This window comes from Pseudomonas sp. (assembly GCF_049590575.1).
GTDB lineage: Bacteria > Pseudomonadota > Gammaproteobacteria > Pseudomonadales > Pseudomonadaceae > Aquipseudomonas.
This window is the reverse complement of record NZ_JBAWDE010000227.1, coordinates 1-41025: the sequence shown is the minus strand read 5'-3', so window position 1 is coordinate 41025 and position 41025 is coordinate 1. Positions and strand designations below refer to the sequence as shown.

The window sequence follows — 41025 nt, the reverse complement described above, 5'->3', positions numbered from 1 at the left end:
ACCGCCTTCGCGAGCAAGCCCGCTCCCACATTTGGATCTTCATTGGTCATTAGATTCGGTGAATAATCAGCAACTGCACAGTGCGTTATCCAGCACCTTGCGCAGTTCCAGCGGATGGTCCACCACCACATCGGCGCCCCAATGACGTGGGTTGTCGTCCGGGTGGATATAGCCATAGGTGACCGCCGCCGTGCGCGTGCCGGCGTCGCGGCCGGACTCGATGTCGCGCAGGTCGTCGCCGACGAACAGCACGCTGGCCGGCTCCAGGTCGAGCATCTTGCACGCCAGGATCAGCGGCTCCGGGTCCGGCTTGCTGTTCTTCACGTGGTCCGGGCAAATCAACAGCGCCGAGCGCTCGGCCAGGCCCAGTTGCTGCATGATCGGTTCGGCAAAGCGCAGGGGCTTGTTGGTGACCACGCCCCAGATCAGGTTGGCCTTTTCGATGTCTTGCAGCAGTGCGTCCATGCCGTCGAACAACTTGCTGTGGATCGCGCAGCCCTTGAGGTAACGCTCCAGAAACTCCAGGCGCAGCTCTTCAAAGCCTGGGGATTCGGGGTCCATCGAGAAGGTCACGGCGACCATCGCCCGCGCGCCGCCGGAGATTTCATCGCGGATATGCTGGGGGTTGATCGGCGCCAGCCCGCGGTCGGTGCGCATGGCCTGGCAGATGGCGATAAAGTCCGGCGCGGTGTCCAGCAGGGTACCGTCCATATCGAAGAGAACCGCTCGCAACTTCACAGGCTTACTCCTCGCGCAGGGTCTGGATCATGTAGTTGACGTCAACGTCGCTGGCCAGCTTGTAGTGCTTGGTCAGCGGGTTGTAGGTCAGGCCGATAATGTCCTTGACGGTCAGCCCGGCCTGGCGGCTCCAGGCACCCAGCTCGGACGGGCGAATGAATTTCTTGAAGTCATGGGTGCCGCGCGGCAGCAGCTTCATGATGTATTCGGCGCCGATGATCGCGAACAGGTAGGCCTTGGGGTTGCGGTTGATGGTCGAGAAGAACACCTGGCCGCCCGGCTTGACCATGCGGAAACAGGCGCGAATCACCGAGGAAGGGTCCGGCACGTGCTCGAGCATCTCAAGGCAGGTGACCACGTCGAACTGCGCGGGCATTTCCTCGGCCAGGGCTTCGGCGGTGATCTGGCGGTATTCCACGCTCACGCCGGATTCCAGCTGGTGCAGCTGGGCCACGGCCAACGGCGCTTCGCCCATGTCGATGCCCATCACGGTCGCGCCGCGCTGAGCCATGGCCTCGCTGAGGATGCCGCCGCCACAACCGACGTCCAGCACCTTCTTGCCGGCCAGGTTGACGCGCTCGTCAATCCAGTTGACGCGCAGCGGGTTGATGTCGTGCAGCGGTTTGAATTCGCTCTCGCGGTCCCACCAGCGGTGAGCCAGGGCTTCGAATTTGGCGATTTCGGCGTGGTCGACGTTGCTCATGGTGAATCCTCTAAATCTGATAAATCGGCTTGTCGGGGCTGAACCCTTGGGTTCAACGCCTTCGTTATTCGCTGTGCCCGCTGATGCGTTGGCCCCAGGCAATGGCCGTGGCGGTCAACTGTTGTTCATCCATGCGGGTCAATTGCCGGTCGTCGAGCAACTGCTTGCCGGCGACCCAAAGGTGTTTCACGCAATCGCGCCCGGTGGCATATATAAGTTGTGAGACCGGATCGTAGATCGGTTGTTGCGCCAGCCCGGAAAGATCGAACGCAACGACGTCCGCCGCCTTGCCGACCTCCAGCGAACCAATCTCGCTTTCCAGGCCCATGGCGCGTGCGCCGTTGAGCGTGGCCATGCGCAGCGCACGGTGGGCGTCCAGGGCGGTGGCCGAGCCGGCGACGGCCTTGGCCAGCATCGCGGCGGTGCGGGTTTCGCCCAGCAGGTCGAGGTCATTGTTGCTGGCGGCGCCGTCGGTGCCGATGGCCACATTCACCCCAGCCTGCCACAGACGCTCCACCGGGCAAAAGCCACTGGCCAGTTTCAGGTTGGATTCCGGGCAATGGATGATGCTGGTGTTGCTTTCTACCAGCAAAGCCAGGTCATCCTCGCTGATTTGGGTCATATGAACGGCCTGGAAGCGCGGGCCCAGCAACCCGAGGCGACCCAGGCGCGCCAGCGGGCGCTCGCCGGTCTGCTCGACGGCCTGTTGTACCTCGAAGGCGGTTTCGTGCACATGCATATGGATCGCGGCGTCCAGCTCTTCGGCGATCACACGGATCTTTTCCAGGTTGGCGTCGCACACCGTGTAGGGCGCGTGGGGGCCGAAAGTGATCTTGATGCGCGGGTGGTGCTTGAGGTCGCCGAACAGCTCGATACCCTGGCGAATCGCCTCATCGGCGGTACTCGCGCCGGGAATCGGGAAATCGAGGATCGGGATCGCGATCTGCGTGCGCATGCCGCTGTTGTGCACGCAATCGCTGGCGACCTTGGGGTAGAAGTACATGTCGCAGAAGCAGGTGATGCCGCCCTTGAGCTGTTCGGCGATGGCCAGGTCGGTACCGTCACGCACGAAAGCTTCGTCGACCCACTTGGCCTCGGCGGGCCAGATGTGTTTCTCCAGCCAGGTCATCAGCGGCAGGTCATCGGCCAGGCCGCGAAACAGGCTCATCGCCGCATGCCCGTGGGCGTTGATCAGGCCGGGGCTGAGCAGCATGCCCGGCAGCTCGCGTACCTCAGTGGCCGAAAGCTTCAACCCAGCAGCCCGTGGCCCGATAAACGCGATGCGTCCGTCGCGGATGCCCAGCGCATGTTCCTTGAGCACCACGCCGGCGGGTTCGACAGGTACCAGCCAGGTGGGCAGCAGCAACAGGTCGAGCGGGGCGGCAGTGGGGGTCATCGCAGGCTTCTTCCGGGGCAGCTATAAAAGAAGGGCGAAGTATACCCGAGCGTCCGGGCTGGCGGATCGCTATAATCGGCGGCTTTTGTTGATGAGTACGGGGTGAGGGATGCGCGATCGACTGTTGGCAGCGGAGAAAGTGAAGGCCATCGATTGGCGTGATGGCGCACTGCACCTGCTCGATCAGCGGGCGTTGCCGTCCCGGGAAAGCTGGGTGGCCTGCACCTGCGTCGCGGAGGTGGCTGCGGCCATTCGCTCGATGGTCGTGCGCGGTGCGCCGGCCATCGGTATCAGCGCCGCCTACGGTCTGGTGCTCGCCGCCCGTGTGCGCCTCGCCGAGGGCGGTGACTGGCAAGCCGCGTGGGAGGAAGACTACGCACTTTTAGCCGAGTCCCGACCGACCGCGTCGAACCTGTTCTGGGCCCTCAAGCGTATGCGCGATCGCCTGGACCGGGTCAAGAAGCACGCCGACCCACTGGCAGTGCTGGAAGCCGAAGCCATCGCGATCCATGACAGCGACCGCGAAGCCAATGTCGTCATGGCGCAGTTGGGCGTCGAGCGCATTCGCAGGCATCAGGGCAACGCCCAGGCGATTCTGACCCACGGCAATGTCGGTGCCCTGGCCACCGGGGGCGTCGGCACGGCTTTAGGCGTACTGCGCGCGGCGTTCCTCGAAGGTCTGGTCGAGCACGTGTACGTCAACGAAACCCGCCCGTGGCTGCAGGGTTCGCGGCTGACCGCCTGGGAGTTGGCGGGTGATGGCATCCCGGTCACGGTGAATGCCGACTCGGCAGGCGCGCATATCCTCAAGACCAAAGGCGTGACCTGGGTGATCGTCGGCGCCGACTGCATCGCCGCCAATGGCGATGTGATCGGCACGATCGGCACTTATCAATTGGCGGTGTGCGCCATGCACCATGGCGTGCGCTTTATGGTGGTGGCGCCGAGCTCGACCCTGGACTTGATGATGGCCACTGGCGAGGACGTCGCCCTCGAAGAGCGCGATGCCAGCGAGCTGTTGGACGTCGGCGGCCAACGTGTTGCCGCCGACGTCACGGCCTACAATCCCGTGTTTGACGTGACCCCCGCCGACCTGATCGACGTGATCGTGACCGAAAGAGGTGTGGTCGAGCGACCTGACACGGCCAAGCTGGCCAAATTGATGTGCCGTAAACGCCTGCATTAAGCGAATTTGCCTCCGAAAATCGGCCTGGATCCAGCTCTGAGCCCCTCTCGTCGCCCTCAAGCCTGTCATCCGTCAACTTACTATGCTCCATGCGCATCAGGGGGATAGGTGCGTGGCGGCGATTGTGATAACATCCGGCGGTTTCCAGGGCAGCCCCGAGGGGTTGTCTATAACGTGCAGATCCGTGTCATAACTCGTTGATTTGTCGTAAGTCGCTGTCAGGCACTGTGCCGGCAGCGGCGAGCTTCGTTTGTCCCAAATGGATGTGACGAAGTTTCACCCGAAAAAGGAATCAGGCTTCTCATGGGCGAACTGGCCAAAGAAATCCTCCCGGTCAATATCGAAGACGAGCTGAAACAGTCCTACCTCGACTACGCGATGAGCGTAATTGTCGGTCGGGCACTGCCTGATGCGCGCGATGGCTTGAAGCCCGTGCACCGGCGTGTGCTGTTCGCGATGAGCGAGCTGGGTAACGACTGGAACAAGCCGTACAAGAAATCTGCCCGTGTTGTCGGTGACGTGATCGGTAAGTATCACCCTCACGGCGACACTGCGGTGTACGACACCATCGTTCGGATGGCCCAGCCGTTCTCCCTGCGCTACCTGTTGGTAGACGGCCAGGGCAACTTCGGTTCGGTCGACGGCGACAACGCTGCGGCCATGCGATACACCGAAGTGCGCATGACCAAGCTGGCGCACGAGCTGCTGGCCGACCTGCATAAAGAAACCGTGGACTGGGTGCCGAACTACGACGGCACCGAAATGATCCCGGCCGTCATGCCAACCCGTATTCCCAACCTGCTGGTCAACGGCTCCAGCGGTATCGCCGTGGGCATGGCCACCAACATCCCGCCGCACAACCTCGGTGAAGTCATCGACGGTTGCCTGGCCCTTATCGACAACCCTGAGCTGACCGTCGATGAGCTGATGCAATACATTCCCGGCCCGGACTTCCCGACCGCCGCGATCATCAACGGTCGCGCCGGCATCATCGAAGCCTACCGCACCGGTCGTGGCCGCATTTACATGCGCGCCCGTTCGATCATCGAAGACATCGACAAGGTCGGTGGCCGCCAGCAGATCGTCATCACCGAACTGCCTTACCAGCTGAACAAGGCGCGTCTGATCGAGAAGATCGCCGAGCTGGTTAAAGAGAAGAAGCTCGAAGGCATCACCGAGCTGCGTGACGAGTCCGACAAAGACGGTATGCGCGTAGTGATCGAGCTGCGTCGTGGCGAAGTGCCTGAGGTGATCCTCAACAACCTCTACGCCCAGACCCAGCTGCAAAGCGTGTTTGGTATCAACGTGGTTGCACTGATCGATGGCCGCCCGCGCATCCTGAACCTCAAGGATCTGTTGGAAGCTTTCGTCCGTCACCGTCGCGAAGTGGTCACCCGCCGCACCGTGTTCGAACTGCGCAAGGCCCGCGAGCGCGGCCACATCCTGGAAGGCCAGGCAGTTGCGCTGTCGAACATCGACCCGGTCATCGCCCTGATCAAGGCGTCTCCGACCCCGTCGGAAGCCAAGGAAGCCCTGATCAAGATGCCGTGGGAATCCAGCGCCGTAGTGGCAATGGTTGAACGTGCCGGTGCCGATTCGTGCCGCCCCGAGACCCTGGACCCGCAATACGGCCTGCGCGACGGCAAGTACTTCCTGTCGCCGGAACAGGCCCAGGCCATCCTCGAACTGCGTCTGCACCGCCTGACCGGTCTGGAGCACGAGAAGCTGCTGGCCGAGTACCAGGAGATCCTCAACCAGATCGGCGAGCTGATCCGCATCCTCAACAGCGCCGTGCGCCTGATGGAAGTGATCCGCGAAGAGCTGGAAGTGATCCGCGCCGAATACGGCGACGTGCGCCGCACCGAAATCCTCGATGCGCGCCTCGACCTGACCCTGGGTGACATGATCCCGGAAGAAGAGCGTGTGGTGACCATCTCCCACGGTGGCTACGCCAAGACCCAGCCGCTGGCTGCGTACCAGGCCCAGCGTCGTGGCGGTAAAGGTAAATCGGCTACCGGCGTGAAAGACGAGGATTACATCGCTCACCTGCTGGTCGCCAACAGCCACACCACACTGCTGCTGTTCTCCAGCAAAGGCAAAGTGTACTGGCTGAAAACCTACGAAATCCCGGAAGCCTCGCGTGCCGCCCGTGGTCGCCCGTTGGTCAACCTGCTGCCGCTGGACAGTGATGAATACATCACCACCATGCTGCCGGTCGAGGAGTACACCGAAGGTCACTTCATCTTCATGGCCACCGCCAAAGGCACCGTGAAGAAGACCCCGCTGGAGTCCTTCAGCCGCCAGCGCAGCGTGGGCTTGATCGCCCTGGAGCTGGACGAAGGCGACGTACTGATCTCTGCGGCCATCACCGATGGCGAGCGTGAAGTCATGTTGTTCTCCGACGGCGGCAAGGTTACACGTTTCAAGGAATCCGACGTTCGCGCCATGGGCCGTACCGCCCGCGGTGTGCGCGGCATGCGTCTGCCGGAAGGGCAGAAGCTGATTTCGATGCTGATCCCGGAAGAAGGCAGCCAGATCCTCACCGCTTCGGCGCGTGGTTATGGCAAGCGCACGGCCATCAGCGAGTTCCCGGAGTACAAGCGTGGCGGCCAGGGCGTGATCGCCATGGTCAGCAACGACCGCAACGGCCGTCTGGTCGGCGCGGTCCAGGTGCTCGATGGTGAGGAAATCATGCTGATTTCCGACCAGGGCACCCTGGTGCGTACCCGTGTCGCTGAAGTGTCGAGCCTGGGCCGTAACACCCAGGGCGTGACCCTGATCAAGCTGGCCAAGGACGAAAAACTGGTCGGCCTGGAGCGTGTGCAGGAACCTTCGGAAGTGGAAGGCGAAGAGCTGGAAGAAGGCGAAGAGTTCGATGGCGAGGTGATCGCTGCCGGCGATGACGACGTCGACGAGCCAACCCTCGATGCTGCCGCAGACGAAGAAGAACCGCAGGAATAAGCGGACACACAGGGGGCGGATGAAGATTCGCCCCCTTGTTGTTTGTCCGGATGGAAATGTTGATACCCACGCAGATCCCTTGTGGGAGCGGGCTTGCTCGCGAAGGCGGACTGGCATTCACTACAGATGTCGGCTATTAGATCGCTTTCGCGAGCGAGCCCGCTCCCACGTTGGATCGGGTGTCGCCTGATATGTTTGCGTGACTACCACCAGATCAGAGTGAGATTGGATGTGAGCAAGAGAGCCTATAACTTCTGTGCCGGCCCCGCGGCGCTTCCTGAAGCAGTCCTGCAGCGCGCGCAGGGTGAACTCCTCGACTGGCATGGAAAAGGCCTCTCCGTGATGGAAATGAGCCATCGCAGCGATGAGTTCGTGTCCATCGCCACCAAGGCCGAGCAGGACCTGCGCGACTTGCTGGGCATCCCATCCAACTACAAAGTGCTGTTCCTGCAAGGCGGCGCGAGCCAGCAGTTCGCCCAGTTGCCGCTGAACCTGCTGCCGGAAGACGGCACTGCCGACTATATCGACACGGGTATCTGGGGTCAGAAGGCCATTGAAGAGGCTTCGCGCTACGGTCACGTCAACGTTGCCGGTACCGCCAAGCCCTACGACTACTTCGCGATTCCCGGTCAGAACGAGTGGAAGCTGTCGAAAGACGCGGCCTACGTTCACTACGTCGCCAACGAAACCATCGGTGGCCTGGAATTCGACTGGGTGCCAGAAGTGGGCGACGTGCCGCTGGTGTGCGACATGTCCTCGGACATCCTCTCGCGCCCGATCGACGTATCGAAATACGGCATGATCTACGCCGGCGCGCAGAAGAACATCGGCCCGAGCGGCATCCTGGTCAATATCATCCGTGAAGACCTGCTGGGTCGCGCGCGTTCGCTGTGCCCGACCATGCTCAACTACAAGGTCGCGGCCGACAACGGCTCGATGTACAACACCCCGCCGGCCTTCGCCTGGTACCTGTCGGGCCTGGTGTTCGAGTGGCTCAAAGAGCAGGGCGGTGTCGCCGCCATGGGCAAGCTCAACGAAGAGAAGAAGCGCACCCTCTACGACTTCATCGACGCCAGCGGCCTGTACAGCAACCCGATCAACCTGACTGACCGTTCGTGGATGAACGTGCCGTTCCGCCTGGCCGATGACCGCCTGGACAAGCCTTTCCTGGCCGGTGCCGACAAGCGCGGCTTGCTGAACCTCAAGGGCCACCGTTCGGTCGGCGGCATGCGCGCCTCCATCTATAACGCTGTCGACATCAACGCCATCAAGGCGCTGGTTGCCTACATGGCAGAGTTCGAAAAGGAACACGGCTAATGTCTGAGCAAGAACTCAAGGCCCTGCGGGTACGCATTGACAGCCTGGACGAGAAAGTCCTGGAGCTGATCAGTGAGCGCGCGCGGTGCGCCCAGGAAGTGGCACGGGTGAAAATGGCCTCCCTGGCCGAAGGCGAGGTGCCGGTGTTCTACCGTCCCGAGCGTGAAGCCCAGGTGCTCAAGCGCGTGATGGAACGCAACAAGGGCCCGTTGGGCAACGAAGAGATGGCGCGGTTGTTCCGTGAAATCATGTCGTCGTGCCTGGCCCTCGAGCAGCCGCTGAAAGTCGCCTACCTCGGCCCTGAGGGCACCTTTACCCAGGCTGCGGCGATGAAGCACTTCGGCCACGCGGTGATCAGCAAGCCAATGGCGGCGATCGACGAAGTGTTCCGTGAAGTGGCAGCCGGTGCGGTGAACTTTGGCGTGGTGCCGGTGGAAAACTCCACCGAAGGCGCGGTCAACCACACGCTGGACAGCTTCCTCGAACACGACATGGTGATCTGCGGCGAAGTCGAGCTGCGCATCCACCACCACCTGCTGGTGGGCGAGAACACCAAGACCGACAGCATCAGCCGCATCTACTCCCACGCGCAGTCGCTGGCCCAGTGCCGCAAGTGGCTGGACGCGCATTACCCGAATGTCGAGCGCGTGGCGGTGTCCAGCAACGCCGAGGCGGCCAAGCGGGTCAAGGGCGAGTGGAACTCGGCGGCGATTGCCGGTGACATGGCAGCGGGCCTGTATGGCCTGACGCGCCTGGCCGAGAAAATCGAGGACCGCCCGGACAACTCCACGCGCTTCCTGATGATCGGCAGCCAGGAAGTGCCGCCGACCGGCGACGACAAGACCTCGATTATCGTTTCCATGAGCAACAAGCCCGGTGCGCTGCATGAGCTGCTGGTGCCGTTCCACGACAACGGGATTGACCTGACGCGCATCGAGACTCGTCCTTCGCGCAGCGGTAAATGGACTTACGTGTTCTTTATCGACTTCATCGGCCACCACCGCGACCCACTGGTCAAGGGCGTGCTCGAGAAAATCAGTCAGGAAGCCGTGGCACTCAAGGTGCTGGGCTCTTACCCGAAAGCGGTTTTGTGAGGCTTTAACATGAGTGGCAACTTTCTCGCCCTGGCTCAGCCGGGCGTGCAACAACTGTCGCCCTACGTTCCGGGCAAGCCTGTGGACGAGCTGGCGCGTGAGTTGAACCTGGACCCGTCGAAAATCGTCAAGCTGGCCAGCAACGAAAACCCGCTGGGCCCGAGCCCTAAAGTGCTGGCGGCGATTCGGGAAGAATTGGCCGAGCTGACTCGCTATCCGGACGGCAACGGCTTTGCCCTCAAGTCCCTGCTTGCAGAAAATTGCCGCGTCGAGCTGAACCAGGTGACCCTGGGTAACGGCTCCAACGACATTCTTGAGCTGGTCGGTCGTGCCTACCTGGCGCCAGGCCTGAACGCCGTGTTCAGCGAGCATGCGTTTGCGGTCTACCCGATCGTCACCCAGGCTGTCGGTGCCGACGCACGCATTATTCCTGCCAAGGACTGGGGCCACGACCTGCCGGCCATGCTGGCGGCCATCGACGCCCAGACCCGTGTGGTGTTTATCGCCAACCCGAACAACCCGACCGGGACCTGGTTCGACGCGCAGGCGTTGAATGATTTCCTGCAGGACGTGCCCGAGCACGTACTGGTGGTGCTGGACGAGGCCTACATCGAATACGCCGAAGGCAGTGACTTGCCGGACGGCCTGGACTTCCTGGCGGCCTATCCGAACCTGTTGGTCTCGCGCACCTTCTCCAAGGCCTATGGCCTGGCGTCGCTGCGGGTGGGCTACGGCCTGTCCACGGCGGTGGTGGCGGATGTGCTGAACCGCGTGCGCCAGCCGTTCAACGTCAACAGCCTGGCCCTGGCGGCCGCCTGTGCGGCGGTGAAGGACGCCGAGTACCTGGAGGAAAGCCGTCGCATCAACGAAAGCGGCATGTTGCAGTTGCAGCAGGGCTTTGCTGAGTTGGGCCTGGGCTGGATCCCTTCCAAGGGTAACTTCATCTGCGTCGACCTCGGTCAAGTGGCCGCGCCGGTGTTCCAGGGCCTGTTGCGCGAAGGTGTGATCGTGCGCCCGGTAGCCAACTACGGCATGCCGAACCACCTGCGTATCACCATTGGCTTGCCGGCGGAAAACGCCCGCTTCCTGGAGGCGTTGGCCAAGGTTCTGGCTCGTGGTTGATGTCACTGCATTGCAACCTGCTGTGCCTATGATCGGTCGCCTTGTGGTGGTCGGTCTGGGGTTGATCGGCGGCTCCTTCGCCAAAGGCCTGCGTGAAAGCGGGTTGTGTGGCGAAGTGGTCGGTGTGGACCTGGACGCGCAATCGCGCAAGCTGGCGGTTGAGCTGGGTGTGGTGGATCGCTGTGAGGCTGACCTGGCGCTCGCGTGCCAGGGCGCTGATGTGATCCAGCTGGCCGTGCCGATCCTGGCCATGGAGAAGTTGCTGGCCGTGCTGGCCGGCATGGACCTGGGCCAGGCGATCCTCACGGACGTCGGCAGTGCCAAAGGCAATGTGGTGCGCGCGGCGCAGCAGGCCTTTGGCGGCATGCCCGCGCGGTTTGTGCCGGGCCATCCGATTGCCGGTTCCGAGCAAAGCGGGGTGGAAGCCTCGAATGCGCAGCTGTTCCGCCGCCATAAAGTTATTCTCACGCCGCTCGAGCAAACCGATCCGGCAGCGTTGGCCGTGGTGGACCGCCTGTGGCGCGCGTTGGGCGCGGATGTCGAGCATATGCAAGTCGAGCGCCACGACGAAGTGCTGGCCGCGACCAGTCATTTACCGCATCTGTTGGCATTCGGCCTGGTGGACTCCCTGGCCAAGCGCAACGAAAACCTCGAGATTTTCCGTTACGCCGCCGGTGGCTTCCGTGATTTCACGCGGATTGCCGGCAGCGACCCGGTGATGTGGCACGACATCTTCCTCGCCAATCGCGAAGCGGTGTTGCGCACCCTGGACACTTTCCGCAGCGACCTCGACGCCTTGCGCGATGCGGTCGATGCCGGGGATGGCCATCAATTATTGGGCGTGTTCACCCGTGCGCGGGTGGCGCGTGAACATTTCAGCAAGATCCTGGCGCGCCGGGCCTATGTGGAACCTGCTGTGAACGCCGATGAGCTGACCTTCCTCGCCAACCCGGGCGGCCGCTTGAGCGGATGCATCCGGGTGCCGGGCGACAAGTCGATCTCGCACCGTTCGATCATGCTCGGGTCGTTGGCTGAGGGCGTGACGGAGGTTGAGGGTTTCCTTGAGGGCGAAGATGCCCTGGCGACCTTGCAGGCGTTCCGCGACATGGGCGTGGTGATTGAAGGGCCGCACCATGGGCGCGTGACCATCCACGGCTTGGGCTTGCATGGTTTGAGGCCTGCACCGGGGCCGATCTACCTGGGGAACTCCGGCACCTCGATGCGCCTGCTGTCCGGGTTGCTCGCGGCGCAACGTTTCGACAGCGTATTGACCGGCGATGCGTCGCTGTCCAAACGCCCGATGAGCCGCGTGGCCAAGCCATTGCGAGAGATGGGCGCAGTGATCGAAACCGCACCGGAAGGGCGTCCGCCGTTGACCATCCGTGGCGGCCAATCGCTGAAAGGTTTGACTTACGCACTGCCGATGGCCAGTGCCCAGGTCAAATCCTGCCTGTTGCTGGCAGGGTTGTATGCCGAAGGTAAAACCGCCGTGACCGAGCCTGCGCCGACCCGTGACCATACCGAGCGCATGCTGCGCGGGTTTGGTTATCCGGTAGCGGTGGAGGGCGCGACGGCGTCAGTGGAGTCAGGACATACGCTGACCGCTACCCATATAGAGGTGCCGGGGGATATCTCCTCCTCGGCGTTCTTCCTGGTGGCGGCGTCGATTGCCGAGGGTTCCGAGCTGCTGTTGGAGCATGTCGGCATTAATCCGACGCGCACCGGGGTGATTGATATCCTGCGGCTGATGGGGGCGGACATCACCCTGGAAAACCCGCGCGAAGTGGGTGGTGAGCCGGTCGCGGACCTGCGCGTGCGTGCGGCGGCCCTCAAAGGCATCGAGATTCCCGAGGCACTGGTGCCGTTGGCGATTGATGAATTTCCGGTGCTGTTCGTCGCGGCGGCCTGCGCTGAAGGGCGCACCATCCTGCGCGGCGCCTCAGAGTTGCGCGTGAAGGAGTCCGACCGCATCCAGGTCATGGCCGACGGTCTGCTGGCGTTGGGCGTGAAGTGTGAACCGACACCTGATGGGATTATCATTGACGGTGGTCTGATAGGGGGTGGCGAGGTGCATGCCCACGGCGATCACCGAATTGCCATGGCCTTCAGTGTGGCTTCCCTACGGGCGGCGGCACCGATTCGTATCCGTGACTGTGCCAATGTAGCTACGTCTTTTCCGAATTTTCTTACACTGTGTGCCCAAGTCGGCATCCGTGTTGCCCAAGAGGCTCAATTGTGAATATCAAAGCACCGGTGATTACCATCGACGGGCCAAGCGGCTCGGGCAAAGGCACGATCGCCGGCATCCTGGCCAAGCGCCTCGGCTGGTGCCTGCTGGATTCCGGCGCGCTGTACCGCCTGCTGGCTTTTGCCGCACGCAACCATGGCGTCGACCTCACCAACGAAGAATCCCTGAAGCTGCTGGCGGCGCATTTGGACGTGCAGTTCGTCGGGGCGACGGAAGGTCATCCGCAGCGCATCATCCTCGAAGGTGATGATGTGACCGATGACCTGCGCAACGAACAAGTCGGCTCCTGGGCTTCCCAGGTTGCCGCGCTGCCGGCCGTGCGCGACGCATTGCTGCAGCGCCAGCGGGCTTTCCAGGAGCCGCCGGGCTTGGTGGCCGATGGCCGCGACATGGGCACCGTAGTGTTCCCGGAAGCGCCGCTGAAGATTTTCCTGACTGCCAGCGCCGAGGAGCGTGCCCGCCGCCGTTACTTGCAGTTGAAGGGCAAAGTCGATGGTGTTAGTCTGTCGAGTCTGCTAGATGAGATCCGTGCACGCGATGAGCGTGATACCCAGCGCGCAGTAGCCCCGCTCAAACCGGCGGCTGATGCCATACAGCTGGATTCCACGGAGTTGTCCATCGAGCAGGTGCTGGAACGCATCATGAGCGAGATCGCCATTCGCGATATCGCCGGGTGACCAAGAAGGCCGCAGGGGACCAGTCATAGTCCTGTGGTGCTTCTTTTAATTAGAACTGACCCACACCGTCTGGGGTGTGGAGATGGGCGTATTCTTCGCCCTTATCAACAGGAATTAAAATGAGCGAAAGCTTTGCGGAACTCTTTGAAGAAAGCCTAAAAACCCTGAACCTTCAGGCAGGCTCCATCATCACCGGTGTTATCGTTGATATCGATTACCAAGCTCGCTGGGTAACCGTTCACGCTGGTCTGAAGTCTGAAGCTCTGATCCCGCTGGAACAGTTCTACAACGATGCTGGTGACCTGACTATCAATGTCGGTGACGAAGTTCACGTTGCTCTGGACTCGGTTGAAGACGGTTTCGGTGAAACCAAGCTGTCCCGTGAAAAAGCCAAGCGCGCTGAATGCTGGATTGTTCTCGAAGCAGCCTTCGCAGCTGAAGAAGTGGTCAAGGGCGTTATCAACGGTAAGGTTAAAGGCGGCTTCACTGTCGACGTTAACGGCATCCGTGCGTTCCTGCCAGGTTCTTTGGTCGACGTTCGTCCTGTGCGCGACACCACGCACCTGGAAGGCAAAGAACTCGAATTCAAGGTCATCAAGCTCGACCAGAAGCGCAACAACGTTGTCGTTTCCCGTCGCAGCGTCCTGGAAGCAGAGAACTCCGCCGAGCGTGAAGCTCTGCTGGAATCCCTGCAGGAAGGCCAACAAGTCAAAGGTATCGTCAAGAACCTCACCGATTACGGCGCATTCGTCGATCTGGGTGGCGTCGATGGCCTGCTGCACATTACCGACATGGCTTGGAAGCGTATCAAGCATCCTTCCGAAATCGTCAACGTTGGCGACGAGATCGATGTCAAGGTTCTGAAGTACGATCGTGAGCGTAACCGCGTTTCCCTGGGCTTGAAGCAGCTGGGCGAAGATCCATGGGTTGCTATCAAGGCTCGTTACCCAGAAAGCACTCGCGTTACCGCGCGTGTTACCAACCTGACCGACTACGGCTGCTTCGCAGAGCTGGAAGAAGGCGTGGAAGGCCTGGTACACGTTTCCGAAATGGACTGGACCAACAAAAACATCCACCCTTCGAAAGTCGTACAAGTCGGCGACGAAGTGGAAGTTATGGTTCTGGACATCGACGAAGAGCGTCGTCGTATCTCCCTCGGCATCAAGCAGTGCAAATCTAACCCATGGGAAGATTTCTCTGGCCAGTTCAACAAGGGCGATAAAATCTCCGGCACCATCAAGTCGATCACCGATTTCGGTATCTTCATTGGTCTGGACGGCGGCATCGACGGCCTGGTTCACCTGTCCGACATCTCCTGGAACGAAGTTGGCGAAGAAGCTGTTCGTCGTTTCAAGAAGGGCGACGAGCTGGACACCGTTATCCTGTCGGTTGACCCAGAGCGCGAGCGCATCTCCCTGGGTATCAAGCAACTGGAAAGCGATCCGTTCTCCGAGTACGTTCAAGAGAACGACAAAGGCGCAATCGTTAAAGGCACTGTGAAAGAAGTTGACGCTAAAGGCGCCATCATCACTCTGGCCGACGATATCGAAGCGACTCTGAAAGCCTCCGAAATCAGCCGTGACCGCGTTGAAGACGCGCGCAACGTTCTGAAAGAAGGCCAGGAAGTAGAAGCCAAGATCATCAGCGTTGATCGCAAGAGCCGCGTAATCCAACTCTCCATCAAGTCGAAAGACGAAGTGGAAGAGAAAGAAGCTATCCAGAGCCTGCGCGACAAGCCAGTCTCCTCGGATACCCCAGTTGACACCACTCTCGGTGCTCTGCTGCGTGCGCAAATGGAAAAACAGAACTAAGTTCTGTCAGACCATAGAAAAAGGGCGACTTCGGTCGCCCTTTTTTGTGCCTGAAATTCGTTGAATCAACAACCAGAACCAAGACGCACGGCTTACTGTCAGAACTGACTATAGTCTTCATGAAAGCTATTTTCAGCGTGGTTGTTTCAATAAGGATCTGAATGAACAGGCTTATCGTAGTATTCGCAGTGCTCGCGCTTGCAGGCTGCTCCACCACCAGTGCCAAGACCCACGCCAAGCGCGGCGTCAGCGGCATCGAGATCGATTGCTCAGGCCTGGGCAACAAATGGGAAAAGTGCGAGAAGCGCGCTGCCCGCGAATGCAAGATGCAAGGCTACAAGGTGATCACCCGATCCAGCGACGCCAAGGACGAAGAAGGCGACTCCCTGTTCGGCTGGAACCCTGCCGGCGCCGTGACGCGTACCATGCTGGTGATCTGTAATTGAGCGTGCAAGCCACGTACTGCGGGCTGCCATCTCTCCCACAGATAAGTTGCGCTGTGGGCTGTTCAAATTCATCAAGTCATGCTAAAACCTTCGAAGCGCTTTTCCTAGCTGCTTGAAAAAGAAGGGAAAAATATGACGAAGTCGGAGTTGATCGAACGAATTGTCACCCATCAAGGGCTGCTCTCATCCAAAGATGTGGAGCTGGCCATCAAGACCATGCTCGAGCAAATGTCCCAGTGCCTGGCGACGGGTGATCGGATTGAGATCCGCGGGTTTGGGAGCTTTTCGCTGCACTACCGCGCACCAAGGGTAGGGCGCAATCCTAAGACTGGGCAGTCGGTAAGTCTGGATGGGAAATTTGTACCTCATTTCAAGCCGGGGAAGGAATTGCGGGATCGGGTGAATGAGGATGAGGAAGGTGATGTGTGATCGGTTTGCGAAGGGGGATTTATGCAGGGTATTAGTCGATTCGTAACGATCGTAGCTGTGCTGATAGTGTCTATTTTTGTCATAATCTTCGTGCTTGAAAATCAACAAACAGTTGCGCTTTCCTTTCTTGGTTGGATTACAAGGCCTTTGCCAGTATCTCTGTTTTTCATCGGATCGCTAATTCTGGGTTTGGCTATCGCGCCTTTAGTGATATTTATTGGTCGAGTGGCTGGGGCTCGGCCAAAATTAAAGCGTTAGCAAGACCTTTCCTGCTAGTAAGCGTATGCCATCGAGTTTTCGCCCGAGTGGGCGGCTCGCATTTCAAATGCGTTGCATAATACCTTCCAGTCTAGAGACCGGTTACGTTCTACTGTCCTTACCATAGGTACAATTTGTAACGTAATAAATGAGAAATTCGTTTGGTGGTGAGGGTTTTGGATTTTCCGACTGCCAGTCGGTCGCGTTGAAGACTCCGTTTCGTAGCTTCTGATACTCTCTAGGCTCTCCTTCATTGGAAAGTTCAAGCTCGCTGAGATAATATTTGTTCCCTGTGTGCTGCAGGGGCTCGGATGATCAACTGCGGGTCTTCATTGATTGAAGTGTTTCAATCGCATAAAGCAACTGATAATTTCGACTTTATTTGGTTATTGCGATTTTTTGAAAGAGAAGGCGTATGGCGATGAAATTTAAGGTTTCTATTAAATAATTTTATACGATACGGCTTCGAGGTTATTTAGCCTGCTAACAAATTTGAGTCGCCGTTTTTTATCGGATTTGGGTGCGTGATGGACAGTGATAAATATATTGTTTCAATAGTAGTAGCTACCCATAATCGATCAGGTTATGCGATTTCTTGCGTGCAAAGCCTGCTTGATATAGCTTCCGAAAAAATTCAGGTTGTAGTACATGATACAAGTAATGATGATTGTAAGTTAGCAGAATGGATTAAGCAAAACCCTCACCCACGATTGCTCTATGTTCATTGGCAGGAGCGCTTGTCAATGACTGAGAACCATGAAAAAGCAATTCATCTTGCCGATGGGGAATATGTATGTTTGATTGGGGATGACGATACAGTTTCTAGCTATATTGCTGAAGTGTCCCAATTCGCCAAAGACAATAATATTGAGATGCTAACCCCAAAGGCAAAAGCATCATATTACTGGCCCGATTTCAGAACAAAGAATTACGGGGCAGCTCATGCAGGAAAAATATATATATCTGAGTTTGATTGCAGTTTAACTACATTTGATTTGGATGAAAGATTAAATGTAGCACGAAGAGGGGCTTGCCAGGGAACCGATGGTATGCCGAAGCTCTACCATGGATTAGTGCAGCGCCGACTTTTAAATAAAATTATAGATAGTGATAGTCTATTGCTTCATGGCGCAAGCCCGGATATGTCAGCATCTATAGGCTTGTGTCTTCTAGGCGGAAAGTACCACTTAATAGACTTTCCTTTCACTATGCCAGGTGGTGGTGGTAACAGCAACAGCGGGCGAAGTGCTACTGGTAAGCATAAAGGTAATCTAAGAGAAGATCCGCATCTTACACCATTTAAAAATTTAAATTGGCCTGAAAGTATTCCTAACTTTTTTAGCGTGGAAACGGTGTGGGGACATGCTGCTTGGGAAACCCTTGTATGGCATAGTTCTCTAACAGGATTTAGTTTTGCAAGGCTCTATGCTCTCTGCTTCTTTCATCACCCTGATTACTACCGAGAGACAGTTAGGGCGTGGCGCTGCGCGAAGAAAAATAAAGTTGAAGGTGTGTCTTCGCTAGACATAGTTAGAGAATACATGTTTGTTGTCGCCCGATTTGTAAAAGCTAAATTCAAGAGAGTATTACACCCAGGTCCAAGTAACGGAGCCTATACAATAGGTACTGCAAATGATGTGTTTATGGCTCGTAAGAAGCTCGATGATTATTTAGAGTCACGACTGACTGAGAACCCGATTTCTTCATGGGGACTGACGAAATAAATGAAAATGCGAATGATACTATTGTGTTAAATAAAAGTAGTCTTCGATCGCTGCTGTTAGCTAGCCTGTCTGGCAAACTTGTATATGCGTTGGCGAGCATTATATCTTTGCCTTGGCTAGCTAGGTTGCTCGGGGCCGAGGCAGTTGGTCTAGTAGGTTTTTTTAATACCATTGTAATGGTAATGATGGTGTTCGAGGGTGGATTAACTAGTAGTCTCATTCAAAAATTAGCCTCTAATAGGGCTAAGGAATCGGTAAGCTCTTTGCGCTACAAGGCTTTCGCGGGTTCTATGGCACTAACCTATTTTGTATTCTTTCTGCTGTTGGGTTCAGCAATTGCATTTGTAATGAGCGCTAGCTCAGAAATGCTAGTTGAAGGTTGGTTGAATATTAATTCAATTCCTGAAAGCGAGGTTGTCAGCTCGTTAATATGTATAGGTATATTTGTTGGAATGGCTTTGCCGGTGATGGTTCTCCAGGGGGTAATGATCGGACGTGAACGCCAGCTGAAGCTTAATATGATTTATATTCCATATTCATTGGCCAGAACCTTAGGTGTTTTGCTAGTTATATGGGGCTTGTCAAAAGACCAAGACGTCAAATTTTATTTTATTTTGCAAGTGGGTATTCAGTTTTTATATTTAGCAGGCTTGCTGATTATTTCGATTACGGAGTTTTCGGACGTCTACGGACGTTTGGCTATTAAAATAGCTTTTTTGAAAAAAGGCATATCATTTAGTCGCGGGGTTTTGTTTATTTCCCTAACTACTGTGTTTGTAGTTCAGTTTGATAAGGTGTATTTGAGTGGGCACACAACGTTGGGTGAGTACGCTGCTTATACGTTGGCAAGCACGATTGCGGGTATACCTTATATTTTTTCATCAGCGTTGAACTCAGTATTGTTTCCGCGTTTTTCAATAAGCTTAAATATTTCTGATGAAACGGCAATCTTTAAAATATATCGTGCGTCTGGGATTGGTGTCGCCTTGCTTGTGGGAGTGTTGTGTCCGGCAATTTATTTTTATGCGGGCGACGTATTAAAAGTATTATTTGATCCATCACTCGCTGAAAGCATAAACCGAATCCTTCCAATTTTGATAGCCGGAACATCGCTTCAATGTTTATTAATAGTGCCATTTGCCCTGCAAATGGCGGCCAAATGGACATCAATGTCGTTGCGGTTAAATTGTATATGGATTCCTATCGTCATCATTCTTTTGCCTAATCTGATCTCACAGTTTGGCATTGTTGGCGGGGCTTACAGCTGGTTAATTTATAATCTGTTCTTATGCTTTATGTCATTTTATTTTGTCGGCAAACGGTTTACCTACCTGAGGGTGATTAATCGCGAGCTCCTGAAGAGTATCGTATTTGTGATTCTCGCAGTAACGATTGTTTTTTATGTAGTGAAGCTATCAACGGAGGATGTTGAAAATAGTTACAGATTGATTGGTTTAGAATTGATCAGTATTGTTATGGTTTTCCTCAGTGGGTTATTTTGTTTTAAGAAGGTTTTAGTTACCTTTAAGTAACCTATATGTTTCTTGTTTTGCGATCCTATTTAAGCGGGTGGGGATATGAAAGTTTTGGTGTTGGGTATTACAGGTATGCTAGGTAGTTCCGTATTCAACGCTCTCAGCCGAGATGAGCGCTACCATGTTATGGGCACTCTACGAAATGCAGAAGCACTGAAATATTTTGATGAGGCACAGCACTCCAATATTCTCACCAATGTAGATGTGCTAGACACGGAGCAACTACTAGACGTATTCATCAAGGTCAAACCGAATGTAGTGATCAATTGTGTGGGTTTGATCAAGCAGTTTTCATCTTCAAAAGATCCGATGGTAACCATCCCATTGAACTCAATTCTTCCTCATCGATTAGTAAAGCTTTGTCAATTATCTAACTCTCGTTTGGTGCATATAAGTACTGACTGTGTTTTTTCTGGTCTTAAAGGAAATTATGTTGAATCGGATTTATCTGATGCAAATGACCTTTATGGGAAATCAAAGTTTATTGGCGAGGTTGTCGATTCACCGAATGCAATTACACTAAGAACATCAATTATTGGTCACGAATTGAACTCGAAAAACTCTCTCGTGGATTGGTTTTTGTCTCAAGAGGGTACGGCAAAGGGCTATTCTAAGGCCATATTTTCTGGGTTGCCTACGGTCGAATTGGCGACGGTGATAAAAGATTACGTATTACCTAATAATGATGTGTACGGGTTGTACCATGTGTCTGCGGCACCTATTGACAAATATTCCCTGCTCAATTTGATAGCTCAGCACTATCAGAAAAGGATTACGCTGGTTTTAGATGACTCGGTAATAATTGACCGCTCCCTAGACTCGAGTAAATTTCGATCTATAATGGGTTATCAACCTCCTTCATGGGAGGTGCTGGTCGCGAAAATGAGGGCATCGATGTGAAAAAAGAATATACGTTAGGTAAAAAAAATGTTTGATAATAAAATTTTGATGATTACAGGCGGAACAGGTTCATTTGGTAATACTGTTCTCAAGCGGTTTCTGGATACTAATGTAAAAGAAATTAGAGTATTTAGTCGCGATGAAAAAAAACAAGAAGACATGCGTATCGCGCTCTCGAACGATAAGGTTAAATTTCACCTAGGTGATGTTCGTGATTACTCAAGTCTGAAACAGGCGATGGTAGGTGTTGATTATATATTCCATGCGGCAGCGCTTAAACAAGTGCCCTCGTGTGAATTCTTCCCTATGGAGGCGGTTAAAACTAACGTCATAGGCACAGAAAACGTCCTGAATGCGGCCATTGACAATAACGTTAAACGGGTTGTACTCCTCAGTACCGACAAAGCTGTTTACCCAATTAACGCTATGGGCATATCGAAGGCATTGGGTGAGAAAATATTAATTGCTAAGTCAAGGTCTGTTCGAGAGGGAGGCCCCATTTTCTGCGCGACTCGCTATGGTAATGTAATGGCGTCGAGAGGCTCCGTAATCCCGCTTTTTGTTGAAAAAATTAATGCAGGTCTTCCGCTCACAGTAACTGATCCCAATATGACTCGTTTTCTAATGAGTTTAGAAGATTCTGTCGATCTGGTGCTTCATGCGTTCGAGCATGGCGAGCAAGGTGATATATTCGTTCAGAAAGCACCGGCAAGCACTATTGGTGATTTGACACTTGCCTTGCAAGATCTGTTCTCCAGCGATTTACCTGTGAAAATTATCGGTACTCGACACGGTGAGAAATTGTACGAGTCGTTAGTATCGCGCGAGGAGATGGCTAAGGCGAAAGATATGGGAAGATACTACCGAATTCCTGCGGATAATAGAGATCTAAATTATGATAAATTTATTGTTGAAGGTCACCCGGAAGCAAATATAATTGACGATTACACTTCTCATAATACTGAATTGCTAGATGTGTCCGGGATTAAAAAGCTACTGATGACTCTAGATTATATAAAAAACAGTTTAAGCTAGTTTGCTTTTTTGCCGACTCGGTTTTGTTTGTATTGTTTGAAAATGATATAGCTCCCAGTTAGTTGAAATTTGATATGGTAGGGCCATGATGGTTACTAGAGCGCTGATGAATTTGTCAGGCTTCGCAGATGTGAGTGTAGTGATCCCGTGTTATCGGTGTAAAAATACGATAAAGCGTGCGCTCGAGTCCGTACATAATCAAACTATCCGCCCCGCCGAAGTCCTTCTTGTTGAGGATGCGAGTGGCGATGGTACGCTGGAGTATTTGAATTTAATAGCCAAACAATATCCCACTGGTTGGATAAAGGTTTTATCCCTACACATAAATTCAGGGCCAGGCACAGCCAGGAATGCTGGTTGGAATGCCTCAACACAACGCTATGTAGCTTTTCTAGACTCCGATGATAGTTGGCATCCTCAGAAAATTGAAATTCAATACCGTTGGATGGAACAGAATCCCAAGGTTGCCCTTACAGGGCAAATGGGGGTTGTAATTAATGACAATTTAGATCGGGAGACGAAGCGTTATCAGATTAATGAATTGATGTTTTCCGAGGTCTCAAAATTTCGGCTATTACTTTCTAATAAGTTTTCTACTCCTTCTGTTTTGATAAGGCGTGACGTCAAATATCGGTTCACTGCCGGTAAACGATTCTGTGAAGATTATGAACTTTGGTGCAAAGTGAAGTGCGCAGGGTATGGTTGTTTTACTGTAAATGTTCCTTTGACATTTTGTTATAAACCTCTATATGGACATGCTGGATTGAGCGGTGGTCTCTGGGATATGGAGAGAGGGGAGCTGAGCGTGTATGACGTGTTGCGTGAAAATAAGTGCATAAGTATGATGACTGCATTTTATTTAAAGGTGTGGTCTTTAATCCGCTATTGTCGCAGAAGGTTGCAAGTTAAATATGTTGCAAGACCGTCATGATATATTTGATCGGATGGTTCCTGCTCGTTATAGCATTTATTATGACGTCACTATCAGGTTATAAGACGTCGTTTTTCATCTATGTGTCTTTGTTTTTTCTTTTAATAGTGTCGTTTTTTCGTGGGCTTGTGGGAACGGATACATATGCCTATGAAATGATCATGGAGCAGTTGTTGGGCGGGCAACCGTCGGCCGGTATGGAGCCGGGTTTTGTTTTTGTTAGCTGGTTACTTCTCGGTGTTACCAATAGTGCATCAGTGACAGTTCGATTATTGGGTTGTCTGATTTTTAGCTTGCTATGTGTTTACTTGTATCGATCAGATAAGAACGAAAAGTTTTTATTAGTCTCATATATTTTACCTGCCTTTATATATCAATATACCATGAATGGCTTGAGAGTTGGCTTGGCTGCTGCGTTGCTGCTTTTAGCTACTCAAGAGTTCAGAAGGGTTAAAATTGCTTACGGATATTCTCTGGCTGCGCTTTCATTAACTTTTCATTATTCTGCTCTCGTTTCGTTAATTTTAATTTGGGCATCTAAAGTTTACTGGGTCAGGGCTTATAATATTCTCGTAGTGCCAGTCGCGATGCTGTTGGCTCTTGCGCTTTTCTATATTAATGAAGATTATTTTTCTCATAAGCTAATTTCTTATCAAAATTTCGACTCGCCTAGTTTATATTCTGGAATAGCAAAAATGCTGACATTGTCAGTGCTATTTCTGGGTGTTCTCTTATCCAATCTGACGGGGACTGAGAAATCTAAGTTGCTGTTTTTGGGGGCGGGATCTATGTTGGTTTTTTGGGGCATGTCAACATTTTCCTATGCCGGCCTCCGCTTCTTAGATCTATTATCATTTGCTTTTCCTCTGTGCGTATTAACTGTCTTTAATAAGCGGGGGCTAGAGCTCGGAAAACTGGTAAAGCTGTCTTTTGTTGTAGCCGGTTTAATTGCTGTCATTATGAGTTATAGGAATTTTTTGCATGAAGAGGGTCTAGGACCGTCTCCATTTTTACCTTATTATTTTAGCTCGTTAGCTAAAGTGTGATTTTTGTTTCGTTAAGTTAAAAGATATAAAAACCTACTACTTAGCATGTATGGAGCAAGTATGAAAATTCTGGTGCTGGGTGCGAACGGTTTTATAGGAAAGTCTTTTGTTGAAACGCTCACTCATCATGGTATCCAAGTCTGTGCTCTAACGCGCACAGAATTAAAAAGCTCTAAAGGATCAATCGAGACGGTAGTTGGGGATTTAACTGACAAGGATTTTAATTTTAAGGCTTTAATAAGCGACTGTAATGTTATTGTTAATTGCGCTGGAGAAACCCGTGACGATGCTCTTATGCATGCGTTGCATGTACAGGCCACTGCGAGGTTGCTCGAGGTAGCTGTAAGTCTGTGTCGCGATGGAAAGCAAATTCACTGGGTTCAATTGAGTAGTGTGGGCGCTTATGGGAGCTCCAAAAAGACGAGAGTGGTCAGTGAAGATACTCCGTTAAATCCTGTGGGGACGTATGAAGTTACAAAAACTATAGCTGATACATTAATTATAAAGCAAAGTGAAAATGTGGGTTTTTCTTATACTATTTTGAGACCATCCAACGTATTCGGGCGTGATATGACGAATGAGTCGTTGCGTCAACTTGGCCGTATAGTTAAAAAGAGAATGTTCTTTTTTGTAGGATTCTCCCCCTCGATCGCCACATATATACATGTCGACGATGTGGTTTCGGCGCTATACCTATGCGCGACAGATACCCGCGCAAAGGGGCATATCTTCAATATATCTAACGACTGCGCTTTGAAGGAATTGATTTCGGGAATAGCAAAATCTGTTGGAGTGCCTCCACCCCGATTGACTTTACCTGAGGGCTTGATAAGAGTCATGATAGGAGCCGCTAGAGGGTTATTAAACATTCCTGTCACACAAAAGCGTATAGATGCGCTGGTTCGACGTACAAGTTACCCCGGGGATAAAATTTATAACGTTTTGGGGTTTTCTCCTAAAAAAGACGTGCCTACCACGATAGGAGAGGTATTTTGGAAATGAGCCTACAGCAAAGAGATTCTATTTTTGGTGGTTTTTAATTCTATTGTTTCTCTATACGTTTAGGGTTGGAAATGCGTAAAAAACTGCATATTGCGCGAGTATCCACTGTACCTTTTTTTGTGCTTACTCAGCTTAAATCACAAATTGATGCGTTTAGCTCTCATGGGATGACGGTTACGGTCATCACAAGTGGAGAAGACTTTCACGGTCAAATGAGTGAAATTGAGAACGCAAATTTTATTCCTGTTGATATCTCGAGAAATATAAGTTTAATTAAGGACTTAGTAAGTCTTGTGAAGTTGTTTCGTTTGTTTAAGTTAAACAAATTTGATGTTGTACACTCTACAACTCCTAAAGCTGGGCTTCTTTGCGCTGTAGCCGGTTATTTTGCAGGTGTGCCTGTAAGAATGCACACTTTTACCGGGCAACCTTGGGCGACGATGTCCGGCGTCAAAAGAAGTATTTTAAAGACCTGTGATAAGATTATTGGGGGGCTCAATACACACTGTTACGCTGATAGCTCAACTCAAAAGAACTTTCTTGTTAAAAACAAAATCATTAAAGAAGGTAAGATATCCGTACTTGGGAACGGTTCGTTGGCGGGTGTCGATCTTGCTAGATTTAATAAAAGGAATTATTCGCTTGAATTCATTTCTGATTTGCGCGCAAGCCTAGGCGTACCTCCAAATGGAAAGGTGATTCTCTTTGTCGGACGAATTACGCCAGAAAAGGGTATCCAAGAACTAATGGAGGCTTTTGTACAAGTTGCAGCTGCGGATAATTCTACTCATCTATTGCTGGTGGGTCCAATCGAAGAAACAGGTGGTGAGATTATTGACTCTTTCGCCAATACTCGAGCATGGTCGAGGGTACATCGAGTCGGATTTTCTAATGAGCCCGAAAAGTTCATGGCATTGGCTGATCTATTGTGCTTGCCGAGCTACCGTGAAGGGTTCGGTACGGTTGTAATTGAAGCGGCGGCGATGGGAATACCAACCGTGGGCACCTCCATTTATGGCCTATCGGATGCAGTAGTTGATGGGGCTACTGGATTGCTGGTTCCTCCCCAGGATGCGGACGCGTTAGGTTTGGCGCTGATTAGTCTAGTGACCGATAGAGCCTTGCTGCTGCAGATGGGGAAGGCAGCGAATGCAAGAGCTGTAGAAGAGTTTGATTCTGCAAAGATGTCTGCCCTGATGCTAAATGAGTACGAGAGATTCTATCTATGATTTTACGTAACTTGGATATAAATTATCAGCGGTAGCAGGCGTTTTTAGACCATTAACAGTGATGCCGGTTTTATATTTATTGAGGGGCGAAGGTTTAAATGAACTATTGGATTTGCTTTTTTATATTTTTACTTTCTTTTTTATTGACCGCTTTCTTTCGCAGCTATGCTCTCAAAAAAAATATTTTAGATATACCTAATGAACGTAGCTCTCATCATTTGCCAACACCGCGCGGTGGTGGGGTGGCAATAGTTGTTACTTTTATGACATCGCTCGTCTATGTTTACCTTAATCATGTGATCCCTTTAGCTGATTTTATAGGATTGTTATCCGTGACATTTTTTGTTGCGGCCATTGGGTTTATGGATGATAAATACAGTCTTTCCGCTCGCTGGAGGTTAATAGGACATTTTCTGTCTGCGATCTGGGGAATCTTTTGGATCGGTGGCCTGCCGGATCTAGTTTTTTTTGGAATTAACATTCAACTTGGCTTTATTGGAAGCGTCTTATCAGTTTTTTATCTGGTCTGGATGCTAAACCTATATAATTTTATGGATGGCATTGATGGGCTTGCGAGTCTGGAGGCTATCTGCGTATGTTTCGGTATGTGCATTCTGTATTTCGTTGTCGGAGCACATGAACTAATAGTGCTGCCTTTGTCTTTGGCGATGGCTGTACTGGGGTTTTTATGCTGGAATATGCCTCCAGCGAAAATCTTTATGGGCGATGCAGGGAGTAGTTTTCTTGGAATTCTACTTGGTTTGCTTTCGCTACAGGCGGCTTGGCACTCTCCTAAGCTTTTATGGTGTTGGCTAATTTTGTTGGGTGTTTTCATCGTAGACGCTACGGTCACGTTATTTCGCCGGTTTCTGCGAGGCGCGAAGGTATACGAAGCGCATAGAAGTCATGCTTATCAGTTTGCATCCAGGCATTTTGGTAAGCATTTGCCTGTAAGCTTAGGCGTATCTTTTATAAATATTTTTTGGCTGCTGCCAATATCATTATGTGCCGCACTGTCGCTGATGGATGGTGCTATGGCATTCATGATTGCCTACATCCCTTTGATTTTTATAGCGTTCTTTTTTCATGCTGGAGAGAGAGAGACGCGCTAGTCTTGTTTATGATGTAACAGTCCTGTAAATTTGGCAGGTGATTTGCGTTATTTTATTGCTCGGACATTGGAGCGGCTGAGGAAAGTTATGGAGAGGATAAGAGGTTTTTTGCTAAGCCTTCCACGGCGGCAAAAGAGGCTAATCCAAGTGGGGACAGATATTGTTCTTACATGGTGCGCTTTGTGGGCTGCATTTATTGTAAGGTTAGGGATTGAGGATATAGCTAATCCACTTCTTCAACATCAGTGGCTGTTCCTAAGCGCTCCAATTGTAGCCATTCCGATGTTCACCAGGTTTGGTTTATACCGTGCGGTTATGCGCTACTTTGGCAATGATGCATTAATTGCTATTATAAAAGCAGTCAGTTTGTCCTCATTAATTTTGGGCATAATTGTCTATTGGTACGGTAATCATCAAAATGTAGTTCCGCGCTCAATCATATTTAACTACTGGTGGATTAGCTTAATTTTGGTGGGTGGCCTACGCTTGGCCATGCGACAGTTTTTCCTTGGTGACTGGTTTACTGCTGGCCAGCAAATACCGTTTACTAATCGTGAGAACTTGCTTCCGAGAGTTGCAATTTATGGTGCTGGCGCAGCGGGAAATCAACTTGTAGCTGCTTTGCGAGTGGGCCGTGTAATGCGCCCTGTTGCGTTTATTGACGATGACCCGAACATCTCGGATCGAGTGATCTCCGGGCTTCAAGTTTATAAGCCTAAACATATTCAACGAATGATTGAAGTTACAGGCGCTCAAGAGGTACTGCTGGCTATTCCCTCCTCCAATCGTGCCCGGCGTCGTGAGATACTTGGTTTTTTAGAGGGATTTCCTCTTCATGTCCGTAGTGTTCCTGGGTTCATGGACTTAGCGAGTGGCAGAGTTAAGGTTGACGATATTCAGGAGGTCGACATTGCCGATCTGCTTGGACGTGACTCGGTTCCTGCCCAAAGTGAGCTACTTGAGCGCTGTATTACTGGACAGGTCGTTATGGTTACCGGCGCAGGAGGCTCTATTGGCTCTGAGCTTTGTCGGCAAATACTAGCGTTGCGCCCTACGAAATTATTACTCTTCGAGCATAGTGAATTTAATCTCTACAATGTGCTTTCAGAGTTAGAGCGGCGAATCGCGCGTGAATCTTTATCTGTTGAGTTACTTCCAATCTTAGGTTCGGTTCGAAACGAGTCGAAATTGTTGGATGTGATGAAAAGCTGGAAGGTAGACACTGTCTATCATGCTGCTGCATATAAACACGTGCCGATGGTGGAACATAATATCTCAGAAGGTGTATTAAATAATGTTTTCGGTACATTGTACGCAGCGCAGGCTGCCATTCAATCTGGTGTAGCTAATTTTGTATTGATTTCAACAGATAAAGCAGTGCGGCCAACCAATGTAATGGGAAGTACCAAGCGCATCGCTGAATTGGTTTTACAAGCGCTTAGTCACGAGCTGGCTCCAATTTTATTTAATAGCAAGTCCAATGTCTCGCACGTCAACAAAACACGCTTCACTATGGTGCGTTTTGGGAATGTGCTGGGATCTTCTGGATCTGTTATACCTTTGTTTCATTCACAGATTAAGAGTGGAGGGCCTCTAACGGTTACCCATCCGAAAATTACTCGATACTTCATGACTATTCCTGAAGCTGCGCAACTGGTTATTCAAGCAGGTTCGATGGGGGTGGGGGGAGATGTATTCGTTTTGGATATGGGAGAACCCGTTCGGATCGTAGAGCTAGCAGAGAAAATGATTAACCTTTCTGGGCTGAGCGTTCGATCCGAAAGGAATCCACAAGGTGATATCTCTATTGAGTTCACCGGCCTACGCCCCGGTGAGAAGCTCTACGAAGAGTTACTGATCGGTGACAACGTTGCTGCAACACAGCATCCTATGATTATGTGTGCGAATGAAGATGATTTATCTTGGGATAACTTGAAAGATAAGCTGCTGCAACTTCTTTCAGCGTTAGGAGATGATGATTATGTTCGTGTTCGGCAATTGCTTCGCGACACGGTGACTGGTTATACACCCGATGGTGAAATCGTAGACTTATTTTACCAGCAGTATCGGCTCGAACCATGACGAAAGTATTATTTTTAGCTCATTGTTTGGTCGATTAGCTGCAGAAGAAAAAATGTTATACCTGATTTTTTAGGCCGGTTTACCCCGGCCTTTTTTACATTTTTTGTTTCAATGCTGTCTTGGCAGTTTTTTATGTTATTAAATTATTTGCGGCACTCTATGTACATAGAGAGCTCAGGGCAAGTCGAATCAAATAGAGCCTTGTTCCTTAATATAGGGCAGTGCGATTGTAGATATTTTGACTCATAAATTTCTGAGAAGTTAAAAGCCTTCAACATTCGCATGGCTTTTTCCACGTCAAACCAATTTATATGGTCTCCATAGTGGTCTTTCTGTATTTCTTTTGGGATTTTTTCAATGATCGAATCAAACGCTTCATTTTTTGGTAAGTTAAGGAATGTATCTTTTATCTCTTTGTCGGTTATTTTTACTTTGCTTGTCGGATGAGTATCAGTTAGTGCTGTTGCGAAGTGATCTAAAAACTTCTGTTCAATGCTTTTGTTATATACCCCATACGCATTAGGCCATTTCCAGAAGCTCTCATCTCCGCGAATGTAAGCGTCATATTCAAGGCCCATGTCGGGACAAGTAAGTCTAAATACTCCCCCTGGTTGTAAGCATCGATATACTTCGCTGAATAAATACTCAACATCACCGTCACTCAAATGTTCAATGACATGCGATGTATAAGCCACCATTAGTGTGTTGTCTTCTAATGGCATCGGTTTATGCGAAGTGAGATCATATTGAATGTTTAGATTGCCTTTTTGATCGTCTTTATAATAATCATTAGGATTGTCTAGATTGTGCCAGTATGGGTGGAAGAAAGAGCCTGCACCTATATTCAAATATTTGGGTGTCTCTGGTCTCTTGGAGTCTTCGTAGAGTAGAGTGCTTGTGCCTCTGTCAATTTTGTTAATCTCTAGCCCGAGGGGAAGTATGCATTGGTTAATTAGGTTTTTACCTGTTTTTAGTAAATTCATTTATGGCGCTCTTGAATGTGGTGATTATAGTCTCTCGGGTATGAGAGATTTTGTGTCGAGATAGCAAAGTCTGAATTGAAATTCTTGATGCTTGTGTTTGGAGTCCCACTAATTCCGGCCTATGTTTGAAGCGTTAGGCACTGCAGTCAATATAATGATAACTCTAGTATTGATTTTCATCAATGGGGTATCTGGTTTGCCCACATTGACTCGTTGGATACTCCTTCCTATCGATTCAATCTTATATCGACTCGTTCAACGTGCTGCATGCTCAACTTAGTTGTTTTTTTTATTTCTCTCGGCACTGGAAAATATCTCCCCTGCGGTAATCATGGCTGTCTCTGCCGAACTTGGTGGGACCCATCCAAGCAAGTTTCTAGCTTTTGAGCTATCTATTTTCAATGATTCGCAAAGCTGTGTATATAGTCCTTTGCGTCCTAGTAATCTGGCAGCGCCTTTTAGCCAAGAGGGGGGGATAGATACGAGGGGTACTTTCTTGCACATCCCCGCTGCCAAGAGAGTCACCAATTCTTTCGTGGAGAAATCTTGTCCATCCGATACCAGGAACACCTGATTGGCGGCGGCGGGATGCTCGATGCAAACGCAGATAAAATCAATTAAGTTTTCTAAAGAGATCATGCTTCTGTTGTTGTTAATCTGACCCAGCGGTAATGGCATTCCTGATTTGACGAGCTTCAATAATCTTCTAAAATTTCCTGGTGCATGTGCTGCATATACTAAAGGAGGGCGTATAATTACGATTTCCATGTTATTGCGTTCGGCGATCTTCAATAATCCGATTTCAGCATTCATTTTCGAAATGGCGTATTCCGTCTGGGGCGTGAGCTTTGACGAATCCGAGAAAGGAAGATTACTAGTGTGAGAGCCATTCACACCTATTGAACTAATAAAGATAAAACGTTTTACTCCTAAGGCTTCTGCTTGATTTGCCAAATTCAGAGTGGCGTCTGTATTAGATTCTTTGAAACATTCAGCCGCGTTAGCTTCTTTTTTCAATACATGAGCGCGTCCGGCTGTATGGATTACGCAATCGACATTTGCAAGTGCCTCATGCCATGAAGTGTCCGAGTTAAAACTTCCAAGCGTGAACACTTGACAAGAATTCTCGAGGTCCGAATTTTTAGCGCGTGAAGCTGCAACGATTTCGTACTCCGAGTGTTTAACAAGTTGAGCCAATAATTCTGATCCGACGAAACCTGTAGCTCCAGTGAGTAATATTTTTTTCATCTTTAAAGGCTCAAGTTTTGAGTAGCTGAGTGTTAGAAAATGGGCGTCTGATTTCCTTATTGCCCCCGCCGGTATGTATCATATTAAATAATGAAAATATTGTCTTGTGGAAAAAAGTGCGAGTCTTGCAGATTGATATCAAGATGATGTCGGTGGCACACACCCTGTAACTCAAGCATTTTTGACGTATCCCCAACATCGCCTAAGTTTGAAAAGCAGCTTCGGAAAAGCTGCTTTTTCTCTAACGCATGTCATGGAGCGTCAAAATGCAAAACACCTACCTGACCGCCCTGGTCTTCGCTTTCCTCACCACCCTCTCTGTCACTACCACCGCGGCCCCGTCCGTCAAACCCGAAACCCCAGCCCCGGTTACCGCTCAGATTGCAAACCCTGAGCAATCCACCAAGGTCAACCTCAACGCCGCCGACGCCGAAACCCTGCGCCGTGAGCTCTTTGGCATCGGCGCCGCTAAAGCGAAAGCGATCGTGGCATATCGCGAAAGTAATGGGCCGTTCACTGCGGTGGATGAGTTGTTGGAGGTGAAGGGGATCGGCAAGGCGTTGCTGGAGAAGAATCGCGATAGGGTGGTGATCAACTAAGCGAACCACGAGGCCGGTTATTGACCGGCCTTTTATTTCTCCGGAATTCCGGCCTTCATGCTTTCCCGCACCGCGTCCATGATCCGTGTTGCCAATTGCGAATTTTCGCCGCTTCGGGCCAATACCAGCGCCCCTACCAGTGTTGACTTCATCACCAAACCCGCGGCATCGCCTCGGCCATTCCCAGTAGTGTTTGAGTCATGCACCGAGCACCGCATCTGTCGTCTCGCTGTGCTTGCCGCTGCAGCTTGCAGGACTTTTTCCACCAAGTCGTCCTTGGATTTGAAATGCGCATAAGACCCGCCATGTCGATTCCATCTCCGGGTTTGCAGCATTGGCATGAAAAGTGATTACGTCTACGCAGAGGATTGTTCAACAATCGTGAGGTCGTGATGACGCTTAGCCTGTCTTTAGCCGATCAGATTGCTCTGGAGTTGCGTGCCGACATTATTGGCGGGCGGCTGTTGCCGGGGATGGCGTTGGTTGAGGCGGAGTTGGTGAAGACCTATAACGCCTCGCGCAATACCATTCGCGAAGCCTTGCACCGTTTGGGGCAGGAAGGGTTGACCCGCTACGCGCGTAACAAGGGGGTGATGGTTCGCCGGCTGGAGCGTGAGGAAGTGCGCGATTTGTTCGTAGTCCGGCGTACCCTTGAGTTGCAGGCTATCGCCCAGAGCGGTGCGCTCAGTGTGGACCACTCCGAGCGCATGCAGAACGCCATCGATGCCACCACCTTGGCCCGTGAACGCGAGGATTGGCGCGCCGTGGCGACCCACAGTCTGGTGTTCCACCAGCAGATTGTCGGGCTGATGCGCAGCCCTTTGTTCGATGAGTTTTTCGCCCAGGTGATCGCGCAGCTGCGCCTGGTGTTTTGTGCAGCGCCTGATGAGCAGCGTTTCCAGTCGCCTTGGCTGGAGCGCGATCGTGAGATTTATCAACGCTTACTCAACAATGACAAGCCGGCAGCGGGGGAGGCGATGAGCCTGTATCTGGATGATTCGGAACGTCTGTCATTGGCCCTGTTTAACCATCCCTGATCGAGGATCCGCACCATGTACAAAGACTATCCGGCCGCTTACCAGGTCAGCAAAGGTTCGGCGCTGCAGGTTGATACGGCGTTCTATGAGCGGATCCGCAACCAGGTGGACCAGCGCACGCTGATCGAGCAGTTCGAGGTGCCGATCCGCACGGGCAGGGCGTGGAAGGTGCCGGCCGGGCATGTGTTTCGTGTCACGACGCCGGTGGGCCCGCAGGTGGGGGACTTTAATGTGTGGAACGCCAATGACCCTCGCGAACGCCTTTGGGCGGCGCGCACCCGTCAGTTGCAGGGCGCGCATGTGAGCATTCATGACCGGTTGTGGTCGAACCTGCCATTTCTGAGGCCCCTGGTGACCATCACTGATGACAGCCTGGCGGGTTACGGGATCGATGAACACGGCGGGCGCTTGCACGATTTGCTCGGCACGCGTTGCGATCCCTATGTGAACCGCATGCTCACGGGCGAGGATTTTCACCACCACTGTCATTCGAACCTCACGCGTGCGGTTTTACCCCACGGCCTGACGGAATTCGACGTGCATGACGTGTTGAATATTTTCCAGTGCACAGGCCTGAATCACGACGACATGTATTTCATGAAGGCATGCCCGGCGCAGAAGGGCGACTACCTGGAGTTCTTTGCGGAGATTGATTTGCTGTGTGCGCTGTCGACATGCCCAGGTGGGGATTTATCGCTGCCAATGTGGGGGCCGGAGGCGCAGGACCCGTTGACGGTGTGCCGTCCGCTGGGGGTTGAGATCTACAAACTGGAGGAGGCGTTGCTGGAAGGCTGGCGCCAGCCGGAGCGTGCTGCCTACAAAGGGCAGCACGGTTTGCAGATTGCCAAGGCGGCTTGGGAGTAACCCCAAGGTTCAGCGATCCTGCGCGTCCTTGGCATCCGCCTGGGCGTTGCGCTCGGCCACGCGTTTGCGTTGTTCGTCGGTGAGTTCGACCTTGTTGGCGCTGTCACGCAGCATCATCAGGCCACCGACGATCGATCCGATCGCAACCACTAAAATCAACCATGCATACCACGGCATAAGGCTCTCCTTGAGGCAGATTGCCGTGGGAGAATTTTCCCACGGGAATAACTGCTTTGAGTGACGGGCATTCTTACTAGTTCAGTGTAGGCCCGTTCTGCCTCCAGTCGATCAGAGCCCGGTCAACATCGCATCCGCCGGTGCATCGGCACGGTCTTGGGCGGTCATCTGAAAGTAGACAAAACCAACCAGCATGAAGCCGAGGAAGATCAGCCCGATCAGCGCGTTGAACCACGCCATGGCCACCAGGCACACCACTGCCAGTGCTAGCGCGATGGCCGGAACGACTGGGTAACCCGGAGCGCGGAAGGTGCGTTCCAGCAGCGGTTCGGTCTTACGCAGTTTGAACAGGCTGAGCATGCTCATGATGTACATCACGATCGCGCCGAACACGGCCATGGTGATCATCGCGGCGGTCAGCGTCATGCCGCCCAGGTTAATCAGGCCGTCGCTATAGATAGCAGCGATACCGACCACGCCACCGGCGATAATTGCCCGGTGAGGTGTCTGAAAGCGCGACAACTTGGCCAGGAAAGACGGCAGGTAGCCGGCGCGGGCCAGGGCGAAGAACTGACGCGAGTAGCCGAGGATAATCCCGTGGAAGCTCGCCACCAGGCCGAACAGGCCGATCCACACCAGCATGTGCAGCCAGCCGGAGCTGTCGCCCACCACGGTTTTCATGGCTTGTGGCAGTGGGTCGTTGATGTTCGACAGGGCGCGCCAGTCGCCGACGCCGCCGGCGAAGAACATCACGCCCATGGCCAGGATCACCAGGGTCAGGATGCCGCTGATGTAGGCTTTTGGAATGGTGCGCTTCGGATCTTTCGCTTCCTCGGCCGCCATGGCTGCACCTTCGATGGCGAGGAAAAACCAGATGGCAAACGGAATCGCCGCGAACATCCCGGCAATCGCCGGGGCGCCGAAAGTGTCGGAGCCAGCCCAGCCATTCAGGGCGAAGTTGCTGAAGCTGAAGGCGGGGGCGACCACGCCCATGAACACCAGCAGCTCGGCGACGGCGAGTACGCACACCACCAGCTCGAAGGTGGCGGCGAGTTTCACACCAAGGATGTTCAGGCCCATGAACACGATGTAGGCACCGACGGCCGCGTGCTTGGGGTCGAGTGCCGGAAATTGCACGTTGAGATAAGCACCGATGGCCAAGGCGATGGCGGGGGGCGCGAAGACGAATTCGATCAACGTCGCCAGCCCGGCGATCAAGCCGCCTTTTTCACCAAAGGCTCGGCGGCTGTAGGCAAACGGCCCACCCGCGTGTGGGATCGCGGTGGTTAGCTCGGTGAAGCTGAAGATAAAACAGGTGTACATCAGCGCGACCATCAATGAGGTCACCAGGAAGCCCAAGGTCCCGGCGACGCCCCAGCCATAGCTCCAGCCGAAGTACTCCCCGGAAATCACCAGCCCGACCGCGATCCCCCATAAATGCAGAGTGCCTAGTGTGGGTTTGAGTTGTGTGTTCATTGTGTTGCTCCCTGAACCGTTTGGAATGATTCAAGGTGTTGCAGCGGACATGCCAGCCTGAGAATCATTGTCGTAAAGCGGCGTGATTGTCGCGTGGGGGATGGTTTGGCGTTTGAAACTTTACATCGCCGCACCAGATGAGGGCGGTGGTGGCCGAGCCGACGCTATCGGGGGCAAGCCCCCTCCCACATTTGTATGGCGAGCGCTGATCCAGTGTGGGAGGGGCCTTGCCCCCGATGAGGCCCTCCAAATCACTAAAGCCTGCTGTAAACCCCACATAAACCCACTCTTTACGCCGTCTTTACGCCCCGCCCGCACCCTCGCTCTCGTTCCTTTACGCCACTCCTGCCGACAATTGCCCCACACGCGGCACTCGCCGCTAAACGGAGAGACTTCCATGAGCGTTCTGGACGGGGTGTCACTGCTATTGGCCGTGGCGCTGTTCATTTATCTGCTGGTTGCGCTGTTACGCGCGGATCGGAACTAGGAGCTGGCCATGCACAGTTATGACTATTGGCTGATCATTGCCTTCTTTGCCGTGGTGCTGGTGCCCGCACCGTTCCTCGGCCGGTTCTACTACAAAGTGATGGAGGGCCAGCGCACCTGGCTGACCCCGGTGCTGGGGCCGGTCGAAAATGCGTGTTATCGGCTGTCCGGTGTCGACGCTCATGAAGAACAAAGCTGGCAGAAATACATGCTGGCCTTGCTCGCGTTCAACCTCGCGGGCTTTGTGCTGTTGTTCTCGATCCTGCTGTTCCAGGACTATCTCCCACTGAACCCGCAGAAATTGCCGGGTCAGGAATGGACCTTGGCCTTCAACACTGCGGGCAGTTTCATGACCAACACCAACTGGCAGTCCTACAGCGGCGAGGCGTCCCTGAGCTACCTCAGCCAGATGGCGGGCCTGACCGTGCAGAACTTCGTCAGTGCGGCCACCGGCCTGGCAGTACTTGTTGCTTTGTGCCGTGGGATTGGTCGCAAATCCACCAAGACGTTGGGCAACTTCTGGGTCGACATGACCCGCGCCACCCTCTACGGCTTGCTGCCGTTGTGCCTGGTGCTGGCGTTGTTCCTGGTATGGCAGGGTGTGCCGCAAACCTTCGCGCATTACGTTGACGCGCTGACTGTGCAGGGCGTGGATCAGGTGATCCCCCTGGGCCCGGCGGCCAGCCAGATTGCGATCAAGCAATTGGGCACCAACGGCGGTGGCTTCTTTGGCGTCAACTCAGCGCACCCCTTTGAAGACCCGACGGCCTGGGCCAACCTGTTCGAGCTGGCGGCGATCATCCTGATCCCGGTTGCCCTGGTGTTTACCTTCGGCCACTACGTGAAAGACCTGCGTCAGAGCCGCGCGATCCTCGGCTGCATGCTCGCGCTGTTCCTGATCGGCGGCGCGACCTCGCTGTGGGCCGAATACCAGCCGAACCCGACGCTGAACAATCCGGCCGTGGAGCAGACCGCCCCAATGGAAGGTAAGGAAACACGCTTCGGCACCACCGGGACTGTGCTGTGGTCGGTGACGACTACCGCGGCGTCCAACGGCTCGGTCAACGGCATGCAGGACAGCCTCAACCCTCTCAGCGGGATGGTGGCGCTGGTCAATATGATGGTCGGCGAAGTGATCTTTGGCGGCGTCGGTGCCGGCATGTACGGCATGTTGCTCAACGTGTTGATCGCGGTGTTCCTGGCCGGCCTGATGATCGGCCGCACCCCGGAATACCTGGGCAAGAAACTCCAGGCCAAGGAAGTGCAGTTGCTGGTGGTGACCCTGCTCGTGATGCCGGTTGGCGTGCTTGTGCTCGGCGCCATCGCCGCCAGCCTGCCTGGTCCGGCGGGGGCCATCAGTAACCCTGGGCCCCACGGTTTCAGTCAGTTGCTCTACGCGTACACCTCGGCCAGTGCCAACAATGGCTCGGCGTTCGGTGGCTTCAGTGCCAACACGCCGTTCCACAACCTGATGCTGGGCCTGGGCATGTTGATCGGCCGCTTCGGCTACATCCTTCCGGTCCTGGCCCTGGCCGGCAGCCTGGCGATGAAGAAGACCGCACCGATTGGCCAGAACAGCTTCCCGACCCATGGTCCGCTGTTCGTGACCCTGTTGACCGTGACCATTTTGCTGGTGGGCGGCCTGACTTTCCTGCCGACGCTGGCGTTAGGGCCCATCGCTGAACACTTGAGCATGGGCTTCTAAAAAGGGGATATGAAAATGAATATGCCTGCAAAAAACGCGGCTCCGGTCAAAACCCAGGAGCCTGCCAAAACCGCAATCTCTGCGCTGTGGCGCCCGGCGCTGGTCCAGGCGTTCGTCAAGCTGGACCCACGCCAGCTGCAACGCTCACCGGTGATGCTGGTGGTCGAGCTGACCGCCATCCTCACCACCGTGTTGTGCTTTGTGCCCGACACGGCGGTGCCGACCTTTGTCGCCGTGCAAATCGCCGTGTGGCTGTGGTTCACCGTGCTGTTCGCCAACTTCGCCGAGGCCTTGGCCGAAGGGCGTGGCAAGGCCCGCGCCGACAGCCTCAAGGCCGGCAGCGAAGGCCTCAGCGCACGGCGCAAGGAGGCCGACGGCAGCTTCAAGGTCGTACCGGCCACCAGCCTGCGCAAAGGCGATGTGGTGCGCGTCGCCGCCGGGGAAATGATCCCCGGTGACGGCGAAGTCATCGAAGGCATCGCGGCGGTCAACGAAGCGGCGATCACTGGCGAATCCGCGCCGGTGATCCGCGAGTCCGGCGGCGACCGCTCGGCCGTCACCGGCAACACCCGCCTGGTGTCGGACTGGCTGCTGATCCGCATCACCGTCAACCCGGGTGAGTCCACACTGGACCGCATGATTGCCCTGGTTGAAGGCGCCAAACGCCAGAAAACCCCCAACGAAGTCGCGCTGGATATCCTGCTGATCGGCCTGACCCTGATCTTCCTGCTGGTGGTGGTGACGTTGCAGCCGTTCGCTCACTTCGCCGATGGCAGCCTGCCGCTGGTGTTCCTGGTCGCACTGTTGGTGACGCTGATTCCTACAACCATCGGCGGCTTGTTGTCAGCCATCGGCATCGCCGGCATGGACCGCCTGGTGCGCCTCAATGTGATCGCCAAGTCCGGCCGCGCCGTGGAAGCGGCGGGGGACGTGCATGTGTTGCTGCTGGACAAGACCGGCACCATCACCTTTGGTAACCGTCGTTGCTCGGCCGTGGTCGCGGCGCCTGGCGTGAGTGGCCGGGACCTGGCCGAAGGTGCCCTGCTGGCGTCCCTGGCGGACGATACGGCGGAAGGCAAATCCATCGTCGAATACCTGCGCGCCTTGCATCCCCAAGCCGAGCCGTCCCTGGACGCACTGACCGCCGTGCCGTTCAGCGCCGAAACCCGCTTGTCTGGTGTTGACTACCAGGGCCGCGTCTTCCGCAAGGGCGCCGTGGATTCGCTGCTGGCGTTTGTCGGCCAACAACGTCGTGACCTTGCACCTGCACTGTCGCGGGAAATCGACAAGATCGCCCAGAGTGGCGGCACCCCGTTGCTGGTGTGCGCCGATGGCAAGTTGCTCGGCGCGATCCATCTGAAAGACGTGGTCAAGCCCGGCATCCGTGAGCGTTTCGCCGAGCTGCGCAAGCTGGGGATTCGTACCGTGATGGTCACCGGCGACAACCCGCTGACCGCCGCGGCGATTGCTGCCGAAGCGGGCGTGGATGACGTGTTGGCCGAAGCCACGCCAGAGAAGAAACTCGCGCGTATTCGCCACGAGCAAAACGACGGCCGCCTGGTTGCGATGTGCGGCGACGGTGCCAACGATGCGCCGGCGCTGGCCCAGGCCGACGTCGGCATGGCGATGAACGACGGCACCCAGGCCGCGCGCGAAGCGGCCAACATGGTCGACCTCGACAGCGACCCGACCAAGCTGTTGGACGTGGTGCAGATCGGCAAGGAGTTGCTGGTGACGCGCGGCGCGCTGACCACCTTTTCGATTGCCAACGACGTGGCCAAGTACTTCGCGATCCTGCCGGCGCTGTTTGCCTCGATCTACCCGCAACTCGGCGTGCTCAACGTGATGCACCTGCAGAGCCCGCAAAGCGCGATTCTGTCGGCCATCGTGTTCAACGCGCTGATCATCGTGGTGCTGATCCCCCTGGCGCTGCGCGGTGTGCGCGTGCAGGCGGCGAGTGCGGCGGCGTTGCTGCGACGCAACCTGTTGATCTACGGGCTGGGCGGGATTCTGGTGCCGTTCGTGGGCATCAAGGCAATCGACATGCTGCTGACCGCGCTGCACCTGGTTTGACCCGATTCCTGCGGGCACCCAAGGGGTGTCCACAGGTTGCAATGACTGAATTGAGGAATCCGAAATGTCCAACATGATCCGCCCGGCCCTGAGCCTGCTGGTACTCATGACCCTGATCACCGGCGTCGCCTACCCGCTGGTCGTCACCGGCGTGGCGCAAGTGGCTTTCCCCGACCAGGCCAACGGCAGCCTGGTGCGCGATGCCAGCGGCAAGGTGCGCGGCTCCAGCCTGATCGCCCAGGACTTTACCGGTGACAGCTGGTTCCACCCACGCCCTTCGGCCGGTGCATTTGCGACCGTTTCCAGCAGCGCGAGTAACCTCGCCCCAAGCAACCCGGCATTGGCCACGCGCGTATTCGATGACGCGGCCAAGCAACGCGTGCCCGCCCAGGGCCCGGTGCCTTTGGCATCGCTGACTACCTCTGGCAGCGGGCTTGATCCACACTTGCCACCACAGGCGATTGCCTATCAACTGGCGCGAGTGGCGGCCGCACGGAATGTGCCGGTGTCGACCTTGCAGCGCCTGCTGGATGAGCATATCGAAAGCCCGCTGGTAGGCCCGCCGGTGGTGAATGTGCTGGCGCTGAACATGGCGCTGGAAAAATTGTAAGCCCCTGTGGGAGCGAGCAAGCCCGCTCCCACATTGGATTTTCAGTGGGCCCGAATACCTGAATACCTGAAGGAACCCCAAGCATGAGCGACTCCGGCCGCGCCGATGCCCTGTTAGCCGATCTGCCTCGGGACGGCCGTGGCCGGCTCAAAGTCTTCCTGGGCGCCGCGCCGGGTGTGGGTAAGACCTACGCCATGCTCCAGGCCGCCCACACCCAGCTGCGCCAGGGCGTCAAACTGCTCGCCGGGGTGGTCGAAACCCACGGCCGCGCCGAAACCGAAGCCTTGCTCAGCGGCTTGCCGCAGCAGCCCTTGCTGCGCAGCGAATACCGCGGCGTGCTGCTCGAAGAAATGGACCTCGACGGCCTGCTCGCCGCCAAGCCCAAGCTGGTGCTGGTGGATGAGCTGGCGCACAGCAACGCGCCCGGCAGCCGCCATGAAAAGCGCTGGCAAGACATTCAGGAACTGCTCGCCGCCGGCATCAACGTGTTCACCACGGTCAACGTCCAGCACCTGGAGAGCCTCAACGATCAGGTGCGCGGCATCACTGGCGTGCTGGTGCGCGAAACCCTGCCGGACTGGGTGCTGCAAGAAGCCGATGAATTGCTGCTGATCGACCTGCCTTCGCGCGAGCTGCTGGAGCGCCTGCGCGACGGCAAGGTGTACGTGCCGGAGCAGGCCCGCGCCGCCATCGATGCATTTTTTACCCAGACCAACCTGATGGCCCTGCGCGAGCTGGCGATGCAAACCGCCGCCGCCCACGTCGACGACGATTTGGCCCAGGGC

Annotated in this window: 35 protein-coding genes and 1 pseudogene; 28 read left to right on the top strand and 8 right to left on the bottom strand. The window is 54.0% G+C overall.

Annotated features, from left to right (window positions below; genetic code table 11):
- Nucleotides 1-66: 66 nt before the first annotated feature.
- The 3 genes from mupP to WBR57_RS15670 all read right to left on the bottom strand — a co-directional run bounded on the left by mupP (nucleotide 67) and on the right by WBR57_RS15670 (nucleotide 2837).
- Nucleotides 67-738: an N-acetylmuramic acid 6-phosphate phosphatase MupP gene (gene mupP, locus WBR57_RS15680; RefSeq protein ID WP_424084603.1), complete on the bottom strand. Its 672-nt coding sequence runs from the start codon at nucleotides 736-738 to the stop codon at nucleotides 67-69.
- A gap of 4 nt (nucleotides 739-742) precedes the next feature.
- A complete protein-coding gene (ubiG, locus tag WBR57_RS15675; RefSeq protein ID WP_424084602.1) occupies nucleotides 743-1441 on the bottom strand; it encodes a bifunctional 2-polyprenyl-6-hydroxyphenol methylase/3-demethylubiquinol 3-O-methyltransferase UbiG in 699 nt (232 codons plus the stop codon).
- A 64-nt stretch (nucleotides 1442-1505) separates the two neighbouring features.
- A complete protein-coding gene (locus tag WBR57_RS15670; protein ID WP_424084601.1) occupies nucleotides 1506-2837 on the bottom strand; it encodes a TRZ/ATZ family hydrolase in 1332 nt (443 codons plus the stop codon).
- Between the two features lie 109 nt (nucleotides 2838-2946).
- Here WBR57_RS15670 and mtnA point away from each other — a divergent pair, with 109 nt between their 5' ends.
- From mtnA to WBR57_RS15570, 20 genes are all read left to right on the top strand, one after another.
- The gene (mtnA, locus tag WBR57_RS15665; RefSeq protein WP_424084600.1) at nucleotides 2947-4023 is read left to right on the top strand and encodes an S-methyl-5-thioribose-1-phosphate isomerase; all 1077 of its coding nucleotides are present in this window, start codon (nucleotides 2947-2949) and stop codon (nucleotides 4021-4023) included.
- Between the two features lie 303 nt (nucleotides 4024-4326).
- Nucleotides 4327-6984 carry a DNA gyrase subunit A gene (gene gyrA / locus WBR57_RS15660; RefSeq protein ID WP_424084599.1) on the top strand — a complete coding sequence of 886 codons (2658 nt, stop codon included), beginning with the start codon at nucleotides 4327-4329 and terminating at the stop codon, nucleotides 6982-6984.
- Between the two features lie 231 nt (nucleotides 6985-7215).
- Nucleotides 7216-8301 carry a 3-phosphoserine/phosphohydroxythreonine transaminase gene (gene serC / locus WBR57_RS15655; RefSeq protein WP_424084598.1) on the top strand — a complete coding sequence of 362 codons (1086 nt, stop codon included), beginning with the start codon at nucleotides 7216-7218 and terminating at the stop codon, nucleotides 8299-8301.
- The gene (pheA, locus tag WBR57_RS15650; RefSeq protein WP_003172650.1) at nucleotides 8301-9395 is read left to right on the top strand and encodes a prephenate dehydratase; all 1095 of its coding nucleotides are present in this window, start codon (nucleotides 8301-8303) and stop codon (nucleotides 9393-9395) included. The genes serC and pheA overlap by 1 nt, the downstream gene beginning before the upstream one ends.
- A gap of 9 nt (nucleotides 9396-9404) precedes the next feature.
- Nucleotides 9405-10517, top strand: coding sequence for a histidinol-phosphate transaminase (hisC, locus tag WBR57_RS15645; protein WP_424084597.1), 1113 nt, complete (start codon nucleotides 9405-9407; stop codon nucleotides 10515-10517).
- Nucleotides 10518-10545: 28 nt separating this feature from the next.
- Nucleotides 10546-12756 (top strand): bifunctional prephenate dehydrogenase/3-phosphoshikimate 1-carboxyvinyltransferase, encoded by a 2211-nt coding sequence (locus WBR57_RS15640; protein WP_424084596.1) that lies wholly within the window; start codon nucleotides 10546-10548, stop codon nucleotides 12754-12756.
- Nucleotides 12753-13442 (top strand): (d)CMP kinase, encoded by a 690-nt coding sequence (cmk, locus tag WBR57_RS15635; protein WP_012722932.1) that lies wholly within the window; start codon nucleotides 12753-12755, stop codon nucleotides 13440-13442. The genes WBR57_RS15640 and cmk overlap by 4 nt, the downstream gene beginning before the upstream one ends.
- Nucleotides 13443-13561: 119 nt before the next feature.
- Nucleotides 13562-15253 (top strand): 30S ribosomal protein S1, encoded by a 1692-nt coding sequence (gene rpsA / locus WBR57_RS15630; RefSeq protein WP_122543189.1) that lies wholly within the window; start codon nucleotides 13562-13564, stop codon nucleotides 15251-15253.
- Nucleotides 15254-15414: 161 nt separating this feature from the next.
- Nucleotides 15415-15699 carry a hypothetical protein gene (locus WBR57_RS15625; protein ID WP_424084595.1) on the top strand — a complete coding sequence of 95 codons (285 nt, stop codon included), beginning with the start codon at nucleotides 15415-15417 and terminating at the stop codon, nucleotides 15697-15699.
- 132 nt (nucleotides 15700-15831) lie between these two features.
- Nucleotides 15832-16128: an integration host factor subunit beta gene (ihfB, locus tag WBR57_RS15620; protein ID WP_424084594.1), complete on the top strand. Its 297-nt coding sequence runs from the start codon at nucleotides 15832-15834 to the stop codon at nucleotides 16126-16128.
- Nucleotides 16129-16913: 785 nt separating this feature from the next.
- Nucleotides 16914-18110, top strand: coding sequence for a glycosyltransferase family 2 protein (locus tag WBR57_RS15615; RefSeq protein ID WP_424084605.1), 1197 nt, complete (start codon nucleotides 16914-16916; stop codon nucleotides 18108-18110).
- Nucleotides 18092-19642, top strand: a complete 1551-nt coding sequence (locus WBR57_RS15610) for a lipopolysaccharide biosynthesis protein (RefSeq protein ID WP_424084593.1) — start codon at nucleotides 18092-18094, stop codon at nucleotides 19640-19642. Before WBR57_RS15615 ends, WBR57_RS15610 begins: the two co-directional genes overlap by 19 nt.
- A 45-nt stretch (nucleotides 19643-19687) precedes the next feature.
- Nucleotides 19688-20545 carry a dTDP-4-dehydrorhamnose reductase family protein gene (locus tag WBR57_RS15605; RefSeq protein ID WP_424084592.1) on the top strand — a complete coding sequence of 286 codons (858 nt, stop codon included), beginning with the start codon at nucleotides 19688-19690 and terminating at the stop codon, nucleotides 20543-20545.
- Nucleotides 20546-20572: 27 nt separating this feature from the next.
- On the top strand, nucleotides 20573-21580 hold the full coding sequence (locus WBR57_RS15600) for a polysaccharide biosynthesis protein (protein WP_424084591.1): 1008 nt from the start codon (nucleotides 20573-20575) through the stop codon (nucleotides 21578-21580).
- Nucleotides 21581-21686: 106 nt separating this feature from the next.
- Nucleotides 21687-22511 (top strand): glycosyltransferase family 2 protein, encoded by an 825-nt coding sequence (locus WBR57_RS15595; RefSeq protein WP_424084590.1) that lies wholly within the window; start codon nucleotides 21687-21689, stop codon nucleotides 22509-22511.
- Nucleotides 22508-23557, top strand: a complete 1050-nt coding sequence (locus tag WBR57_RS15590) for an EpsG family protein (protein WP_424084589.1) — start codon at nucleotides 22508-22510, stop codon at nucleotides 23555-23557. Before WBR57_RS15595 ends, WBR57_RS15590 begins: the two co-directional genes overlap by 4 nt.
- A 60-nt stretch (nucleotides 23558-23617) precedes the next feature.
- Complete coding sequence (locus WBR57_RS15585) at nucleotides 23618-24559, top strand: NAD-dependent epimerase/dehydratase family protein (protein WP_424084588.1); 942 nt, start codon at nucleotides 23618-23620, stop codon at nucleotides 24557-24559.
- Between the two features lie 71 nt (nucleotides 24560-24630).
- Nucleotides 24631-25788 (top strand): glycosyltransferase family 4 protein, encoded by a 1158-nt coding sequence (locus WBR57_RS15580; RefSeq protein WP_424084587.1) that lies wholly within the window; start codon nucleotides 24631-24633, stop codon nucleotides 25786-25788.
- Between the two features lie 98 nt (nucleotides 25789-25886).
- Nucleotides 25887-26900: an MraY family glycosyltransferase gene (locus WBR57_RS15575; protein WP_424084586.1), complete on the top strand. Its 1014-nt coding sequence runs from the start codon at nucleotides 25887-25889 to the stop codon at nucleotides 26898-26900.
- A gap of 87 nt (nucleotides 26901-26987) precedes the next feature.
- Nucleotides 26988-28982: a polysaccharide biosynthesis protein gene (locus WBR57_RS15570; RefSeq protein ID WP_424084604.1), complete on the top strand. Its 1995-nt coding sequence runs from the start codon at nucleotides 26988-26990 to the stop codon at nucleotides 28980-28982.
- Nucleotides 28983-29125: 143 nt separating this feature from the next.
- Here WBR57_RS15570 and WBR57_RS15565 read toward each other — a convergent pair whose 3' ends face one another.
- Both WBR57_RS15565 and WBR57_RS15560 read right to left on the bottom strand, forming a co-directional pair.
- Complete coding sequence (locus WBR57_RS15565; protein ID WP_424084585.1) at nucleotides 29126-29965, bottom strand: class I SAM-dependent methyltransferase; 840 nt, start codon at nucleotides 29963-29965, stop codon at nucleotides 29126-29128.
- A gap of 276 nt (nucleotides 29966-30241) precedes the next feature.
- On the bottom strand, nucleotides 30242-31213 hold the full coding sequence (locus tag WBR57_RS15560; RefSeq protein ID WP_424084584.1) for an NAD-dependent epimerase/dehydratase family protein: 972 nt from the start codon (nucleotides 31211-31213) through the stop codon (nucleotides 30242-30244).
- A gap of 266 nt (nucleotides 31214-31479) precedes the next feature.
- On the opposite strand from WBR57_RS15560, the gene WBR57_RS15555 reads away from it, so the two are divergent.
- Complete coding sequence (locus WBR57_RS15555; RefSeq protein ID WP_424084583.1) at nucleotides 31480-31812, top strand: ComEA family DNA-binding protein; 333 nt, start codon at nucleotides 31480-31482, stop codon at nucleotides 31810-31812.
- A 32-nt stretch (nucleotides 31813-31844) separates the two neighbouring features.
- Here WBR57_RS15555 and WBR57_RS15550 read toward each other — a convergent pair whose 3' ends face one another.
- On the bottom strand, nucleotides 31845-32078 hold the full coding sequence (locus WBR57_RS15550; RefSeq protein ID WP_424084582.1) for a hypothetical protein: 234 nt from the start codon (nucleotides 32076-32078) through the stop codon (nucleotides 31845-31847).
- A gap of 126 nt (nucleotides 32079-32204) precedes the next feature.
- Between WBR57_RS15550 and WBR57_RS15545 the strand changes: the two genes are divergently transcribed.
- Entirely contained in the window at nucleotides 32205-32849 is a 645-nt protein-coding gene (locus WBR57_RS15545; RefSeq protein WP_424084581.1) for a GntR family transcriptional regulator, read from the top strand.
- Nucleotides 32850-32864: 15 nt separating this feature from the next.
- Complete coding sequence (locus WBR57_RS15540) at nucleotides 32865-33713, top strand: urea carboxylase-associated family protein (protein ID WP_424084580.1); 849 nt, start codon at nucleotides 32865-32867, stop codon at nucleotides 33711-33713.
- Nucleotides 33714-33722: 9 nt separating this feature from the next.
- Here WBR57_RS15540 and WBR57_RS15535 read toward each other — a convergent pair whose 3' ends face one another.
- Both WBR57_RS15535 and eat read right to left on the bottom strand, forming a co-directional pair.
- Entirely contained in the window at nucleotides 33723-33890 is a 168-nt protein-coding gene (locus WBR57_RS15535; RefSeq protein WP_012722955.1) for a DUF2897 family protein, read from the bottom strand.
- Nucleotides 33891-34001: 111 nt separating this feature from the next.
- Nucleotides 34002-35366, bottom strand: coding sequence for an ethanolamine permease (eat, locus tag WBR57_RS15530; RefSeq protein ID WP_424084579.1), 1365 nt, complete (start codon nucleotides 35364-35366; stop codon nucleotides 34002-34004).
- A gap of 397 nt (nucleotides 35367-35763) precedes the next feature.
- Between eat and kdpF the strand changes: the two genes are divergently transcribed.
- The 5 genes and pseudogenes from kdpF to WBR57_RS15505 all read left to right on the top strand — a co-directional run.
- Complete coding sequence (gene kdpF / locus WBR57_RS15525; protein WP_003218754.1) at nucleotides 35764-35853, top strand: K(+)-transporting ATPase subunit F; 90 nt, start codon at nucleotides 35764-35766, stop codon at nucleotides 35851-35853.
- Nucleotides 35854-35862: 9 nt separating this feature from the next.
- Complete coding sequence (gene kdpA, locus WBR57_RS15520; RefSeq protein ID WP_424084578.1) at nucleotides 35863-37557, top strand: potassium-transporting ATPase subunit KdpA; 1695 nt, start codon at nucleotides 35863-35865, stop codon at nucleotides 37555-37557.
- 15 nt (nucleotides 37558-37572) lie between these two features.
- On the top strand, nucleotides 37573-39630 hold the full coding sequence (gene kdpB / locus WBR57_RS15515) for a potassium-transporting ATPase subunit KdpB (RefSeq protein ID WP_424084577.1): 2058 nt from the start codon (nucleotides 37573-37575) through the stop codon (nucleotides 39628-39630).
- A 64-nt stretch (nucleotides 39631-39694) separates the two neighbouring features.
- Nucleotides 39695-40240, top strand: a complete 546-nt coding sequence (gene kdpC / locus WBR57_RS15510; protein ID WP_424084576.1) for a potassium-transporting ATPase subunit KdpC — start codon at nucleotides 39695-39697, stop codon at nucleotides 40238-40240.
- Nucleotides 40241-40323: 83 nt separating this feature from the next.
- Nucleotides 40324-41025: pseudogene (locus WBR57_RS15505) on the top strand (histidine kinase); the annotation flags it as partial.

Coding starts and splice junctions, on each gene's coding strand:
- WBR57_RS15600 (WP_424084591.1), top strand. CDS start 20,573: ATGTTTGATAATAAAATTTTGATGATTACAGGCGGAACAGGTTCATTT.
- WBR57_RS15670 (WP_424084601.1), bottom strand. CDS start 2,837: ATGACCCCCACTGCCGCCCCGCTCGACCTGTTGCTGCTGCCCACCTGG.
- WBR57_RS15590 (WP_424084589.1), top strand. CDS start 22,508: ATGATATATTTGATCGGATGGTTCCTGCTCGTTATAGCATTTATTATG.
- WBR57_RS15570 (WP_424084604.1), top strand. CDS start 26,988: ATGGAGAGGATAAGAGGTTTTTTGCTAAGCCTTCCACGGCGGCAAAAG.
- WBR57_RS15535 (WP_012722955.1), bottom strand. CDS start 33,890: ATGCCGTGGTATGCATGGTTGATTTTAGTGGTTGCGATCGGATCGATC.
- WBR57_RS15625 (WP_424084595.1), top strand. CDS start 15,415: ATGAACAGGCTTATCGTAGTATTCGCAGTGCTCGCGCTTGCAGGCTGC.
- WBR57_RS15595 (WP_424084590.1), top strand. CDS start 21,687: ATGAATTTGTCAGGCTTCGCAGATGTGAGTGTAGTGATCCCGTGTTAT.
- WBR57_RS15575 (WP_424084586.1), top strand. CDS start 25,887: ATGAACTATTGGATTTGCTTTTTTATATTTTTACTTTCTTTTTTATTG.
- kdpB (WP_424084577.1), top strand. CDS start 37,573: ATGAATATGCCTGCAAAAAACGCGGCTCCGGTCAAAACCCAGGAGCCT.
- WBR57_RS15565 (WP_424084585.1), bottom strand. CDS start 29,965: ATGAATTTACTAAAAACAGGTAAAAACCTAATTAACCAATGCATACTT.
- WBR57_RS15555 (WP_424084583.1), top strand. CDS start 31,480: ATGCAAAACACCTACCTGACCGCCCTGGTCTTCGCTTTCCTCACCACC.
- gyrA (WP_424084599.1), top strand. CDS start 4,327: ATGGGCGAACTGGCCAAAGAAATCCTCCCGGTCAATATCGAAGACGAG.
- ihfB (WP_424084594.1), top strand. CDS start 15,832: ATGACGAAGTCGGAGTTGATCGAACGAATTGTCACCCATCAAGGGCTG.
- WBR57_RS15560 (WP_424084584.1), bottom strand. CDS start 31,213: ATGAAAAAAATATTACTCACTGGAGCTACAGGTTTCGTCGGATCAGAA.
- rpsA (WP_122543189.1), top strand. CDS start 13,562: ATGAGCGAAAGCTTTGCGGAACTCTTTGAAGAAAGCCTAAAAACCCTG.
- hisC (WP_424084597.1), top strand. CDS start 9,405: ATGAGTGGCAACTTTCTCGCCCTGGCTCAGCCGGGCGTGCAACAACTG.
- WBR57_RS15585 (WP_424084588.1), top strand. CDS start 23,618: ATGAAAATTCTGGTGCTGGGTGCGAACGGTTTTATAGGAAAGTCTTTT.
- kdpA (WP_424084578.1), top strand. CDS start 35,863: ATGCACAGTTATGACTATTGGCTGATCATTGCCTTCTTTGCCGTGGTG.
- WBR57_RS15605 (WP_424084592.1), top strand. CDS start 19,688: ATGAAAGTTTTGGTGTTGGGTATTACAGGTATGCTAGGTAGTTCCGTA.
- kdpC (WP_424084576.1), top strand. CDS start 39,695: ATGTCCAACATGATCCGCCCGGCCCTGAGCCTGCTGGTACTCATGACC.
- pheA (WP_003172650.1), top strand. CDS start 8,301: ATGTCTGAGCAAGAACTCAAGGCCCTGCGGGTACGCATTGACAGCCTG.
- ubiG (WP_424084602.1), bottom strand. CDS start 1,441: ATGAGCAACGTCGACCACGCCGAAATCGCCAAATTCGAAGCCCTGGCT.
- WBR57_RS15640 (WP_424084596.1), top strand. CDS start 10,546: ATGATCGGTCGCCTTGTGGTGGTCGGTCTGGGGTTGATCGGCGGCTCC.
- WBR57_RS15540 (WP_424084580.1), top strand. CDS start 32,865: ATGTACAAAGACTATCCGGCCGCTTACCAGGTCAGCAAAGGTTCGGCG.
- WBR57_RS15545 (WP_424084581.1), top strand. CDS start 32,205: ATGACGCTTAGCCTGTCTTTAGCCGATCAGATTGCTCTGGAGTTGCGT.
- WBR57_RS15615 (WP_424084605.1), top strand. CDS start 16,914: ATGGACAGTGATAAATATATTGTTTCAATAGTAGTAGCTACCCATAAT.
- eat (WP_424084579.1), bottom strand. CDS start 35,366: ATGAACACACAACTCAAACCCACACTAGGCACTCTGCATTTATGGGGG.
- WBR57_RS15610 (WP_424084593.1), top strand. CDS start 18,092: ATGGGGACTGACGAAATAAATGAAAATGCGAATGATACTATTGTGTTA.
- WBR57_RS15580 (WP_424084587.1), top strand. CDS start 24,631: ATGCGTAAAAAACTGCATATTGCGCGAGTATCCACTGTACCTTTTTTT.
- mtnA (WP_424084600.1), top strand. CDS start 2,947: ATGCGCGATCGACTGTTGGCAGCGGAGAAAGTGAAGGCCATCGATTGG.
- kdpF (WP_003218754.1), top strand. CDS start 35,764: ATGAGCGTTCTGGACGGGGTGTCACTGCTATTGGCCGTGGCGCTGTTC.